Raw genomic sequence first — 43,435 nt, forward strand, 5'->3', positions numbered from 1 at the left:
GCGGGTCGGCCGGTGAGCCCGGGGTCAGCCGCGCGTGCCGTGCTGGACGATCAGCGGCCGGCCGGCGGGCTGCGCCACGCGCTCGCGGGCGGTCCGGGCCGCCGCCACGAGGTGCTCCAGCGACGCCTTCGTCTCCTCGTAGCCGCGGGTCTTCAGGCCGCAGTCCGGGTTGACCCACAGGGTCCGCGCCGGGACGTGCTCGAGGGCCCGCTCGAGCAGCTGCTCGATCTCCTCCTGGGTGGGCACACGCGGGGAGTGGATGTCCCACACGCCCGGTCCGATGCCCCGGGAGAAGCCGGCGGCCTCGAGGTCGGTCAGCACCTCCATCCGGGACCGGGCCGCCTCGATGCTCGTGACGTCGGCGTCCAGGCCGTCGATCGCCCCGACCACCTCGCCGAACTCCGAGTAGCACAGGTGGGTGTGGATCTGGGTCTCGTCCCGCACCCCCGAGGTGGCCAGGCGGAACGCGTCCACCGACCAGCCGAGGTAGGCGGGCTGGTCCGCGCGGCGCAGCGGCAGCAGCTCCCGCAGTGCCGGCTCGTCCACCTGGATGATCCCGATCCCGGCGGCCTCGAGGTCCGCGACCTCGTCCCGCAGCGCGAGCGCCACCTGGTTCGCGGTCTCCCCGAGCGGCTGGTCGTCGCGCACGAAGGACCACGCCAGGATCGTGACCGGGCCCGTCAGCATGCCCTTGACCGGCTTGTCGGTGAGGGACTGGGCGTGGCCGATCCACGGGACCGTGAACGCCTCGCCGCGCAGGCCCTCGCCCTCCCGGCTGACGTCGCCCCACAGGATCGACGGGCGGGTGCAGCGGGAGCCGTAGGACTGCACCCAGCCGTGCACGGTGGTCGCGAAGCCGTCGAGGTGCTCGGCGAAGTACTGGACCATGTCGTTGCGCTCCGCCTCGCCGTGCACCAGCACGTCCAGGCCCAGCTCCTCCTGCAGCCGCACGACCCGCTCGATCTCCTCCCGCAGGAACCCGTCGTACTGGGCGTCCGTGAGGGTCCCGGCCCGGTGCTGGGCGCGGGCGGCACGGACCTCGGCCGTCTGGGGGTAGGAGCCGATCGTGGTGGTGGGCAGCGGGGGCAGGGGCCCGGATGCCGTGAAGGACCGTCCCTCCTGCGCGGCCCGGCGGACCTCCGCGGGCGCCCGGCCGATGTCCGCGGCGGTCAGGGCCCCGGCGCGCTCGCGGACGGCCGCGTCGCGGACCCCCGCGGCGCTCTCCCGGGTGCGCCGGGCCTCGGCCGCCTCGGCCAGCTGCGCCGCGACCGCCTCCGCGCCCGCGGCGAGGCCGCGCGCCAGGGTGACGATCTCGCCGACCTTCTGGTCGGCGAACGCGAGCCAGCTCCGCAGCAGCGGGTCCAGCCCGGCCTCCTCGGCCACGTCGTGCGGGACGTGGAACAGGGACGTGGAGGAGGCCACGGACACCTGGGCGCCGCCGCGGGCCAGCACCGCGAGCTGGTCGAGCCGGCCGGTCAGGTCGGCCCGCCACACGTTGTGCCCGTCGACGGCCCCGGCCACGAGCACGGCGGAGTCCTCGCCCTGGAAGAACTCCAGCTCCTCGGGGGTCGGCGCCGCGCCCTTGACGAGGTCGAGGTGCAGGGCCTCCACCCCGGAGCAGGCCAGCGGGTGCAGCAGCGGCCCGGGGGAGCCGTAGGAGGTGGTGACGAACAGCTGCGGGCGCCGGGGGGCGGCGGACAGGGTCGTGTAGGCGTCCCACACGGACGGGGCGAGCTGCTCGGCGGGGACGTGCTGGTCCGCCACGAGCGCCGGCTCCTCCAGCTGCACCCAGTCCGCGCCGGCCGCGGCGAGCTCGCCCAGCAGCTCCGCGTACACCGGGAGCAGCTCGGGGAGCCGCTGCAGGGGGTCGAAGCCCGCGGGGGCGTCGTCGTCGGCCTTGGCGAGGAGGAGGAAGGACACGGGGCCCACGAGGACCGGGCGGACGGCGAAGCCGTGCGCGGTGGCGCGGCGGACGTCGGCCACTAGCCGGTCGGCGGTGGCGCGGAACGGGGTGTCCGGGCCGATCTCCGGCACGAGGTAGTGGTAGTTGGTGTCGAACCACTTGGTCAGCTCGAGCGGCGCGCGCCCGGCGTCGCCACGGGCGAGCACGAAGCTCGCGTCGAGGTCGAGCCGGCCCTCGGCGTCGGCGAGGTCGGCGAAGCGGGACGGGACCGCCCCGAGGGCCACGGTGGTGTCCAGGACCTGGTCGTAGAGGGGGAACGCCGCGGGCAGGGACGAGTCCTGGGCGCCGAGGCCCAGCTCCACGAGCCGGCGGTAGGTGGCCAGCTGCAGGTCGGCGGCCGCCGACTCGAGCTCCTCGCGGGTCGAGCGCCCGGCCCAGTAGGCCTCGAGGGCCTTCTTCAGCTCGCGGCGGCGGCCGATCCGGGGGTAGCCGGTGATGGTGGCGGCGGGGAACGGGACAGTGGTCATGAGGATCTCCTGGGAGGTGTTGTGAGTTCGTGCGGAAGGGCGGGGAGGCGGCGTGCTCACGCGGGGAGCAGCAGGTCGTCGAGCGGGACGGGCACGTGCGGGACGCGGGGGAGCTCCACGTGCTCCAGCAGGTCGAGCGCGGCCCGGTGCTCGTTGAAGGTGTAGAGGTGCAGGCCGGGGGCGCCGGCGTCCAGGGCGGCGCGGGCCAGCCGGGCCGCGAAGGCCACGCCGGCCCGGTGCCGCTCCGCGGGCCCGGGGGCGTCCTCGAGCGCGGCGGCCAGGCCGGGGTGGGGCGCCAGGCCGGCCAGCCGGCACAGGGTCTGCAGCCGCCGCGGATCGGTGACCGGCATGATCCCGGGGACGATCGGGATGGTCACCCCGGCTGCGCGGGCCGCGGCGACCAGGCGCTCGTAGCGCTGCGGACGGAAGTAGACCTGCGTGATCGCGAAGTCCGCCCCGGCGCGCTGCTTGGCCAGCAGCACCTCGACGTCGTGGCGGAACGAGGGGGACTCCGGGTGCCGGGTCGGATAGGCGGCCACGCCCACGGCGAGCCGGCCGGCCGCCAGGGACGCCGTGTGGCTCTGCTCGACCTCGCGCACGAGCTCCACCAGCTCGCCGGCGTACCGGAGCTCGCCCGGCTCCGCCCCCGGGTCACGGTCCCCGCGCAGGGCCAGGACGCCCCGGACGCCGCGGCGGACCAGCGAGGCCACGGTCTGCTCCAGCTCGGCCCGGGTGCTCCCGACGCACGTGAGGTGCGCCAGCGGCCGCAGGCTCGTGCGGGCCAGGAGGTGGTCGAGCAGGGCGAGCGAGCTGTCCCGGCGCTGCTCGTCCCCGCTGTACGTCACGGAGACGTGGTCGGGACGGGTGGGCTCGAGCTCCTCGATGGTCCGCAGCAGGGTGGCGGCGCTCGCCGGGCCGCGGGGCGGATAGAGCTCGTAGGACAGGGACGGCGGCGCCGGCCGGGCGATCGGGCGTGGTGTCACGTTCTTCCTCCAAGGGTCACCCCGAGGGAGGGCGCCAGCCGTCCCTCGGGCGGACCCGGGAGGCTGCGACAGCTCCATCGGTCCTGGCGGGAGCACCGTTCCGCGCACCCCGTGGCGGGGGCGCGGATGGTTGCTGCGGCGTCGACGAGCCAGGTCTCTCGGCCGCTCTGGATAGATGCAAGGCCCATTCCAGCGGCTGCCCCGCCGTGCTGCCAAGCCCGGGCGCCCAGAAGACGCGGGTGCGCCGACTGTGACGACCACGACGTCACAGGACGCAACACGGACGCGCGGACCACGGTCCTGCGCCCCTCGCGCCCTCGTCATAATGGACGAGTCACCCCGACTCCGGACCGCAGGAACGAGTGCCCATGCTTCCCACCCCCCGCATCGTGGCCGTTGTGCCGTGCCACAACGAGGAGGCGGCGATCGCGAAGGTCGTCACCGACCTGCACGCCGCGGTGCCCGGCATCGAGGTGCACGTCTACGACAACTGCTCGACGGACGGCACCGCCGAGGCCGCGCGGCGTGCCGGGGCACACGTGCGGCGCGAGGAGGAGAAGGGCAAGGGCAACGTGGTCCGGCGGGCCTTCGCGGACCTGGACGCCGACGTCTACCTGCTCATCGACGGCGACGACACCTACGACGTCGCCGACGCCCCTGCCATGATCGAGACCCTGCTGTCCGGGCCCTACGACCACGTGCTGGGCGTGCGCCGGCAGGTCACCAGCACCGCGTACCGGTCGGGGCACGAGTCCGGCAACAGGTTCTTCAACGGCCTCGTCACCTTCGCCTTCCGCCGGAAGGTCTCCGACATGCTCAGCGGTTACCGGGTCTTCTCGCGCCGCTTCGTCAAGTCCTTCCCCGCGCTGTCGCGCGAGTTCGAGATCGAGACGGAGCTGACCGTCCACGCCGTCAACGCCCGGGTGCCGCAGGCCGAGGTCGCCGTGGGCTTCCGCGACCGGGCCGCCGGCAGCGAGAGCAAGCTGCGGACCTACCACGACGGCTTCCGGATCCTGGGCATCTTCGGGCAGCTCCTCTTCCACGAGCGCCCGTTCCTCGTCACCGGCGCCGTCTCCCTGGCCCTGTTCCTCCTGGGCCTGGTCCTCGGCCTGCCCGTGATCGCGGAGTTCGCGGGCACCGGTCTCGTCCCCCGGTTCCCGACGGCGTTCCTGGCCGCCTCCCTGATGGTCCTCGCCGGGGTGTTCCTGCTCATGGGCGTGCTCCTGAGCGGCCAGGCGAAGATCCGCCGGGAGACCTCCCGGCTGTTCTACCTGCGCCTCCCGGCTCCTCCGTGGAGCGGCGGGGACGGCCCGGGCCGGCGGGCCGGGGACCACGGTGCGGACCACCGGCGGCAGGTCCCGTGAGCGCGGGACGGGAGGCCGTGCGGGCGCGGCTGCTCCCCCTGCTGCCCTGGGCCCAGGGGCTGGGGATGCTGCTGGTCCTGCAGTTCGCCCTGTTCGGGCTGCTGACGCTGGGCCAGGCCGTGCCGGACCGGCCCATCGTCGAGAACCTCGTCGCGGCCGTCGAGGACGGCACCTACGGGCCCATCGACGCGATCGACCGGATGGGCACCCCCGCGGACACCTTCACCGAGTGCGTCGTGGCGGGGACGGGCCTGGGCGCGTCCCCGGAGGAGTCCGCGTTCAGCCGGGCGATCCGGATGCCCCGCCTGGCCACCTGCGGCGGGGGGCCGGAGCAGCTGCGGGCGATCTCCGAGGGGGCCGTGCTCACCGACAACGACTACTTCAAGTACTGGGCCGGCTACACCGTGATCACGCGTCCGGTGATGGCCCTGACGGGCATCGAGGGGCTGCGGATCGTCTCGGGCACCCTCATGGTGCTCGCCCTGGTCGGCGCGTTCCTCGCGGTCCGCGCCCGGACCTCCACCGCCGTGGGACTGGCCCTCGTCCTGCCGTACGTCGTGGGAACGAACCTGCTGTCCACGCCCTCGACGTCCTTCAGTCAGTCGATCTCCATCGCCTTCATCTTCCTGTCCGTGATCCTCTCCGCCCTCGGGGCGGGACGCTCGCCCCGGATGGCGTACTCGGGGGTCGCCCTGGGCGCCGCGCTCTTCTGCTTCGTGGACCTCCTCACGACCCCCGCCGTGCCGTGGGCGATGTCCGCCTTCGCCGTGGGAGCCGTGACGTGGTACCACCGCCGCGAGCTCGGCGCGACCCTCCTGGCCGTGGTCCTCGGCGGAGTGGTCTGGCCGGTGGCCTTCGCCGTCACCTGGCTCGCACGGTGGGTCATCGCGGGCGCCTTCCTGGGTTTCCCGGCCACCCTGGAGGTGGTCCGCCGCAACGTCGGGAACCGGACCGGAGGCGACCACGCGGGGGTCTCCGAGGCGTTCGGGGCGGGGGCGCGCGTCAACGTCCACTACTGGTGGACCATGGTGCCCACCTCGGGGCTCGTGCTGACCGGCTGCCTGCTCGCGGCGGCCGTGGGCCTGGTCCTGGCGCTGCGACGGGGAGGGCTCGCCCGGTGGGGGGTCGCCGCCGTCCTGTCCCTGCCGGCCGTGGTCGTGCCCGTCTGGTACACGGTGCTCAGCAACCACTCCCAGATCCACGCGTTCTTCGTCAACCGCGGGGTGGCGGCCGCGCTGGCCGTCGTCACGGCCGCCTGCCTGGCCGCGGCCGTGCGGCCGCGCACGGGACCCGGGGCACCGCAGGTCTCCGAGGAGGCCGAGGAGCCCGCGACGATCCCCGCCCGTCACGATCCGGTCCCGGACCTTGCCCCGATCTCGCGGGAGACCTAACCTTTAACAACCAAAAGGTTGATCAAGGAATCAGTTGACAAACACCGTGGACGCCGGCGACGACGACCTCCTCGACAAGGCCTTCCTGGCCCTCGCCGACCCGGTCCGCCGCCGCATCGTCGCCCGGCTCAGCCGGGGACCGGCCACGGTCACCGAACTGGCGGAACCCTTCGCGATCTCCAAGCAGGCGGTCTCGAAGCACATCCAGGTCCTCGAGCAGGCGCAGCTCGTCACGCGCACCCGTGACGCCCAGCGCCGGCCCGTCCACCTGGACCCCGCACGGCTCGAGGCGCTCACCGCGTGGATCGACCGCTACCGGCTGGTCCGGGAGGAGCAGTTCCGCCGCCTCGACGCCGTGCTCGACACCCGAGCCGCGGACCGCGGCGAGCACACCCAGGACTGAACCATGGGACACCCACTGCACCGGACCCTCCCCGACGCCCAGCCGTTCGTCGACGTCGAGCGCGCGTTCGACCACCCCGCGGCCGAGGCCTTCCGCGTCCACGCGGACCCCGGGCTCCTGGCCGCCCGGGCCCGATGAAGCCGCCCACCACCGAGGAGCCCGTCATGCCCAACGCCCTGCACGTCACGGCGCCCGAGGGCGTCCCCCTCGTCGACTACGTCCGCGAGTTCGACGTCCCCGCCGCCGAGGTCTTCCGCGCCCACACGGACCCGGAGCTGTACCGGCAGTGGATCGGCCCGCGCGGGCTCGAGACCCGGATCGACGGCTTCGACTGCCGCAGCGGCGGGTCCTACCGGTTCGTCCAGCGCGGCGAGGAGGGCGGCGACGAGTACGCCTTCCGCGGCCTCTTCCACACCGTCCGGCAGGACGCCCTCATCGTGCAGACGTTCGAGTACGAGGGCTGGCCGGACGTGGTCACGCTCGAGTACTCGACGTTCGAGGACCTGCCCGGCGGGCGCTCCCGGCTCACGGGCCGGTCCGTCCACCCGTCCGTCGAGTCGCGCGAGCAGTACCTGTCCACCGGCATGGAGTCCGGGATGTCGCAGGGCTACGAACGGCTCGAGGAGCTGCTGGCCGGGCGGCCCGCGCAGGACGGGGCCTGACCGTGGACTGGACCCTCGAGGTGGTCCTGCTGCCGGTCGCGGACATCGACCGCGCGATCGGGTTCTACCGGGACGGGGTCGGCTTCCACCTCGACCACCGCACGGCCACGGAGCAGATGGACTTCGCCCAGCTCACACCGCGCGGCTCGGGGTGCTCGATCGTGGTCGGGAACCTCCCCGCCCACCGGGAGATGGCCCCCGGGTCGGTGCGCGGGCTGCAGCTGGTGGTCTCCGACGCCGCCGCGGCGCGCGAGGAGCTGCTCGCCCGCGGCGTGGAGGCGGGGGAGCTCACGGTGGTGGACGAGCGGGACGGCGGCACGCTCTTCGGGTTCAGCGACCCGGACGGCAACACGTGGGTCGTGCAGCAGCTGCGGGCCCGGGCCGAGCGGCCGCTGATCCCCCCGGGGTGACCTGCTGGCTCGCGCCCGCGTCCCTGCGCGAGCCCCGGGCGGCGAGTGCCCCGCCGGGGACCTGAAAGGGCGGGATGTGACGCAGGCCACAGGGCGTCCGGCTACGATCTGACGCATGATGCGATTTCTGGTGCTGGCGCTGCTCCTGGTGCTGGGAGCCTTCACGGTGCTGGCCGCCTCCCTCGGGTCCAACGGCTGGTGGCTCCTGGCGGGGGCGTTCCTCGTCCTGCTGGCGATCGGGGTGTGGGACGTGGTCCAGACGAAGCACTCGATCCTGCGCAACTACCCGATCCTGGGGCACATGCGCTTCTTCCTGGAGTCCATCCGCCCGGAGATCCAGCAGTACTTCATCGAGCGCAACTTCGACGGCAAGCCCTTCGACCGCGACACGCGGTCCCTGGTCTACGCCAGGGCGAAGGGCACCCTGGGGGACAAGGCCTTCGGCACCGAACGGGAGGTGAACCGGATGGGCTACGAGTACCTGCTGCACTCCACCGCTCCGGTGACGCCCCCGGAGGAGGCGCCCCGGGTCCGGCTCGGCGGCCCCGGCTGCACCCAGCCCTACGACGTCTCCCTGCTGAACATCTCCTCCATGAGCTTCGGCTCGCTGTCCAAGAACGCGGTCCTGGCCATGAACAGGGGCGCGGCCCTGGGCGGCTTCGCCCAGGAGACCGGCGAGGGCGGTCTGACGGAGTTCCACCGGGAGTACGGCGCGGATCTGATCTGGGAGATCGGGTCGGGATACTTCGGCACCCGGGACGCCGAGGGAGACTTCGACCCGGAGGCCTTCAGGCAGAAGTCCCGTCTGCCCGAGGTCAAGGCCGTCACCGTCAAGCTCTCCCAGGGCGCCAAGCCGGGACTGGGGGGCGTCCTGCCCGGGCCCAAGGTGACCGCCGAGATCGCCCTCGCCCGTGGGGTCCCGGAGGGGGTGACCTGCATCTCCCCGGCCAGCCACTCCGCCTTCACCACGCCGCGGGAGCTGATGCGCTTCATCGGCCGGCTGCGGGAGCTCTCCGGCGGCAAGCCGATCGGCTTCAAGCTGTGCGTCGGGTCCCGCGTGGACGTGCTCGGCATGTGCAAGGCCATGCTCGAGGAGGACGTCGCCCCCGACTACATCATCGTGGACGGCAACGAGGGAGGGACCGGGGCGGCGCCCCTGGAGTACCAGGACCACGTGGGAACACCCCTGACCGAGGGGCTGATGCTGATGAACAACGCCCTGGTCGGCGTCGGGCTGCGGCCCCCGATCAAGCTGGGTGCGGCGGGCAAGGTCGCCTCCGGGTCCGACATCGTGAAGCGGCTGATCCAGGGCGCCGACTTCACCATGAGCGCACGGGCCATGATGATGGCCACCGGGTGCATCCAGGCGCAGAAGTGCCACACCAACGAGTGTCCCGTGGGAGTGGCCACCCAGGACAAGCGGCTGATGCGCGCCCTGCACGTGGAGGACAAGGGGGAGCGGGTGCACAACTACCACAAGGCCACGGTCCGCGAGGCCGTGCAGATCATGTCCTCCATGGGGTGCAGCGACATGCGCCAGCTCTCGCCGCAGATGCTCCGGCGGCGCATCGACCACCTGACCACCCGCTCCTACGCACACATCTACAACTGGATGGAACCGGGCGAACTGCTCACCGCGCCGCCGCGCACCTGGGCCGACGACTGGGAGCTGGCGGACCCCGACCACTTCGGTCTCTACCGCCCGGGCCCGGGGAAGATCGAGCGGCGCGACGACCCGGCCGTCCGCCACCCGGACCGCCCCGGTGCCGCGGTAGACTCCGGCGCCGCGGGCCGCCCGGAGGGCGAGCCGGGCGAGGACTCCTGACTGCCCGGCCGCCCTCAGAGGATCGCGCGGAGGAACGTCTTGGTGCGCTCGTTCTTCGGGTCGGTGAAGATCTCCTCCGGGTGCCCGTCCTCGACGATCCGCCCGCCGTCGAACATCATCACCCGGTGGGAGACGTCCCGGGCGAACTGCATCTCGTGGGTGACGATCAGCATCGTGATGTCGGTGCTCTCCGCGACGTCACGCAGGACGTTGAGGACGTCGTCCACGAGCTCCGGGTCGAGGGCGGAGGTCACCTCGTCCAGCAGCAGGATCTCCGGGTCCATGGCCAGGGCGCGGGCGATGGCCACCCGCTGCTGCTGACCGCCGGAGAGCCGCGACGGGTGCTGGTCGGCCTTCTCCTCGAGGCCGACCTGCCGGAGCAGGCCGAGCGCCTTGTCCCGGGCCGCGGCCTTGTCCATGCCCAGCACGTTCACGGGGGCCTCGGTGATGTTCTGGACCACCGTCATGTTGGGGAAGAGGTTGAACTGCTGGAAGACCATGCCGATCCGGCGGGTCATCTGCTTCTTCCGCTTGGGCGGCAGCTCCACACGGCGCCCGTTGCGCAGCTCGTGCGTCAGCGGTTCGCCGTCCACGAGGATGAACCCCTCGGTGAGGTCCTCCAGGGTCATGAGCAGGCGCAGGATCGTGGTCTTGCCGGAACCGCTGGGACCGATCAGGGTGACTCGCTCCCCCCGCCCGACCGTGAAGTTCAAACCGTCGAGCACCGTGTGGTCGCCGAAGCGCTTGACGACGTCGCGGAACTCGATGGTGGGCGTCCCGTCGTCGGAAGGTGCCGAGTCCTGCGGGGAGTGCGGTCCGGGGCGCTCGTCCCCGTGGTCAGTACTGGGCAAGACGTGTCTCCAATCGGCGGATGAGGATCGAGGTGGGATAGCTGGCGGCGAGGAAGATGAGCCCCGCGAGCGTGAACGCCTCCGTGTATGCGAAGTTCCGCGCGCCGAACTGCTGGGCGGACGTCACGAGCTCGACCACCGAGATCGCGAACAGGAACGGGGTGTCCTTGAACATGGCCACGGCGTAGTTGCCCAGCGAGGGGATCGTGGCCCGCAGGGCCTGTGGCAGGATCACGGCCCGCCAGGTGCGCGTCGCCGGCAGGGAGAGGGCGACCGTGGCCTCCCACTGCCCTTTAGGCACGGACTCGATCCCCGCCCGGTAGCTCTCCGCCATGTAGGTCGCGTAGTGGATGCCGATGACGACGACACCGATGACGAGGGCGGAGACGCCGGTGAGCAGGTAGTAGACGAACAGCAGCTGCACCACGAGCGGCGTCATCCGGACGAACTCGCTGGCCCAGTGCACGACCTGGCGCAGGGGTGTGGGCAGCACCCGCTTGAACACGGCGATGAAGAGCCCGAGCACCGTGGCGATCAGGGTCCCCAGGACCGTGGCCAGCAGCGTGATCTGGAATCCCTGCAGCAGCAACGGCAGCGCCTCGACGACGCGTTCCCAGCTCCAGATCATGGCTGCTCACCGCCCAGTACGGCCGCGTTCGGCCGCGTCGGCAGCCACGCCTCGCGCAGGGTCGGTCCCCTGCCGAGCTTGTTCTTGGCTCGGATCTCCAGGGCGTTCATCCCCAGGTTCAGCAGATAGGCCAGGGCGAAGTAGATGACCAGTCCGACCGTGAACGCGAAGAGCGTGTCCCCGGAGGCCTGCCGGAGCTGGTTGATCCGGAAGGTGAGGTCGCTCAGGGTGATGAACGAGACCACCGCGGTGCCCTTGAGCAGCTGGATCAGGAGGTTGGACAGGGACGGGATCATGAGCGCCCAGGCCTGCGGGAAGATGATCCGGCGCATCCGGTGGACCCCCGAGATGCCGAGCGCGGTCGTGGCCTCCCACTGGCCCTTGGGCACCGAGGCGATGGAGCCGCGGACCACCTCGGCGCCGTACGCCCCGAAGTTCAGGGACAGCGCGAGGATGCCGACGGTCATCGGGTTCAGCTGCACGCCCATCAGGGGCAGGACGAAGAACAGCCAGAACAGCTGCACGAGCAGGGACGTCCCGCGGATGAACTCCACGACCACGCGCGAGAACACCCTGAGCGCTGTGACGCCCGAGAGCCCGAGCAGCCCGAGCGCCACGGCGATGACGAAGGCACCGAGCGCTCCCGCGACGGTCAGTTCCAGCGTGATGAGCACGCCTTCGAGGATCCGCGGGACGAACGCCCACAGTGCGTCGAAGCGGTTCTCCACGGCTACGCGCTGGGCTCCGTGGCGGCGGTCTCCGCCTCGGCAGGCTCCGCGGTCGCGGTCTCGGCCGGAGCGGTCGCGGTCCCGGTCTCGGCGGGGGCGGTCGCGGTCCCGGTCTCGGCGGGGGCGGTCCCGGTCCCCGGTTCGGGCGTCCCGGTCCCGGCGGGGGCCGGATCCGGGGTCCCGGCCTCGGAGAGGTCACCGGAGCACAGCTGCTCGGTGGTCACCGAGCCGTCAGGGCGCTCCGCTGCGGTGAACCCGTAGGGCCCCACGATCTCGAGGTAGCGCTCCTCGTTACTGACGATCTTCTCCAGCTCCTCGTTGTACGCGTCGAGCAGCTCTTGGTCCTCCGTGCGGAACACCGTGCCACCGGCGCCGATCTGCGGCACGCCGTCGATCTCCTGGACGTAGGGCTCCGTCACCTCCACGGGGGCGTCCGGGTTGTTGTCCGCCATCCAGTTGAGCGAGATGCCCGTCAGGGCGAAGACGTCCGCCCGGCCGTTGACCACGGCGTCCATGCCGTCCTGCGGGCCGGCCACCTCCCGGTTCTCGATGCCGAGCGAGTCGGCGTAGCTCGACTCGATGGCTCCCGTCATTGTGACGAGCTGTGCGTCCGGGTTGGCTGCCACGTCGTCGAGGGTCTGGAGGCCGAGGGGGTTGCCCTCGGCGACCATCAGCGCGGTGGTGTACATGAACTCGGGGCTGCTGAAGGCCGCCTGCTCGCAGCGCTCCGGCAGGATGGACATGCCCGCGCTCACCGCGTCGAACCGGTTGGCGGTCAGGCCCGGGATGAGGGAGCCGAAGTCGGTGTTGACGCCGTCGAGCTCCTCGATGCCCAGCTCGCTGAAGATCTCTCGGTGCAGCGCCACGGTGGCGCCCGTCAGCTCGCCGTTGTCCTCGAAGCTGTAGGGGGCCTCGCCCGCGAAGCCCACGGTGATGCTGCCGGCCTCCTGGGCTTCCGAGAGGGTGCTGCCGTCCGCCCCACCGGTGTCGCCGGAGTCTCCGCACGCGGTCAGCAGGCCCATGGCCGCCACCGCTCCGATCGAGATGGCGCTGCGCTTGGTGGTCCACCGTGACGTCGTCGACATGGTTGCTGCCCTCCGGAAGGTTCGCCGCCCGCGCCGTCCGGGGCACCGAGGTGCTTGTTCTCCGGGCGGTGCTTCAAGGCTGATTCGTCTGATTGTGAACACTTATTCAATCTTATTCAGTGATCCATGTCCTTGTTTGCCTGTGAAAATCCGTAGATGTCGGCCGGCGACCCCGCGGGGCGGATCGGAGCGAGTTCCCCGCGCCGGGGGCGGGCCCGCGCATGCTGCGCGGGTCACGGGCCGCTAGACTTGCACGGTACGAGCCCCTGGGTCTCCTCCTGCCGACGCCGCGCCGCCTCGGGCGTGCGGACGGGAGCGGGCCGACGCAGGGGCGTTGTCGTGCCCGGCCGGTGCGCGCCTCCGCCGGGCCCCGCGGGAGAAGTCCCGTTTCATCCAGGCAGGAGAGTCGTTCAATGCCAGCAATCGTGATCGTCGGCGCCCAGTGGGGCGACGAGGGCAAGGGCAAGGCCACCGACCTGCTCGGAGGCCGCGTGGACTACGTGGTCAAGCCCAACGGCGGCAACAACGCCGGGCACACCGTGGTGGTGGGCGGCGACAAGTTCGAGCTCAAGCTCCTGCCGGCGGGCATCCTGAGCCCCAACGCCGTCCCCGTGATCGGCAACGGCGTCGTCGTCAACCCCCAGGCCCTCTTCGAGGAGATCGACGGCCTCGAGGCGCGCGGGGCGGACACCTCCCGGCTGCGGATCTCCGCGAACGCCCACCTGGTGGCCCCGTACCACCAGACGATGGACCAGGTCTCGGAGCGCTTCCTCGGCAAGCGGGCGATCGGCACCACGGGCCGCGGCATCGGCCCCGCCTACATGGACAAGGTCGGCCGGCTGGGCATCCGCGTCCAGGACGTCCTGGACGAGTCGATCCTGCGGCAGAAGATCGAGGGCGCGCTGCGGCAGAAGAACGAGCTGCTCGTGAAGCTCTACAACCGCCGGGACATCGACGTCGAGGAGGTCGTGCAGTACTTCCTGGGCTACGCGGACCGGCTCGCCCCGATGATCGTGGACTCCACCTACCTGCTCAACCAGGCGCTCGACGAGGACAAGGTGGTCCTCATGGAGGGCGGCCAGGCGACCTTCCTCGACGTCGACCACGGCACCTACCCGTTCGTGACGTCCTCCAACCCCACGGCGGGCGGCGCGTCCGTGGGCTCGGGCATCGGGCCGACCCGCATCACCCGGGCGATCGGCATCATCAAGGCCTACACCACCCGCGTGGGCGCCGGGCCGTTCCCCACCGAGCTGTTCGACGAGATGGGCGAGCAGCTGCGCACCACCGGCGGCGAGTTCGGCGTCAACACCGGCCGTCCCCGCCGCACCGGCTGGTACGACGCCGTGATGGCCCGCCACGCCTCCCGGATCAACGGCTTCACCGACTACTTCCTCACCAAGCTCGACGTCCTCACCGGCATCGAGCGGATCCCGGTCTGCGTGGCCTACGACGTCGACGGCGTCCGGCACGACGAGATGCCGATGACCCAGACCGAGTTCCACCACGCCGAGCCGATCTTCGAGCACTTCGACGGGTGGGAGGAGAACATCACCGGCTGCCGCACCCTGGAGGACCTGCCGGCGAACGCCCGGGCCTACGTCGAGGCGCTCGAGTCGATGAGCGGGACCCGGATGTCGGCGATCGGCGTGGGCCCGGACCGCGACGACACCATCGTGGTGCGCGACCTCATCGACTGACCCCCTCTCCGCGAGGTCGCGCGTGCAGGGGGAGTGCGTCAGACGAGGACCAGCACCACCCAGACGCCGAGGCTGCCGAGCGCGAGCATCGCGACCGAGGTGGCCAGCACGGCCCCGACCTCGGGTTCGGTGCGCTCCTCGACGATGCCCCGGGCGCTGCGGGCGTAGCGGGCACGCTGCGTGAGGTAGATGGCGGACGCCGTCAGGACGGCCAGCCCGAACAGCACCAGCACGAACGGCCCGTGGTGCGGCAGCCAGCGCAGGAAGACCGCCGAGACCACCACGAAGGACATCAGGGTCCGGCCCCAGGCCATGGTGGTCCGCTCCGGCTGCAGCCCGGGGTCCCGGTGCGGCGGCCGCGGAGGGTCCGGGGGCCCCGGCGGGCGGCGGAGCCGCGGGCGCGGCATCTCAGCCCTGCAGGACGACGACGACGAGCACTCCCGCCGCGATCGCCCCGCCCACCGCGAGCACCGGCGCGATCAGGGGCAGGGGCAGCGGGGCCTGGCGCCGCATGCTGCGCTCGACCCCGATCCAGCGGAACGTGGCGCCCGCGCTGACGAGCATGCTCAGCACCAGCAGGACGATCGCGAGGAACTTCCGGATCCCCTCCTCGAACAGGTCTGCGGTGAACGCCTCGATCGCGATCCCGCCGGCCAGGAACGCGAGCGCGGTCCGGATCCAGGCGAGGAACGTGCGCTCGTTGGCCAGGGTGAACCGGGGGTCGGGGTCCTCCCCGCCGCCGAGCACGCGCTCGGACAGCCGGCGTCGTCCCGGGGTCTCCGGCTGCTCGCCCATCGCCTGCCCTTCGCTCGCGCGGTCGTGTCGGCCCCCATCCTGTCACGGGCCCGGCCACGGGACGGTCGCGGATACAGTGGGAGCTCCAGCCGCGACCCGCCGAGGAGGACACCCGTGAAGATCGCCGTCGGACAGTTCGCACCCACCGCCGACACGGCCGAGAACCTGGCGACCATGCGCCGGCTCGCCGAGCAGGCCGCGGCCGCCGGCGCGGAGCTGGTGGTGTTCCCCGAGGAGGCCATGTTCTCCGAGCGGCTCCTCGGGGAGGACTTCGAGGACCTGGTGCTGCGCGGGTGGTCGGGGTTCGTCCAGCAGCTGTCCTTCCTGGCCGCGCAGACCGGTGTCGCCGTGATCGCGGGCGGCTACGAGGGCTCCGCCGACGGGCGCCCCTACAACACGCTCGTGGCCGTGGACGCGCAGGGCGCGATCCTCGGCACGTACCGCAAGCTCCACCTCTACGACGCCTTCAGCCACCGGGAGTCCGACCGGATCCGCCCGGGGGACAAGGGCGTCACGGTGGTGCGGATCGGGGAGCTCGCGGTCGGCATGATCACCTGCTACGACCTGCGCTTCCCCGAGATCTGCCGCGCCGTGGTCGACGCCGGGGCGGAGCTGCTCACCGTGCCCGCCGCCTGGTTCGCCGGCGAGCACAAGGTGGACCACTGGCAGGCGCTGCTCAAGGCCCGCGCGATCGAGAACACCGTCTGGGTCGCGGCCGCGGACACCTGCTCCGAGCACACGATCGGCCGCTCCGCGGTCCTCGACCCGCTCGGCGTGGTGGTCGCCGAGGCCGGGGAGGACGAGACCGTGCTGACCGCCGACGTCGTGCGCGAGCGCATCGCCGAGGTCCGGCAGACCGTGCCCGTGCTCGAGAACCGCCGGTTCGGCCCTGCTGAGCTGCTGTCCGCGGACGAGGACTGAGAGGCGGTGGCCACGGCGGTCCTGGCCCCCGCACGGGTGCCCGAGGGCACCGTCCGCCCCTGCCTGCGTCCCCGCACCGTGGTGGCCCTGTTCGCGGGGCTGTCCCTGCTCTTCGGGACGGTCTTCGCCCTGATGGTGCCCTCGGCCTGGGGCCCGGACGAGCACACCCACTTCAAGCGCGCCTACCAGGTCTCCCAGGGCGGTCTCGCCCCCCAGCGGCTCCCCGACGACGGCCCCTACCCCGTCTACGGCGGCGCCGTGCCTGCCACCGTCCAGGAGTTCATGGCCGAGCACGCCGGGGCGCCGCGGTCCAAGGAGCGCAACTCCGACCCGCTGTACGTCGCGACCGAGGAGCGCACGCGGGCGCTCGCCGCGCCCCTGGCGGGCGAGCACGTGCTGACGTCGTTCTCCAACACCGCGGCGTACTCGCCCGTGCCCTACCTCCCCGCGGCCCTGGGGGCGAGGATCGCCGCCGCGGCGGAGCTCGACATCGGCACGGCCTGGACCCTGATGCGGATGCTGCAGGTGCTCGCCTACACGGGCGTGGCCGCGGTGGGCCTCTGGGCCCTGCGCGGCACCCGGTTCCTGTGGGTCGGCTTCTGCGTGGCGCTGCTGCCCACCGCTCTCTTCCAGTCGGCGGTGATCTCCGCGGACTCGGTGACCAACGCCGTCGTCCTGACCTTCACCGCGCTCGTGCTGCGCGCGACCGTGCTCGACCGCACCGGGGCGCCCCTCGGCCGGGCGGAGCTGGGGGTCGTGCTCACGAGCGCCGTCGCCCTCCCACTGATGAAACCCACCTACGTCATCCTGTCCCTGCTGCTGCTGGCCGTCCCGCTCCGGAAGTACCCGCTGCCCCGCCGCCCCGACGGGCGACCGGTGGCGGCCTCCCTGGTGCTCACCGGATGCCTGCTGCTGACGCTGCTGGGCTTCGCGGGGTGGATGTTGCTGGCGGCGGGGACCACCGAGGCGATGGGGGCGCTGCGCGGTCCGGAGGAGCGGCACATGGTGCGGCCCGACGACCAGCTGGCCTTCGTGCTGGGCGAGCCGGTGGCCGTCCTGGGGATCGCGGCGCGGACGATCCTGACCGCGGACTGGGACTACGCGGCCGGCTTCGTCGCCCAGATGGGCTACGGGCCCGGCAGGACCATCGACGGGCCCTTCATCGGCGCGGTGTGCTGGCTCGTCGCCGTGGGCGCCGCGTTCTTCCACGGCCCGCGCGGTGCGGCGTCACGCCGGGCCGCGGCCTGGTTCGCGGGGGTGCTGCTGCTCAACGTCGCGGCGATCTTCGGCACGCTCTACCTCAGCTTCGCCCCGGTGGAGTCCGGGATCGTCAACGGCGTGCAGGGCCGGTACTTCGTCCCGCTCGCCCTGCTGCTGCTCGGGACGCTGGTCCCGCTGGTGCGCGCCCGGTTCCCCGCCACACCGGCGGGCCTGCGCCGGCTGGACACCACGATCCTGGTGCTCGTGCCGCTCTCGGCCGTGCTCGCCGTGGCCGGCTACGCCACCGTGGTCCACATCACGGGCCACTACATGCTTCCCTGACCGATGGCACCGACAACACCTGGAGGACCCCGTGGACGACGACCGCTCCGACTCCCCGCCGCGCCCGGACCGCCCCGGCGGCCCGCAGGATCCCGGCGGGTCCGCGCCCTCCGGCGGCTACGGCCCGCCGCCCCCGTGGGCGCAGCCTCCGCAGTGGGAGCGCTTCGCCGTGGGCCGCAGCCACGCCGACACCGCGCTGATCCTCGGCATCCTCAGCGTGGTGGTGCTGCCCCTGCTGGGCCCCTTCGCGATCTGGCAGGCCAACGAGGCCGAGAAGCTCGGCACCCCCGCCACGCCCGGGAAGGTGCTCGGCTGGGTGGGCACCGTGCTGCTCGGGCTCTTCGTGGTCTTCCTCGCGCTGTGGCTCGTGGGGGTCGCGTTCCTGGTCGGCTCCGGTGGGGGCGGCTGACCCGGTGGCCGGGACGTGCTCCCGGCCACCGGGCGCCCCGCTCACCAGATGCTGACGCGCTCCACCTCCGGCAGCCACAGGGCGTCCGAGTCCACGACCCCGAACGCCTCGTAGAAGGCGGGGACGTTGCGGACCACCTGGTTCGCCCGGAACTCGTTGGGGGAGTGCGGGTCGGTGGCGATGCGGTGGCGCAGCGCCTCGTCGCGGGACTTCTGCTGCCACACGTAGGCCCAGGACAGGAAGAGCCGCTGCTCGGGGCTGTAGCCGTCGATCAGCTCCCCGGGGCCGAAGGCGCTGCCGGTCTCCCGGGACATCCGCCACGCCTTGTGGGCGATCGTGAGCCCGCCCAGGTCCCCGATGTTCTCCCCCAGGGTGAGCTCGCCGTTGACGTGCGTGCCCTCCTCCGCCAGCTGCTCCGGGACCAGGCGGTCGTACTGGCGCACCAGCGCCGCCGTGCGCTCCTCGAAGGCCTGCCGGTCGGCGTCGGTCCACCAGTTGCGCAGCCGGCCGTCGCCGTCGCACGTCGAGCCCTTGTCGTCGAAGCCGTGGCCGATCTCGTGGCCGATCACGGAGCCGATCGCGCCGTAGTTCACGGCGTCGTCGGCGTCCTCGTCGAAGAACGGGGGCTGCAGGATCGCGGCCGGGAAGACGATCTCGTTGCGCAGGGGGTGGTAGTAGGCGTTGACCGTCTGCGGTGTCATGAGCCATTCGTGCTTCTCCACCGGGTTGCCGGCCTTGCGGACCAGCTCGGCGAGCCGGAACTCCGTGGTGCGGATCCGGTTGCCCACGAGGTCCTCGGGGTCGATCCGCAGCGAGGAGTAGTCCTTCCACTGCTCCGGGTAGCCGATCTTCGGGGTGAACTGGGAGAGCTTCTTCAGCGCCTCCTGACGGGTCTCCTCCGTCATCCAGTCCAGCCCGGTGATCGAGACGCGGTAGGCCTCCAGGAGGTTCGCCACGAGCTCGTCCATCCGCTCCTTGGCGGTGGGGGAGAAGTGCGCCGCGACGTAGAGCTCGCCCACGGCCTCGCCGAGGACCCCGTTGACGAGCTCGACCCCGCGCTTCCAGCGGTCCTTGAGCCGCGGGGTCCCCGAGAGCACGGTGCCGTAGAACGCGAAGTCCTCCTCGACGAACGCGGAGGACAGGTAGGAGGCGCGCGCGGAGACCAGGTGCCAGCGGGCCCAGGACCGCCACGCCGGCAGCAGCTCGTCGGCGAGCAGGTCCTCGACCCCGGTGAAGAAGGACGGCTGGGCGTTGACCACGGTGCGCAGCGCCGACACGGGCAGCTCCGCGCCCTCGGCCAGGAGCCCCCAGTCCAGGGCCGTGCCGGAGGCCGCGAGCTCCTCGAAGCCCATGGGGTTGTACATCTTGGTGAGGTCCCGGACCGTGACCTTGTCCCAGTGGTGGGAGGCGATCCGCGTCTCGAGCCCCACGACGGCGCGGGCCTGCTCCTCGGCGTCCTCGAACCCGGCCAGGGACAGCATGGTCCGCACGTGCTCCAGGTACTTCCCGCGGATCGCCGCGTGCTGGTCGTCCCGGTAGTACTCCTCGTCCGGCAGGCCCAGGCCCGCCTGCCCCACGAACACGAGCTGGCGCTCGGGGTCGCCCGGGTCGGCGTCGNACGACCCCGCCCGTGCCGCGCCGGATCATCCGGCCGAAGTGGCGCACCAGTCCGGGCACGTCCGCCACGGCGTCGATCTCGGCGAGGTCCGGGGCCAGCGGGGAGGCGCCGAGCGCCTCGATCCGCTCCTCGTCCATGAAGGACGCGTAGAGGTTCGCGATCTTGGACTCGACGGCCTCCGGGTCCCCGGCCCGGGCCTGGGTGATGAGCTCGCGCACGGCGGCCTCCGCCTGGTCCCGCAGCTCGATGAACGCGCCCACGGACGGCTTGTCGTCGGGGATCTCGGTCCGGCGCTGCCACGAGCCGTTGACGTGGCGGTAGATGTCGTCCTGGGGGCGGACGGAGCGGTCGAAGCCGGAGAGGTCGAACACCGAAGAGGTCACCGTAGATGTCATGCCCACCACATTAACCGGCGTGCGGCGGAGCGGGCGGGCTGTTCCCCGACCGCTTAACCCCGGATCCGTCCCCGGGTCCGGCGCCGGCGGATCAGTCCCGCGCGCCGGTGAACCGCGGCGGGCGCTTGTGCTGGAACGCGGCGAAGCCCTCGGCGTAGTCGGCGCTGCGGCACAGCTCGCCCTGCACCCGGTTCTCGTTGTCCACGGACTCCCACAGCCCCAGGCGCTCGTCGCGGATCTGCGCCACGAGCTCGCGGGAGGCGAGGAACGCGCCGGTCGCGCCCTCGGCCACGGCGGCGGCCTTGGCCCGGGTGAGCTCGAGCAGCTCCTCGGCGGGCACCGAGCGGCTGAACAGCCCGGAGCGCACGGCCTCCTGGCCGCTCATCAGCTCGGCCGTGTAGATGAGGTCCAGGGTCCGGTGGGCGCCGAGGCGCTCGGTGAACAGGGCGTGCCCGCCCGAGTCGAGGGTCGCCCCCAGGTTGGCGAACGGGGAGCCGATCTTCGCGCTGTCCGCGACGTAGACCACGTCCGTGGCGATCGCCAGGCCGAGCCCCACGCCCAGGCACGGGCCCTGCACGGCGGCGAACGTCGGGGCGGGGAACCGGGTCATGGCGCGCAGCAGCGGGGTGACCTTCCCGGCCAGGTAGCCGTGGGCGTCGTCGGTCGCCGGGTCCACGGCGGAGATGTCCCGGCCGGCGCAGAAGCCGCGGCCCTCGCCGCGCAGCACGAGGGCCCGGACACCGGCCCTCCCGGCCTCGGCGTAGGCGTCGCCGAGCTCGGCGAGCGCCGCCTCGTCCAGGGCGTTCATCTTCCCGGGTGCGTTCAGCACCACTTCGGCCACGGATCCGTCGATGGTCAGATCGATCACTGCTGCTCCTCGGTGAGGTCGGGGACTGGGTCGGGTGCCGGGTGGGGCGGGACGGCCCGGGGCCCGGCACCGTGCAGGTGCCGGGCCCCGGACGGTGCGGCTCAGGCGTCGAAGTCGACGACGAGCTCCCCGGAGGTGGGACGGGTCTGGCAGGTGAGCACGTAGCCCTTCTCGATCTCGTCCTTCTCGAGGGCGTAGTTCTCCTCCATCACGAACTCCCCGGAGACGACCTTCGCGCGGCACGTGCCGCACACCCCGCCGGCGCACGCGAACGGGACGTCGGGGCGGACCCGCAGGGCGGCGTTGAGGACGGTCTCCTGGGCGTTCTTCGGGGACTCGATCGAGGAGGAGAGCCCGTCCAGGTTGAACGTGATGTCGTAGCTCTCTCCCGAGGGGTCCGCCGGGACCACGCGTCCCTGCTGCCCCTGGGGGGTCTCCGGGCGGCCGGTGCTGAAGAGCTCGAAGCGGATGCTGTCCTCCGGCACACCGCGCTCCGCGAGGGTGTCCCGGCACAGCTGGACGAGCTCGAACGGCCCGCACAGGAACCACTCGTCGGTCCGGTCCACCTGGAGGACCTCGTCCAGGATGTCCTTGAGCTTGTCGGCGTCGATCCGCCCGGACATCAGCGGGCTGATCCGCTGCTCGCGGGAGAGCACGTGGTGGATCGCCAGGCGGGACGGGTACTTGTCCTTGAGGTCCCCGAGGTCCTCGGCGAACATCACCTCCATGGCGGAGCGGTTCGCGTAGACGAGGTCGAAGGTGGAGGTCTCCGAGGCGCGCAGCACGGCCTTGGCGATCGCCATGATCGGGGTGATCCCGGAGCCCGCGGCGAAGGCCACGAGGTGGACGGACGCGTTCTTCGCGACCTCCTCGGCGGCGAGCTTCTCCGGGTCGTTCATGCTCGTGAGCCCGAGCTTGGAGATGAACGCGCCCTGCGGGTTCATGACGTCGAGCTTGTCGCCGGCCTTCAGGGACTCGTTGGCCCACGTGGAGAAGACCCCGCCGATGTCCTGCTTGATCGCCACCCGGATCTCGCCCGGCCGGGGCTCCGCGCAGATCGAGTACGACCGGCGGACCTCCTGCCCGTCGATCCGGGCGCGGAGCGCCACGTACTGCCCGGGCAGGTAGTCGTAGTCGTCCACGAGCTCCGGGGGCACCGCGAAGGCGACCTCAACGGAGTCCGCGGTGAGCTTGCGGACCTGGGAGACCTCGAGGGTGTTGAACGTGGCCCGGCGCCGGGCCGGGGCGGTGATCTCGGTCATCAGTGCACCTTGAAGTAGTCGAAGGGTTCCAGGCACTCGTTGCAGACGTGGAGCGCCTTGCAGGCGGTCGAGCCGAAGCGGGTCAGCTCGCGGGTGTTCAGGGAGTGGCAGCGCGGGCACTTCACGGTGAGCCCCAGCCGGACGGGACCGGCGGCGGCCCGGCCGGTGGGCGGGGCGATGCCGTACTCGTCGAGCTTGCGCCTGCCCTCATCGCTCATCCAGTCCGTGGTCCACGCCGGCTGCAGCACGAGGTCGACCCGCACGTCGTCGTAGCCCTGCGCGTTGAGGGCCCGGGTGACGTCGGTGGTGATGGTCTCCATCGCCGGGCACCCGGAGTAGGTCGGGGTGATGACGACGACGGCGCGCCCGCCCTCGACCCGGGCGTCCCGCAGGATGCCGAGGTCGGCGATGGAGAGCACGGGGATCTCCGGGTCGTTCACCGTGGCGGCGATGTCCCAGACGCGGCCGGCGGCCTCGTCCCGGGGGCGCAGCTCCCGGCCGGTCACCTGCGTGGTGCCCGCCTGCTCGTGGTCGGTCATCGTCATCGCCTCCTCACCAGGTCGCGCCGGGGTGCTGGCGCGCCAGCACCTGCATCTCGGCGAGGATGTGGCCTCGCTGCTCGCTGAACTGCCCGGAGCGGTCGCCGCCCCAGGCGCCCAGGACCTCGGGGACCGACAGCTGCGCCTCGTCGAGGATCGCCGTGATCCGCGTGTCGAAGTCGGCCCGCAGCGAGGAGGGGCGCACGGCGACGTCCCCGAGGGACTCGATGAGCTCGTCGTCGTGGAACAGCTCGTCCACGTAGGGCCACATGTAGTACAGCCCCGCCTCGATCCGGCGCCGGGACTCCTCGGTGCCCAGTGCCAGGCGCAGCACCCACTGGCTCGCGTGGTCCTGGTGGTACTCGATCTCCTTGATCGCCTTGTCCGCGATGGCCGCGAGCGTCGGGTCGGAGGAGCGGACCAGGCGGCGGTACAGCTCGTACTGGTAGTAGGAGAAGATCAGCTGCCGGGCGATGGTCTGCCCGAAGTCGCCGTTCTCCTGCTCCACGAGGCGGCAGGAGCGGAACTCCTCCTCGTCGCGGAAGTAGGCGAGGTCGTCCTCGGTCTTCCCCCACGCGGTGCCCGCGTAGGTGAGGAAGAAGCGGGCGTGCCCGAGCAGGTCCAGGGCGATGTTGGCCAGCGCGATGTCCTCCTCGAGCTCCGGGGCCCGGGCGATCCACCAGCCGAGGCGCTGGGCGAGCATCAGGGCGTCGTCGCCCAGGTACAGGGCGTAGCGGGCCACGTCCTCGGGGGCCTTCGCGCCGCCGGCCTTGATGTCCTCCGCGGTGATCGCCTCGCCGGCGCTCTGCCGGGTGGCGGACTCGTGGGGTGCGTTGCTCACAGGTGCTTCACCCCTTCGCTCTTGGTGTAGTACGTGGCGTGCCGGTAGCTCTTGCCCTGCGCGGACTCGAAGAAGCCGCCCTTGGAGTCGGGGTCCGAGGCGGTGATGGCCGCGGAGGGCACGACCCACACGGAGGTGCCCTCGTTGCGGCGGGTGTAGAGGTCCCGGGCGTTGCGCACGGCCATCGTGGCGTCCGGGGCGTGCAGGGATCCGGCGTGGACGTGGGAGAGCCCGCGCGAGGACCGCACGAACACCTCCCACAGGGGCCACTCGTCCGAGGGCGTGCCGATCGGGCTCACGGTGTTCTCGCTCATGCTCAGGCTCCGATGAGTTCGGCGGAGGCGCGCTCCGCGGCGGTCTTGCGGGCGTAGGCGGCGGCGGCCTCGCGGACCCAGGCACCGTCCTCGTGCGCCGTGCGGCGGCGCTGCATGCGCTGGAGGTTGCACGGGCCCTTGCCGCCGACGACGGCCTTGAACTCGTCCCAGTCCAGGGGGCCGTAGTCGTAGTGGCCGCGCTCCTCGTTCCACTTGAGGTCCGGGTCCGGCAGGGTCAGGTCCAGCGCCGCGGCCTGCTCGACGATCATGTCCACGAAGCGCTGGCGCAGCTCGTCGTTGGAGAAGCGCTTGATGTTCCACGCCATGGACTGCTTCGAGTTGGGCGAGTCGTCGTCCGGGGGGCCGAACATCTGCAGGGACGGGCCGTAGAAGCGGTTCACGGCGTCCTGGGCCATCTGCTTCTGGGCGGGCGTGCCGTGGGAGAGCTCGTAGAGGATCTCCCAGCCCTGGCGCTGGTGGAAGGACTCCTCCTTGCAGATGCGGACCATGGCCCGGCCGTAGGGGCCGTAGGAGGCCCGGCACAGCGGGACCTGGTTGGCGATCGCCGCGCCGTCCACGAGCCAGCCGATGGCGCCCATGTCGGCCCAGGTGCGCGCGGGGTAGTTGAAGATCGAGGAGTACTTGGCGCGGCCGTCCAGCAGCTGCTGGTTGAGCTCGGAGCGCGGGGTGCCCAGGGTCTCGGCGGCGGAGTATAGGTACAGCCCGTGGCCGGCCTCGTCCTGCACCTTGGCCATGAGGATGGCCTTGCGCTTGAGGGACGGCGCCCGGGAGATCCAGTTGCCCTCCGGCTGCATGCCGATGATCTCGGAGTGGGCGTGCTGCGAGACCTGGCGGACCAGCGTCTTGCGGTAGGCCGCGGGCATCCAGTCGCGCGGCTCGATCCGGGAGTCCTCGGCGATGATGCGGTCGAAGTGCTCCTCGCCCGCGCGGTCCAGCTCGGCCTGATCGGCCGCGTCCGCGGCGGGCACGGCGTGGAGTCCCGTGTTCTGCGTAGTCATGGTGTCCCTCTTCCGACGAGATGGCGCCGCGGGGCGGGAGGGCCGCACGCGACTAACTGACCGTTCGTTCAGAATATAAGTCCGTGGGGGCGCCGTCAACAGGTGGATCCCAGTTCGTCCGGACCGCTCCGGCGGTCGCACGGGTTGACACGGGGAGCGGAGTGGGATTGTCTACTGACCATTCGGTCGTGAAGTGTGAGGAGAGCTACATGTCCCAGGGCCATCCGATCCTCGCGGGGGACCACACCTCGCGGTGGATGGGCATCACGGTGGACCGTGCCGAGTACGGTCACGCGCAGATCCGCATGACCCTGCGGGAGGAGATGCTCAACGGGTTCGGCATCGCCCACGGCGGCATGGTCTTCGCCTTCGCGGACACCTGCTTCGCCCTCGCCTGCAACGACCCCGCCGGTGACGGCAGCACCATCACGGTGGCCGCGGGGGTGGACATCAACTTCCTCGCCTCGGCCTACCGCGGGCAGGAGCTCGTCGCCGTGGGGACCGTGCGCGCCCAGGCGGGGCGCAGCGGCGTCTACGACATCCAGGTCCTGGCCGACGACCGGCTCATCGCCGAGTTCCGGGGCCGCAGCCGCACCATCCCGAACCCGGCCCTCCGTGCGGCCGCGCCCGCGGAGCGGCCGACCGCCGATCCCGCCGCCGATGAGGCCGAGCAGCCGGCCGCCGATCCGGCCGAACAGCCCGTCCTGCAGCCCGACCAGCCGTACGCCCCGCAGCCCGAGGAAGTCTGACATGACAGAGTGCTCCGTCCCCAACCCCTACACCCCCGCCCCTGCCCCCGCGGACCGGTCGCAGCCGGACCCCGAGGAGACGATGAGCCGGGACCAGGTCGAGTCCCTGCAGGTCGAGCGGCTGCGCTGGACCCTGCACCACGCCTACGAGAACGTCCCCGCCTACACCGAGCTCTTCGACGGCCACGGCGTGCACCCGGGCGACTTCAAGGAGCTCGAGGACCTCCAGCTCTTCCCGTACACGGACAAGGAGTTCCTGCGGAAGGCGTACCCGTTCAAGTCCCTCGCGGTGCCGATGAGCGACGTCCGGCGGATCCACGCCTCCTCCGGCACCACCGGGCAGCCCACCGTGGTGGCCTACACCCAGAACGACATCGACACCTGGGCGGGCCTCGTGGCCCGCTGCTTCCGGCTCTCCGGCGTGCGGCCCGGCGACAAGGTGCACAACGCCTACGGCTACGGACTGTTCACGGGCGGGCTCGGCGCCCACTACGGCGCCGAGCGCCTGGGCTGCGCCGTCATCCCGATGTCCGGTGGGCAGACCGAGAAGCAGGTCCAGATGATCCGGGACTTCGGACCCGAGGCCATCCTCTCGACCCCCACCTATCTGCTGACCATCGCCGACGGCTTCCGGAAGCTCGGCCTGGACCCGCGGGAGACGTCGTTGCGCACCGCGGTGCTCGGGGCGGAGCCCTGGACCGAGGAGATGCGCCGGGAGATCGAGACGGCCTTCGACGTCGACGCGTGCGACATCTACGGCCTCTCGGAGGTCATGGGCCCCGGCGTGGCCGGGGAGTCCGCCGCCTCCAAGGACGGTTCCCACGTCTGGGAGGACCACTTCCGTCCCGAGATCATCGACCCGTTCACGGACGAGGTCCAGGAGACCGGCCGGCCCGGCGAGCTCGTGTTCACGGCGCTCACCAAGGAGGCCCTGCCGATCATCCGCTACCGCACCCACGACCTGACCCGCCTGCTCCCCGGCACGGACCGGCCCGGGCACCGGCGGATGGGCCGGATCACGGGCCGCTCCGACGACATGATCATCCTGCGCGGGGTCAACCTGTTCCCCTCCCAGATCGAGGAGCTCGCCCTGCAGGTGCCGGAGCTGAGCCCGCACTTCACCCTCGAGATCACCCGGCCGCACCGGATGGACCAGATGACCATCAACATCGAGCGGCGCGAGCAGGTGACCGTCGAGGCCGCCGAGGCCGGCGGCCAGAAGCTCCTGCACGCGATCAAGACGAAGATCGGCTCCTCCGCCTCGATCCGGATCGCCGAGCCGGGAACCCTCGCCCGGTCCTCCGGCAAGCTGCGCCGGGTCTACGACCACCGCAACGACGCCTGACGGTCGCGCACCGATTCCTGCCGCGCCCGGCCCCCGGGACAGCTCGGGGGCCCGGCGCGTCGTAGGATCGTTGTCCTGCCCGTCCCCACCGAGATCGAGGTCCGCATGACGCACGCACCGGCGCCCGCCCCTCCGGACGGCGCGGCCCCGCGCCGCGGTCGGCCCGGCTACGACCGCGAGACGCTGCTCGCCGTGTGCGTGGAGGTCTTCAACGTCCACGGCTACGACGCCACGTCGATGGGCACGCTCTCCAAGCACCTGGGGATCTCCAAGTCCGCGATCTACCACCACGTGGAGTCCAAGGAGGCGATCCTCGAGCAGGCGCTGGGCCGGGCCCTGGACGCGCTCGAGGAGGTCCTGGCCTCCGCCGAGCGGACGGAGGCCCCCGCGGTCCAGCGGCTCGAGCAGGTGATCCGGGGGACCGTGCGCGTGCTCGTGGAGCAGATGCCCTACGTGACGCTGCTGCTGCGGCTGCGGGGCAACTCGGAGGTCGAGACGCGGGCGCTCGAGCGCCGTCGCACGGTCACCCGCCGGGTGGGCGCGCTCATCGAGCTGGCGCAGGCCGAGGGGGACCTGCGCCGCGACCTCAGCGGACGGTCCGCCTCCCGCCTGCTCCTGGGCATGATCAACTCGATCGTCGACTGGTACCGGCCCGATGCGGGCCAGGCCTGGGAGGAGCTGGCCGAGACCGTCGTCGTGCTCGCGTTCTCGGGGCTGCGGGCCCCCTGACCCGGACGCGGGCCCCCGAGGCGCCCCGGCCCCGGCCCTCGCGGGCCGGGCGGGCGCTACCCGCGCGGAGGCGCGGGTAGCACGGTCCCGCCGGCGGTCTCGTTCCGCGGCTCCACGCCCAGCCGGGCCCCCGTCCCGTCCCCGTCCACGGCGAGCATGTTCGCCGTGCCGAAGATCCCCGCTCCCACGGCGACGTCGTGGCCCCGGCGGCGCAGCTCCTGGACCGCGGCGGCCGAGAAGTCCGACTCCACCTGGAGGGTGTTGCCGACCCCGTGGGGGTGGTTGGACGCGGGGAAGGCCGTGCTCACGAAGCGCGGCTGCGCCACCGCCTCCTGCGGCGTCATGCCGAAGTCCACCACGTTCATGAACTGCTGCAGCTGTCCCTGCGGCTGGGTGTCGATCCCGGTGTTGCCGCCGAGCAGGTACGGCCGGCCGTCGCGCAGGGCCATGAACGGGGCGGAGGTGTGCCGCACCGTGGCCCCGGGCGCCACGGCGTTGACGTCGTCCTCGTCGAGCGACAGGAAGCTCATGCGCTCGTTGATGTGGATCCCGGTGTCCCCCACCACCAGGAACTGGCCGCCCAGGCTCGTGGTCACGGCCGCGGCGTTGCCGGAGCGGTCGGTGAGGTGGAACGTGGTGGTGTCCGAGGCCTGCCGGTCGAGCCCGCTGTCGATCGGCCACTCGGCGGCCCGGTCGTCGTCGATGCGCGCCCGCTGGGCCCGGGCGTACTCGTCCGACAGCAGCTTCTCCACGGGCACGTCGGTGCGCTCGGGGTCCCCCACGTGCGCGTAGCGGTCGGCGAAGGCCAGCTTCACGGCCTCGACCTGCCGGTGGACCACATCGGGATCGTCGGGGGACCGGCCGGAGAAGTCGTCCTCCTCGAGGATGTTGAGGGCCTGCAGCATGGCGATGCCCTGGCTGTTGGGCGGATTCTGGTACACCCTGACGTCCTTGCCGTAGTCGATGGAGATCGGCTCGACCAGCTCCGCCGAATAGCTGCTGAAGTCCTCCAGGGTGAGGTATCCGCCCTCCTGCTCCGAGAAGTCGACGACGGCCTCCGCGAGGGGCCCGCGGTAGAAGTGGTCCCGGGCTGCCTGGATCCCGGCGGAGCGGTCGGCGGCGCCGTCGTAGGCGGCCACCAGGTCCTCGAAGGTCTCGGCCATGTCCCGCTGGTGCACGGTGTCGCCCGCCTCCAGGAGGGCGCCGTCGCGGGTGTAGAGCTCGGTCATGACCGGGCTCTGCCGGATGTTCGCCTCCTCCCGGGTCAGCCAGTAGACCATCTCGGAGCTCACGGGGTACCCCTCCCGGGCCGCTGCGATCGCCGGTGCGAGGACCTCGTCCAGCCCCAGCTCGCCGTACTCGTCGAGCCAGAGCATCCACCCGTCCCAGGCGCCGGGGAGGATGGCCTGGTGCATGCCGAACTCGCCGGCACGAGTGTGGTAGTCGTCGAGCGTCGCCGCGCTGCCGACCGGCCCCACGCCGTCCAGGCTCGTCACGTCGCCGCTGCCGGCGTCGTAGTACAGGGCCCACGTGCCGCCGCCGAGCACGCTCGAGTAGTACGGCTCCACCACGCTCAGCACGGCCGCGACCGCCACGGCGGCGTCGGCGGCGGTGCCGCCGGCCTCCAGGATCTCCGTGCCCGCCGCGGTGGCCAGCTCGTGCGAGGACACCACCGCCTGCACGTGCGGGGCGCGCCCCTCGGCCGCGTCCGTTGCGGACGCCGTGGCCGACCCCGGTGTCTCCCCCGGCGGAACCGGTGCGGAGGTCTCGGTGCCGGTCGGCTCCGACGTGGTCCCCGCGCCGTCCTCGGCGGGCGGCGCGCACGCGGTGAGGGCGAGGAGGAGGCACAGCGCAGCGGCGGCCGTCCTGTGGGCGGGGCTCGAGCTCCGGCGCATCGCGTCTCCTCCGGCCGTGGCACCCGCCGGCGGTCCTGGGCGCAGGGGCGCCGGCACGCGCGAGGGTCTGGGCAGCGTGCTGGTCAGGCTAGCACCGGGCGGAACGGCGCGACAGGCCGGTCCCGGCGTGCGCCGAGTCCCCAGGAGCAGCGCGATCCCCCACACAGGGCGGTGCGTGGGGGATCGCGTGCATCGTGGGGCCCGGCGGCCCGGCGGCCCGGGTCAGCCGGTCAGGCGGTGGGCCAGGTCTTCGCGACCAGGGTCAGCACGTCGTAGGTCGCCACGATCTCGTCGTGCTGGTTGTGCAGGATCGCGTCCCAGCAGACCTCCCCGTACTCGTCGGTCACCCGCGGGGTGATCTGCTTGGCGGTGAGGGTCACCCGGATCGCGTCGTCGTAGGTCACCGGCGTGATGAACCGCAGGTTCTCCAGCCCGTAGTTGGCCAGGACGGGCCCGGGGGCGGGCTCCACGAACAGCCCGGCCGCCCAGGAGACCAGCAGGTAGCCGTGGGCCACCCGGCGCGGGAAGAACGGGTTGGCCGTGGCGGCCTCCTCGTCGGTGTGCGCGTAGAAGGTGTCGCCGGTCCTCTCGGCGAACTCGGTGATGTCCTCCAGGGTCACGGTGCGCAGCTCCGAGGCGAACTGGTCGCCGATCCGCAGGGTCTCCAGGGACTTGCGGAACGGGTGCTCGCCGGTGCCGTTCTCGACCGCCTCGCGGGTCACGGTGTTCGCCGCGGCGCCCCGGTGCCACACGCCGGTCACGGCCGTGAGGATGTCCGGGGGGCCCTGGATCGCGGTGCGCTGCATGTAGTGCTTGACGCCGCGCACGCCGCCCAGCTCCTCGCCGCCGCCGGCGCGGCCGGGGCCGCCGTGGACCAGGTGCGGCATGGGGGAGCCGTGGCCGGTCGAGGTCTTGGCGTCCTGGCGGTTGAGGAAGTGCACGCGTCCGTGGTGCGAGCCGATGCCCGCGGTGAACCGGGCGGCGGTCGCGCCGTCGTTCGTGCACACGGTCGCCACGAGCGAGCCGCCGCCGAGCGCGGCCAGCCGCACGGCGTCGTCGACGTCGGTGTAGCCGAGGACGGAGGTCACCGGGCCGAAGGCCTCGACGAAGTGCACCTCGGGGGTCTCCGGGTCGTCGAAGGACAGCACCGTGACGGGGAAGAACGCGCCGGCCTCGGAGTCGGCGCCGCCGACGGCCGCGTCCGGACCGCCCAGGCGGACGGAGCCGCCGGCGGCGACCAGGCGCTCCACGGCCTTGCGGACCTCGCCCTGCTGCTCCTTGGAGGCCAGGGCGCCCATGGTGACGCCCTCGGTGCGGGGGTCGCCGATGACCACGCGCTGCTGCACGCGCTCGGCGACGGCCGTCACGACGTCCTCCACGCGCTCCTGCGGGACGATGACGCGCCGGATGGCCGTGCACTTCTGACCGGCCTTGGACGTGATCTCGGTGAACACCGCCTTCACGAACGCCTCGAACTCCGGGGTCTCCGGGGTGGCGTCGGGGCCGAGGATCGCGGCGTTGAGGGAGTCCGTCTCGGCGGTGAAGCGCACCCCGCCGTTGATGACGTTGTCGTGGTGGCGCAGCGACTGCGCGGTGCCGGCGGAGCCGGTGAAGGCCACGTGGTCACGGTAGTCCAGGTGGTCCAGCAGGTCCCGGGCCGAGCCCGACACCAGCTGCAGGGAGCCCTCGGGCAGGATGCCGGATTCGATCATCAGGCGCACGCAGTCGGCGGTGACGTAGCCGGTGGGCGTCGCCGGCTTCACCACGGTCGGCATGCCGGCGATGAAGGCGGGGGCGAACTTCTCGAGCATGCCCCACACCGGGAAGTTGAACGCGTTGATCTGCACGGCGACCCCGGGCATGCGGGTGTAGATGTGCTCGCCCAGGAAGGACCCGTCCTGGGAGAGCTGCTCCACGGCGCCGTCCACGATGACGTTGGCGTTGGGCAGCTCGCGCCGGCCCTTGGAGGAGAACGTGAAGAGGGTGCCGATGCCGCCGTCCACGTCGAAGAAGTGGTCCTTCAGCGTGGCCCCGGTCGAGTAGGAGAGGTCGTAGAGCTCCTGCTTGTGCTCGGTGAGGTACTTGGCCAGCTCCTTGAGCTTGAGCGCCCGCTCGTGGATGGTGAGCTCCCCGAGGGCGCGCTGGCCCACGGTCCGGCCGTAGTCCACGGCGGAGGCGATGTCGATGCCGTCCGTGGACACGCGCGCCACGACCTCGCCGGTCGAGGCGTCGGCCACGTCCGTGACCTTCTGCGGGTTCTCCGGAGTCCACCACCGGCCCCTCAGGTAGCTGGGGAGGATGGTCTGGGTCTGTGCTGCCACGGTGCATGGTCCTTTCGCTCGGGTGCGTGCGGGCGGACGGTCCCTCTCCCGCATCCTGACCGATCGTTCGGTATTATGACCACGATAACCTACGTCACACGCCGGGACCACTGCTCCACGGTGGTCCCGCACCACGTCGCCGAGCTCCGAGGAGTGCCATGCCCACGACCGAGACCCACGAGCCCTGGCGCATCGTCCTGGGCGAGCTCGACGAGAAGATGGGCGTCACCGTCCTGGAGGAGTCGGCGGAGCGCGTGGTCGCGGCCATGCCTGTCGAGGGCAACCGCCAGTCGCTGGGCCTGCTCCACGGCGGCGCCATGGTGGCTCTCGGCGAGGCCGTGGGCTCCTGGGCGGCCGTGATCCACGCGTCCACGATGGGCAAGGTCGCCGTGGGCGTGGACGTCAACGCCACCCACCACCGGTCCTCCCGCGCGGGCACCGTGACCGCCACTGCCACCGCCCTGCAGCTCGGCCGGTCCCTCACGTGCCACGAGGTGGTCATCGAGCACGAGGACGGCGCCCGGCTGTGCACCGTGCGGATCACGAACTTCCTCAAGGACAGGCCGCAGCAGGCCGGGAAGTAAACCGAGCACCAGGCTGAGGCCCCGGCCGAGGACCGGGCCGAGAAGCGCACCGGGAACCGGGCCGAGGAGTGGATCAGGACGGCCGGCCGAGCCGCCGGCGCAGGGCTGCCAGCTCCTCGGGGGCCAGCCCGGCCTGCACGAGCCACCGCTCGGCGTCGAACTCGGCCAGCAGCTCCTCGAGGGCGGCCCGGCGCTCCGCGAGCAGCGCGGTGAGCTCGTGCTCGGGGTGGTGGCGCTCGACGGGGTGGGGGACGGGCGAGACGCGGTGCCATTCGTTGATCCCGCGCGCGGCGGCCTCGTCCTCCGCGACGAGGCGCTCCGGGGGCGCCCCGGCCAGACCCAGGAGCAGCAGCGCGAGCACCCCGGTGCGGTCGCGGCCGGCCGAGCAGTGCACCACCACGGCGCCCTCGGCGGTCGCCACCGCCCGCACCGCCTCGACGAGGAAGCCCGGGAACAGCCGCAGGTAGTCGCGGTAGCCGCGCGGATGGTTGAGGTAGGGCGTGCCCACCAGCGGGAACTGCGGATGGGCGGGGTCCTCGGTGGGGCGGTGCAGCACCGTGATGCCGGCGCGGGCGGCCGGATCGTCGGCGGGATCCGTGGGCCGGCGGTGCCGCTCGTCGGCGTTGCGGAGGTCCACGACCGTGCGCACGCCGTCCTCGGCGGCCGCGAGCCACCCCGCGGGGCTCAGCCGCTCGGAGCGCCCCATCCGCCACACGTCGCCCGCCAGGCGCCGGGCGTTGAGCGCGCCGTCCCACGCGGCGGGGGCGCCGGGCTGTGCGTGCATGCTCCCACGATAGGACCCAGGTCCGACGCGCACTCCTCCTCCCACGCGCGAACTCACCGGTGCTGCCCGAGATGCCGGCATTTCTGGGGCGATCTCGGGCAGCACCGGTGAGTTCGGCGGAGGGAGGGCGCGGTTACTGCTGGTCGTAGGCGAAGAAGCCCTTGCCGGTCTTGCGGCCGAGCTCGCCCCGGGCCACCATGTCCCGCATCAGCTGCGGGGGAGCGAAGCGCGGGCCGAGCTCGGAGGCGAGGTACTCGGCGATGCCCAGGCGCACGTCCAGGCCCACGATGTCCGTCAGGGCCAGCGGGCCGACCGGGAACTTGTAGCCGAGCACCATCGCGTTGTCGATGTCCGCCGGGGAGGCCACGCCCTCCTCGACCATGCGGATGGCCTCGAGGGCGATCGCCACGCCCAGCCGGGAGGAGGCGAAGCCGGGGGCGTCGTTGACGACCACCGGGGTCTTGCCGAGGCCCTCGACCCACTGCACCGAGAGCCGCTGGAGCTCCTCGCCGGTGTGCTTCGAGTTCACGACCTCCACGAGCTTCGAGGCCGGCACCGGGTTGAAGAAGTGCAGCCCGCAGAACCGCTCGGGCCGGGCCAGCTGCTCGGCCAGCCCGTCCACGGACAGCGACGACGTGTTGGTGGCCAGCCACGCGGTCTCGGCCAGGTGGCCCTCGACCTCCTGCAGGGCGGAGACCTTCAGGTCCCACACCTCGGGGACGGCCTCGACGACGAGCTCGCACGGGGCGAAGTCGGCGTGGTCGAGGGAGACGGTCAGGTTCTCGGCCCACTCGTCCAGGTTGCCGTCCACGCTCCCGCGCTCCAGGGTCTTGGCCAGGTCCCGCTCGATCCGCTCCCGCGCGGCCTCCGCGGCCTGCCCGTCCCGCTCCACCACGGTCACCTTCGCCCCGGCGAGCAGGAAGGCGTGGGCGATGCCCGCGCCCATGCGGCCTCCGCCCAGGACGCCGACGACGGCGGGAACGGCCAGTGCGTGCTTCTCGGTCATGGTCCGGGTGCTCCTACTTCTTGTTCTTCTTGCGGTCCAGGAAGGCCTGCATGCGGTCGAACTTCGCCTCCGACTCGAAGAGCACGGCCTGGGCCAGCTCGTCGATGTGCGGGTGGGCGGACGGCGGGGCCGTGAAGACCCGCTTGGAGATCCGCACGGCCAGAGGGTCCTGGGCGCCGATCCGGTCGGCGAGCGCATGCGCGGCGCCGATAAGCTCCGCGGGCTCGTGCAGCTCGGTGACGAGGTGCAGGGCCAGGGCCTCGTCCGCGCCGAGGATCCGGCCGGCGAGCAGGATGTCCAGGGCGATCGCCTCGCCGACCAGCTCCTTGAGCCGCCAGAGGCCGCCGGCGGCGGCGATGATCCCCAGGTTGGTCTCGGGCTGGCCGATCTTGAGGTGCGGGGTGGCGATGCGGAAGTCCGCGGCGTAGGCCAGCTCCGCGCCGCCGCCCAGGGCGTAGCCGTCGACCGCGGCGATCACCGGCATGGGCAGCTTGTGGATCCGGTCGAAGATCCGGGAGTTGATCCCGGCCAGGGCGTCGTCGCGGCGGCGCTCGCGCAGCTGGGCGATGTCGGCGCCGGAGGCGAAGACCCCCTTGCCGTTCACCTCGGTGCCCGAGAGGATCAGGACCTTCGGGTGCCGTTCCAGGTGGCCGCACACGGTGTGCAGCTCCTCGACCATGGTCGCGTCGATGGCGTTGCGCACGGCGGGGCGGTCCAGGACAACGTGCAGGCGGTCCTCGCGCTCCTCGAGCCGCAGGGCGGTGAACTCCGCGCCGAGGATCTCGCTGGGGCCGACCATCAGAGCTTCTCCACGAGCATCGCGGTGCCCTGGCCCACGCCCACGCACATGGTGGCGAGGCCGCGGTCGGCGTTCTCGCGCTCCATCCGGCCCAGCAGCGTCACGACCAGCCGGGAGCCGGAGGAGCCCAGCGGGTGGCCGAGCGCGATGGCCCCTCCGTCGTTGTTCACGGTGCCCGCGTCGAGGCCGAGGCGGCGGATGCAGGCCAGGGACTGGCTGGCGAAGGCCTCGTTGAGCTCGACGGCGCCGAGGTCGCCGATGTCCCACCCGGTGCGCTCGAGCACCTTCTGCGTGGCGGGGACGGGGCCGATGCCCATGATCTCCGGGGGCACCCCGGCCGAGGCGCCGTCGACGATCCGGGCCCGGGGGGTCAGCCCGTACTTCTCGGCGGCGCGCTCGGAGACCACGAGGATCGCCGAGGCGCCGTCGTTGAGGGAGGAGGCGTTGCCGGCGGTGACGACCGTGCCGTGGTCGACCACGGGGCGCAGCCTGGCGAGGGCGTCCATCGTGGTGCCCGGGCGGGGGCCCTCGTCCGTGTCCACGACCGTCTCGGCGCCCTTGCGGCCCTTGACCGTGACCGGGACGATCTCGGGGGCGAAGCGACCGGCGTCGATCGCGGCGATCGCCTTCTCGTGGGAGGCCACGGCGAACGCGTCGGCGTCCTCGCGCGAGATGCTGTCGACGATCGCGACCTCCTCGGCCGTCTCCGGCATCGAATAGGTCATCTTGTCGTGCTTCTTGAACTCGGGGTTGGTGAAGCGCCAGCCGATCGAGGTGTCGAACACCTCTCCGGGCTTGGCGAAAGGCTTGGCCGGCTTCTCCATCACCCAGGGGGCCCGCGACATGGACTCCACGCCGCCGGCGACGACGATGTCCGCGGCCCCGGCCTTGATCATGTGGGAGGCCATGATGATGGCCGACAGGCCCGAGGCGCACAGGCGATTGACGGTGATGCCGGGGACGGTGTCGGGGAAGCCGGCCAGCAGCCAGGCCATCCGGGCGACGTTGCGGTTCTCCTCCCCGGCGCCGTTGGCGTTGCCGAGGATGACCTCGTCGACGTCGTGCGGGTCGATCCCGGCGTCGGTCACCGCGTGCTTGACCACGAGCGCGGCGAGGTCGTCGGGGCGCACGGAGCTCAGTGCGCCGCCGTAGCGGCCCACGGGGGTGCGGGCCCCGCCGACGAGGAGGGCCTGAGGGGTGGAGGGCATGGTGGGACTCCTGTCGCGACGGGGAGTGGCCGGCGTCCGGGCATCGTCGCCCGACTTTACTGACCGATCGTTCATCAAACCATCCCACGCGTGCGCCCGCGGGGTCAACAGTGCGGCCCGCGACAATGTTCTGTGGTCTGCTTCACAAATCACGTTCCGCGGGCTACCGTGGAACTAATACAACATTTGACTATCCCGGGCGGAACTCGCCCGGCCCCCGACCCCGGGTCCGGAGCGGGCCCACGAAGGAGACGGTCATGAGCACCACGAAGTCGTTCGCGTCCTCGGCGGATCTCGGCGAGAAGAAGAAGACCCTCGAGATCCTGGCCGAGGGCGTCTACGCCCTCACGGCCGAGGGCGACCCCAACATCGGAGCCATCGAGGGGGAGGACTTCCTGGTCTGCTTCGAGGCGCTGGCCACCCCCGTGGTGGCCGCCGAATGGCTCGAGGAGCTGCGGAAGCACACCGACAAGCCGATCCGCTACCTCGTGCTCTCCCACTACCACGCGGTGCGCGTGCTCGGCGCCTCGGCCTTCGACGCCGAGACGATCGTGGCCCACGAGAACACCTACGACCTCATCGTGGAGCGCGGCAAGGAGGACTGGGCCTCCGAGTTCGGCCGCATGCCGCGCCTGGCCAAGGGCGCGGACACCGTCCCGGGCCTGACCTGGCCCACGGTGACCTTCCGGGACAAGCTGACCATCGACCTCGGCGGGGACCGCGGGGACCTGGTGCTCCAGCACTTCGGCCGCGGGCACACCGAGGGCGACATCGTGGCGTGGCTGCCGCAGCAGAAGATCCTCTTCGCCGGCGACCTCGTCGAGGCCGAGGCCGCCCTCTACACCGGGGACGCCTTCCACCGCGACTGGGCGAGCCACACCCTGGACGCCGTCAAGGCGCTCGGCGCCGAGCAGCTCGTGGGCGGCCGCGGCGCGGTCTCCCGGGGCCGGGAGGCGGTCGACGCCGCCGTCGAGCAGACCCGGCGGTTCCTGGAGGTCATGATCGAGGAGGTGGGCGCCGTGCAGCGCGACGGAGGCAGCCTCAAGGATGCCTTCCACGCCGTGCACACCGCCCTCTACGACGACTTCGGCCACTGGCCGATCTTCGAGCACTGCCTGCCCTTCGACGTCTCCCGGCTGTGGGACGAGCTCTCGGGCATCGAGCGGCCCGTCATCTGGACGGCCGAGCGCGACCGCGAGGTCTGGGACCAGCTGCAGAACGGCTGATCCGCAGGACACGAGGACGAGGAGGGCAACAGTGAGACGATTCGACTCCGGCAAGGTGCTGGTGCTGGGCAACGGGCCCGTGGGCCAGACCGCCGCGCTGCTGCTGGCGCGGTGGGGCATCCCCGTCACGATCCTGGACGCGCGGGCCGAGCGGGACCCCATCGGGCCCAAGGCCATCTGCCAGCAGCGCGACGTCCTGGAGATCTGGGAGGCCGTCGGCGTCGGCCGGCAGGTGGCCGAGGAGGGCGTCACGTGGGACACCGCGCGCACCTTCTACCAGGACAAGGAGCTGTTCGCCCAGCCCTTCCGCGACAAGGGCCAGTCCCCGTTCCCGCCGTTCGTCAACATCTCCCAGACCCGCACCGAGGAGCTGCTCGCGCAGAAGATCGCCGCCGAGCCGCTGATCGAGGAGGTCTGGGGCCACGAGATCCAGGAGATCTCCCAGGACGAGAGGTCCGTGACCGTGCGCTGCTCCTGCCTCGACGGGGAGCAGGCCGAGATCGTGGCCGACTACGCCGTCGCCGCGCTCGGCTCCAGGGCCCGGACGCTGCGCGACCAGCTCGGCGTCACCTTCGACGGCCGCTCGTTCGAGGACAAGTTCCTGATCTGCGACATCAGGGCCGACATCCCCGGCTGGGCCACCGAGCGCCGCTTCTACTTCGACCCGGAGTGGAACCCCGGCCGGCAGGTGCTCATCCACCCGTGCCCGGACTCGACCTTCCGGATCGACTGGCAGGTGCCCGGCGACTACGACCTCGAGGCCGAGGAGGCCTCCGGGGCCCTCGATGCGAGGATCCGCCGGATCATCGGGGAGAAGGACTACGAGATCGTCTGGAAGTCCGTCTACCGCTTCCACGCCCGGCTGGCCTCCCGGATGCGGGTGGGCCGGGTGCTCCTGGCCGGGGACTGCGCCCACATCGTCTCCCCGTTCGGCGCCCGGGGGCTCAACTCGGGCGTGGGCGACGCCGAGAACGCCGCGTGGAAGCTGACCTCGGTGCTGCGCGGCAACGCCGACGAAGCCCTGCTGGAGTCCTACGACGTCGAGCGCCGCGCCGCCGCGATCGAGAACCTCGAGGTCACCGAGGCCACCATGGACTTCCTGGTCCCGCAGAACGAGCAGCAGTGGGCCGACCGGCTCGCCAAGCTCGAGCGCGCCGTCGACGACCCGGCCGCGTCCACCTACGTGGACTCCGGGCGCCTGGCCGAGCCCTTCTGGTACGTCGACTCCCCGCTGACCACCCCGCACCCGTCCCGCACCTTCGCCGGGCGCCCGCCCAAGGGCGAGGTGCCCGACCCCGTGCCCGGGGTGCTGCTGCCGGACGTCCCGGTCACCGTGCCGGGCGTCGCCGCCGACCGCGTCCGCGAGCTCGCCCGCCACGGGATCCTGCTGCTCACCGGTCCGGAGGTCGACCAGGAGCTCGTGCGCGAGACCGCGCTCGCCGCCATCAAGTCCCCCCTGCGCCTCCATGCCGTCGCGGACATCGACACCACCGGCAAGCTCGCCGAGGCGCTGCGGCCGGAGCCCACCGACGTGTGGGTCGTCCGCCCGGACTCGCACATCGCCGCCGTGGTGGACGGCACCGACCCCCGGGCGCTGGGAACGGCCCTGCAGGACGCCATCGCCGCCCCCGGCTCGGAGGCCGCCCGGGTCCTCGCCGAGCGCGAGGTCCCGCCGGGGCCGCCGCTGCCCCCGCGGGAGCGGGGCGCCGCGACGGACACCGCGCCCCTGGGGGTCGTCTCCGCCGGCTGACCGCGGGCCCGTGAGATCCTGGCGTCCTCATCGCAGACACGAGCCGGCGCGTCCCGCCGGGGTCACCGGAGGTGCAGGATGTCGTTCCAGGAGTCCATGGAGCTCGTCGGGGAGGCGGTCGACGTCGCCGGCGTCGTCGCCATCGTCATCGGGACGGTGGTGGCGAGCCTGCTGGCCGGACGGGAGCTGCTGGGCCGTTCGGACAAGGGGCGCGAGACGTACGAGAGCTACCGGCAGCGGCTCGGCCGCTCCATCCTGCTGGGCCTGGAGCTGCTCGTGGCCGCGGACATCATCAAGACCGTCGCCATCACCCCCACGTTCGAGTCGGTCGGGGTGCTGGCGCTCATCGTGCTCGTGCGCACCTTCCTCAGCTGGACCCTCGAGCTCGAGATCACGGGCCGGTGGCCGTGGCAGAAGGAGCACGAGGAACCCGCCCCCCTGCCGCAGCAGGCCGGGTAGGGCCCGGCCGGGCGGTCAGACCTCGGGCGGGTACTCCTCCGGGCGCAGATCGCGGCTGCACGGAACGCGGTGGCCGGGCACCAGCTGGTTGGCGGCCCGCGCCAGGCCGTCCCGGTGCCGGGGCGGCAGGTACAGGGCGTGGTGCAGGAAGGCGTCGAGCTCCAGCTCTCCGACCTCTCCGCCCAGGTGGACGTACCGCAGCCACAGGTCGCGGGCACCCAGACCGGTGCTCGTCAGCGCGGTGCGGATCATCCTGGCCTGCGTCCTGGCGACCGTCCGATCGTCCATCTGACCCCTTCTGCCCGCTGCCACCAGGATAGTCGGGCGGAAGGAAAGTCGGGCGGAGCGCGCCGGGGTCAGAGCCGGCGGCCGGCGGTGAGGGAGGCGCTCATGAACTCGGCGACGACCTTCTGGGAGATGGCCACGTCGAGGACGAAGACGCCCTCCTGACGGGTGTCCAGCCAGTCCCGCAGGACCTGGAGGTCGGCCAGGGTGTGGGCCTTGGTCCCGGCCGCGCCCATCGCCCGCCCCAGGGCGGCGAAGTCGACCTCGTCGATGAGCATCGCGGTGGGGTCCAGGCCCTTGGCGGCGTACTGGTGCAGCTCGGCGCCGTAGGCGGAGTCGTTGAGCACCACGATCACCCCGCGGCGGGTCGCGCGCAGGAAGGTCTCGAGGTCGGCCAGGCCCATGAGCCCGCCGCCGTCGCCGGTGACGAACACGGTGGTGCGCTCGGGGCGGGCCACCGAGACCCCGGAGGCGGAGCCGAAGCCCAGGCCGATGGACTGGAAGGCGGTGCCCACCAGGACCATGGCCTGGGGATCGGGGACCGTGAGGTACATCGGGGCCCAGCCGATGAAGTGGCCGCCGTCCATGACCACCGACCTCTCGGCGGGGAGGATCGAGTCGAGCTCGGCGACGACGGCCCGGGGGTTGAGCCGGCCGTCGGGGCCGAACTCGGCCGGGTCCTCCACCGGGGTGGCCGCGTGGAAGGCGTCGGTGGCGACCTCGGGGGCGGCGGCCCGCCAGGTGCCGGCCGGGTCAGCGGCGGGGATCCGGCCGGTGAGGGCCTGGAGGGCCGGGCCCAGGTCGGCGCGCACGTAGTCGGTGACGGCCGGGTGGGCCATCGTCTCGGCGGGTTCGTTGTCGATGCGGATCACCCGGGTGCCCTCGGCGAAGAGGGTGCCGTAGCGGGACTGGAAGGCGTTGAGCGAGGCCCCGGCCACGAGCACGACGTCGGCCTGGCGGGCCAGGTGCAGGCGGTGGGTGCGGGTGAAGCCCCCGGCGATGCCCAGGTTCCAGGGGGAGTCGACGATCCCGGCGGCCATCGCGGAGGTCATGAACAGCGCCCCGAGCCGGTCACCGAGCTCGGTGAGCGGGGTGGTGGCCTCGGCCAGGACCACCCCGCGCCCGGCCAGGACCAGCGGCCGGGACGCGCCGCGCAGCAGCGCGGCGATGCGGTCGAGCTCCTCCGGGGACGCGGTGGAGGCGTCCTTGGCCGGCAGCGGCTCCAGGGCCGTCTGCTCGGTGAGGGGCGCCGTGGAGTGGTCGTAGGGGATGGCCAGCACCACAGGGGAGACCGTGCGGGCGGCGAGGTCGAAGGCCCGGTGGGTGAGGGCCGTGGCGTTGTCGGGGCCGGCGACCAGGGTGGTGACCCCCAGGGCGGCCGCGGCGGCGGTCTGGTCGACGTCGAAGGCCCGCCGCCCGGTGGTGGGGGCGTCTCCCACGACCAGGACCAGCGGGATCCGGGCCATCCGGGCCTCGGCCAGGGCGGTGCACGTGTTGGTGAACCCGGCCCCGTAGGTGGTCGTGGCCGCCCCGACGCGCCCGGTGGCCCGGTGGTAGGCATCGGCCATCGCCACGGTGGCGGCCTCGTGCCGGGCGGAGGTGAAGCCGAAGCCGCGGGAGGTCCACGAGCTGATCAGGTGCGCGTTGCCGTTGCCCATCAGCCCGAACAGGTGGTCGGTGCGCTCGGCCAGCACATCGGCCACCGCCGTCGAGACCGTGGGGAGGAGATGGTCGGTGGTCATGGAGGAGTCCTTTCGGCGGGGCTCCGGTGGGAGCCCCCGGAGGGGAGCGGGGTGTGCTCGGGGCGGGTCCGCACGAGCGGAGCCGCCCGCCCGCACCCGTGGGTGCCGGCGGGCGGCTCGGTCGTGCGGGCCGAGGTCAGTCGCGCTGCTTCTCGGCGGCCTCCGCGGCCGCGAGGATCTCGGCGGCCTCGGGGTGCTCGGAGACGTAGCCCTCGTGCACCTCCTGGACGTGCAGGTCGATCTCCTGGATGTCCTTGGGGACCATGGACACGGCGATGAAGGAGACGATCGCGATGCCGGCGATGTAGACGCCGATCGTCCAGGACATCCCGGTCTCGTTGAGCAGCAGCTGCGCGATCATCGGGGCGAACGCGCCGCCGATGATGGAGCCGAACGCGTAGCCGATCGAGACGCCCGAGTAGCGCACGCGGGCCGGGAACATCTCGGCGTAGAGCGCCGACTGCGGGCCGTAGGACGGGCCGAGGCCCACGGTGAGGATCACGATGGCCAGGGCGAACAGCGGCAGGGACGCGGTGTCGAGCAGGAACCACATCGGCACGGCCCACAGGATGATGATGGCGTAGCCGATCTGGAAGGTGCGCACGCGCCCGATCTTGTCCGAGATCCAGCCGCCGAACATCGTGAAGACGAGCCACCCGAGGCCGCCGATCAGGGAGGCGATGAGGGTCTGCGACCGGGGCATGCCCAGCACGTTGGAGCCGTAGGAGGCGAAGAACGCGATCACGAGGTAGCCGGCGGCGTTGTTGGCGGCGAAGATCAGGGCCGCGAGGGTGACCGGCTTCTTGTGGTGCTTGACCAGCTGGCCCAGGGGCGCGGAGGACTCCTTCTTGCGCAGCTGCATCTCCTTGAAGACCGGGGACTCGTCGACCGTCTTGCGGATCAGGTAGCCGACCACGATCAGCACCACGGAGGACAGGAACGGGATGCGCCAGCCCCACGCCTGGAAGTCCTCGGGGGACATCATCGAGGTGAGGGCGAACATGAAGGACGTGGCCAGCAGCATGCCCAGCGGCACGCCGATCTGCGGGTAGGCGCCGAAGAGCCCGCGCTTGTTCCGCGGGGCGTGCTCGACGGACATCAGCGCCGCGCCGCCCCATTCACCGCCCGCCGAGAAGCCCTGCATGATGCGCAGGACCACCAGGAAGATCGGGGCCCAGATGCCGATCGTGGCGTAGGTGGGCAGCAGGCCGATCAGCATCGTCGCCGCGCCCATGCCCACGAGGGTCAGCACCAGGACGATCTTGCGGCCGTACTTGTCGCCGAGGTGGCCGGCGACCACCGCGCCGAGCGGGCGGAACAGGAAGCTGATGCCCAGGGAGGCCCACGCGACGACCTGGGCGAGGCCGGCGTTCTCCTGCCCGAGCGGCGCGAAGTACAGCGGGGCCAGGACGAAGGCCGCGGCCTGGGCGTAGATGAAGAAGTCGTACCACTCGATGGTGGTGCCCACGAGGGTGCCGGCGAGGACCTTGCGCTCCTCGCGGGACATCTCGTGCCGCCCGGCCGGGGCGGATGAAGTGTGGACCATGGGAGTCTCCTGTGTGGGCGGGGA

The 43,435-nt window shown here is 72.2% G+C and carries 41 protein-coding genes, 1 pseudogene and 1 riboswitch; of the genes and pseudogenes, 18 read left to right on the top strand and 24 right to left on the bottom strand.

All coding sequences use genetic code 11. The features are described from left to right. Nucleotides 1–24 precede the first annotated feature (24 nt). Entirely contained in the window at nt 25–2,430 is a 2,406-nt protein-coding gene (metE, locus tag ACH9D2_RS04100; protein WP_396361480.1) for a 5-methyltetrahydropteroyltriglutamate--homocysteine S-methyltransferase, read from the bottom strand. A gap of 56 nt (nt 2,431–2,486) precedes the next feature. Next, nucleotides 2,487–3,413 (bottom strand): methylenetetrahydrofolate reductase, encoded by a 927-nt coding sequence (locus ACH9D2_RS04105; RefSeq protein WP_396361481.1) that lies wholly within the window; start codon nt 3,411–3,413, stop codon nt 2,487–2,489. Nucleotides 3,414–3,484: 71 nt separating this feature from the next. Continuing rightward, nucleotides 3,485–3,591, bottom strand: a riboswitch (SAM riboswitch). A gap of 190 nt (nt 3,592–3,781) precedes the next feature. On the opposite strand from ACH9D2_RS04105, the gene ACH9D2_RS04110 reads away from it, so the two are divergent. The 7 genes from ACH9D2_RS04110 (at nt 3,782) to ACH9D2_RS04140 (ending at nt 9,468) form a co-directional block, all read left to right on the top strand. Then, complete coding sequence (locus ACH9D2_RS04110) at nt 3,782–4,777, top strand: glycosyltransferase (RefSeq protein ID WP_396361482.1); 996 nt, start codon at nt 3,782–3,784, stop codon at nt 4,775–4,777. Next, nucleotides 4,774–6,168 carry a hypothetical protein gene (locus tag ACH9D2_RS04115; RefSeq protein ID WP_396361483.1) on the top strand — a complete coding sequence of 465 codons (1,395 nt, stop codon included), beginning with the start codon at nt 4,774–4,776 and terminating at the stop codon, nt 6,166–6,168. Before ACH9D2_RS04110 ends, ACH9D2_RS04115 begins: the two co-directional genes overlap by 4 nt. A 46-nt stretch (nt 6,169–6,214) precedes the next feature. After that, nucleotides 6,215–6,571: an ArsR/SmtB family transcription factor gene (locus tag ACH9D2_RS04120; protein WP_396361519.1), complete on the top strand. Its 357-nt coding sequence runs from the start codon at nt 6,215–6,217 to the stop codon at nt 6,569–6,571. Nucleotides 6,572–6,574: 3 nt separating this feature from the next. Beyond that, the gene (locus ACH9D2_RS04125) at nt 6,575–6,709 is read left to right on the top strand and encodes a hypothetical protein (RefSeq protein ID WP_396361484.1); all 135 of its coding nucleotides are present in this window, start codon (nt 6,575–6,577) and stop codon (nt 6,707–6,709) included. Between the two features lie 26 nt (nt 6,710–6,735). Further along, nucleotides 6,736–7,233: an SRPBCC family protein gene (locus ACH9D2_RS04130; protein ID WP_396361485.1), complete on the top strand. Its 498-nt coding sequence runs from the start codon at nt 6,736–6,738 to the stop codon at nt 7,231–7,233. Nucleotides 7,234–7,235: 2 nt separating this feature from the next. Continuing rightward, nucleotides 7,236–7,643: a VOC family protein gene (locus tag ACH9D2_RS04135; RefSeq protein ID WP_396361486.1), complete on the top strand. Its 408-nt coding sequence runs from the start codon at nt 7,236–7,238 to the stop codon at nt 7,641–7,643. A 115-nt stretch (nt 7,644–7,758) separates the two neighbouring features. Further along, nucleotides 7,759–9,468: a glutamate synthase-related protein gene (locus ACH9D2_RS04140; RefSeq protein ID WP_396361487.1), complete on the top strand. Its 1,710-nt coding sequence runs from the start codon at nt 7,759–7,761 to the stop codon at nt 9,466–9,468. Between the two features lie 14 nt (nt 9,469–9,482). Here the strand turns inward: ACH9D2_RS04140 and ehuA are convergent, their stop codons facing one another. Genes ehuA through ehuB form a run of 4 tightly spaced genes read right to left on the bottom strand, consistent with a single transcriptional unit; the run spans nt 9,483 to nt 12,760 of the window. Then, nucleotides 9,483–10,319, bottom strand: a complete 837-nt coding sequence (ehuA, locus tag ACH9D2_RS04145) for an ectoine/hydroxyectoine ABC transporter ATP-binding protein EhuA (protein WP_396361488.1) — start codon at nt 10,317–10,319, stop codon at nt 9,483–9,485. Next, nucleotides 10,306–10,947, bottom strand: coding sequence for an ectoine/hydroxyectoine ABC transporter permease subunit EhuD (gene ehuD / locus ACH9D2_RS04150; RefSeq protein ID WP_396361489.1), 642 nt, complete (start codon nt 10,945–10,947; stop codon nt 10,306–10,308). The genes ehuA and ehuD overlap by 14 nt, the downstream gene beginning before the upstream one ends. Further along, on the bottom strand, nt 10,944–11,675 hold the full coding sequence (gene ehuC, locus ACH9D2_RS04155; RefSeq protein ID WP_396361490.1) for an ectoine/hydroxyectoine ABC transporter permease subunit EhuC: 732 nt from the start codon (nt 11,673–11,675) through the stop codon (nt 10,944–10,946). Before ehuC ends, ehuD begins: the two co-directional genes overlap by 4 nt. 2 nt (nt 11,676–11,677) lie before the next feature. Continuing rightward, nucleotides 11,678–12,760 (bottom strand): ectoine/hydroxyectoine ABC transporter substrate-binding protein EhuB, encoded by a 1,083-nt coding sequence (ehuB, locus tag ACH9D2_RS04160; RefSeq protein ID WP_396361491.1) that lies wholly within the window; start codon nt 12,758–12,760, stop codon nt 11,678–11,680. A 413-nt stretch (nt 12,761–13,173) separates the two neighbouring features. Here ehuB and ACH9D2_RS04165 point away from each other — a divergent pair, with 413 nt between their 5' ends. Next, a complete protein-coding gene (locus ACH9D2_RS04165; RefSeq protein ID WP_396361492.1) occupies nt 13,174–14,460 on the top strand; it encodes an adenylosuccinate synthase in 1,287 nt (428 codons plus the stop codon). Between the two features lie 38 nt (nt 14,461–14,498). On the opposite strand, the gene ACH9D2_RS04170 is transcribed toward ACH9D2_RS04165, so the two are convergent. Continuing rightward, nucleotides 14,499–14,867: a DUF202 domain-containing protein gene (locus tag ACH9D2_RS04170; RefSeq protein ID WP_396361493.1), complete on the bottom strand. Its 369-nt coding sequence runs from the start codon at nt 14,865–14,867 to the stop codon at nt 14,499–14,501. 1 nt (nt 14,868) lies between these two features. Beyond that, nucleotides 14,869–15,255: a YidH family protein gene (locus ACH9D2_RS04175; protein WP_396361494.1), complete on the bottom strand. Its 387-nt coding sequence runs from the start codon at nt 15,253–15,255 to the stop codon at nt 14,869–14,871. 114 nt (nt 15,256–15,369) lie between these two features. Here ACH9D2_RS04175 and ACH9D2_RS04180 point away from each other — a divergent pair, with 114 nt between their 5' ends. From ACH9D2_RS04180 to ACH9D2_RS04190, 3 genes are read left to right on the top strand one after another with little or no spacing between them, the layout of a single operon-like run. Continuing rightward, a complete protein-coding gene (locus tag ACH9D2_RS04180; RefSeq protein WP_396361495.1) occupies nt 15,370–16,176 on the top strand; it encodes a carbon-nitrogen hydrolase family protein in 807 nt (268 codons plus the stop codon). A gap of 6 nt (nt 16,177–16,182) precedes the next feature. Further along, on the top strand, nt 16,183–17,718 hold the full coding sequence (locus ACH9D2_RS04185) for a DUF2142 domain-containing protein (RefSeq protein WP_396361496.1): 1,536 nt from the start codon (nt 16,183–16,185) through the stop codon (nt 17,716–17,718). Between the two features lie 31 nt (nt 17,719–17,749). Beyond that, entirely contained in the window at nt 17,750–18,127 is a 378-nt protein-coding gene (locus tag ACH9D2_RS04190; RefSeq protein WP_396361497.1) for a DUF4190 domain-containing protein, read from the top strand. Nucleotides 18,128–18,168: 41 nt separating this feature from the next. Here ACH9D2_RS04190 and ACH9D2_RS04195 read toward each other — a convergent pair. The 7 genes and pseudogenes from ACH9D2_RS04195 to paaA form a co-directional block, all read right to left on the bottom strand. Beyond that, a pseudogene (locus ACH9D2_RS04195) lies at nt 18,169–20,140 on the bottom strand (M13 family metallopeptidase). Nucleotides 20,141–20,231: 91 nt separating this feature from the next. Beyond that, nucleotides 20,232–21,008, bottom strand: a complete 777-nt coding sequence (locus ACH9D2_RS04200; protein ID WP_396361498.1) for an enoyl-CoA hydratase-related protein — start codon at nt 21,006–21,008, stop codon at nt 20,232–20,234. A gap of 101 nt (nt 21,009–21,109) precedes the next feature. Further along, nucleotides 21,110–22,270: a 1,2-phenylacetyl-CoA epoxidase subunit PaaE gene (gene paaE, locus ACH9D2_RS04205; RefSeq protein ID WP_396361499.1), complete on the bottom strand. Its 1,161-nt coding sequence runs from the start codon at nt 22,268–22,270 to the stop codon at nt 21,110–21,112. Continuing rightward, complete coding sequence (gene paaD / locus ACH9D2_RS04210; protein ID WP_396361500.1) at nt 22,270–22,815, bottom strand: 1,2-phenylacetyl-CoA epoxidase subunit PaaD; 546 nt, start codon at nt 22,813–22,815, stop codon at nt 22,270–22,272. The genes paaE and paaD overlap by 1 nt, the downstream gene beginning before the upstream one ends. A 7-nt stretch (nt 22,816–22,822) precedes the next feature. After that, complete coding sequence (paaC, locus tag ACH9D2_RS04215; protein WP_396361501.1) at nt 22,823–23,650, bottom strand: 1,2-phenylacetyl-CoA epoxidase subunit PaaC; 828 nt, start codon at nt 23,648–23,650, stop codon at nt 22,823–22,825. Then, nucleotides 23,647–23,964 carry a 1,2-phenylacetyl-CoA epoxidase subunit PaaB gene (gene paaB / locus ACH9D2_RS04220; RefSeq protein ID WP_368797940.1) on the bottom strand — a complete coding sequence of 106 codons (318 nt, stop codon included), beginning with the start codon at nt 23,962–23,964 and terminating at the stop codon, nt 23,647–23,649. The genes paaC and paaB overlap by 4 nt, the downstream gene beginning before the upstream one ends. Nucleotides 23,965–23,966: 2 nt before the next feature. Next, complete coding sequence (gene paaA / locus ACH9D2_RS04225; RefSeq protein WP_396361502.1) at nt 23,967–24,983, bottom strand: 1,2-phenylacetyl-CoA epoxidase subunit PaaA; 1,017 nt, start codon at nt 24,981–24,983, stop codon at nt 23,967–23,969. Between the two features lie 209 nt (nt 24,984–25,192). Between paaA and ACH9D2_RS04230 the strand changes: the two genes are divergently transcribed. The 3 genes from ACH9D2_RS04230 to ACH9D2_RS04240 all read left to right on the top strand — a co-directional run bounded on the left by ACH9D2_RS04230 (nt 25,193) and on the right by ACH9D2_RS04240 (nt 27,806). Next, a complete protein-coding gene (locus ACH9D2_RS04230; RefSeq protein ID WP_396361503.1) occupies nt 25,193–25,732 on the top strand; it encodes a hotdog fold thioesterase in 540 nt (179 codons plus the stop codon). 1 nt (nt 25,733) lies between these two features. Then, a complete protein-coding gene (locus tag ACH9D2_RS04235) occupies nt 25,734–27,077 on the top strand; it encodes a phenylacetate--CoA ligase family protein (protein WP_396361504.1) in 1,344 nt (447 codons plus the stop codon). A 105-nt stretch (nt 27,078–27,182) separates the two neighbouring features. Continuing rightward, nucleotides 27,183–27,806: a TetR/AcrR family transcriptional regulator gene (locus ACH9D2_RS04240; RefSeq protein ID WP_396361505.1), complete on the top strand. Its 624-nt coding sequence runs from the start codon at nt 27,183–27,185 to the stop codon at nt 27,804–27,806. A 56-nt stretch (nt 27,807–27,862) separates the two neighbouring features. On the opposite strand, the gene ACH9D2_RS04245 is transcribed toward ACH9D2_RS04240, so the two are convergent. Continuing rightward, nucleotides 27,863–29,701 carry a gamma-glutamyltransferase gene (locus ACH9D2_RS04245; protein ID WP_396361506.1) on the bottom strand — a complete coding sequence of 613 codons (1,839 nt, stop codon included), beginning with the start codon at nt 29,699–29,701 and terminating at the stop codon, nt 27,863–27,865. A 230-nt stretch (nt 29,702–29,931) separates the two neighbouring features. Beyond that, on the bottom strand, nt 29,932–32,022 hold the full coding sequence (gene paaZ / locus ACH9D2_RS04250; protein ID WP_396361507.1) for a phenylacetic acid degradation bifunctional protein PaaZ: 2,091 nt from the start codon (nt 32,020–32,022) through the stop codon (nt 29,932–29,934). Between the two features lie 158 nt (nt 32,023–32,180). On the opposite strand from paaZ, the gene ACH9D2_RS04255 reads away from it, so the two are divergent. After that, nucleotides 32,181–32,606, top strand: a complete 426-nt coding sequence (locus ACH9D2_RS04255) for a hotdog fold thioesterase (protein WP_396361508.1) — start codon at nt 32,181–32,183, stop codon at nt 32,604–32,606. Between the two features lie 73 nt (nt 32,607–32,679). On the opposite strand, the gene ACH9D2_RS04260 is transcribed toward ACH9D2_RS04255, so the two are convergent. The 4 genes from ACH9D2_RS04260 to ACH9D2_RS04275 all read right to left on the bottom strand — a co-directional run bounded on the left by ACH9D2_RS04260 (nt 32,680) and on the right by ACH9D2_RS04275 (nt 36,403). Next, nucleotides 32,680–33,390: a tyrosine-protein phosphatase gene (locus ACH9D2_RS04260; protein WP_396361509.1), complete on the bottom strand. Its 711-nt coding sequence runs from the start codon at nt 33,388–33,390 to the stop codon at nt 32,680–32,682. 133 nt (nt 33,391–33,523) lie between these two features. Continuing rightward, entirely contained in the window at nt 33,524–34,396 is an 873-nt protein-coding gene (locus ACH9D2_RS04265; RefSeq protein WP_396361510.1) for a 3-hydroxyacyl-CoA dehydrogenase family protein, read from the bottom strand. 13 nt (nt 34,397–34,409) lie between these two features. Further along, nucleotides 34,410–35,195 (bottom strand): enoyl-CoA hydratase/isomerase family protein, encoded by a 786-nt coding sequence (locus ACH9D2_RS04270; protein WP_396361511.1) that lies wholly within the window; start codon nt 35,193–35,195, stop codon nt 34,410–34,412. Then, nucleotides 35,195–36,403 (bottom strand): acetyl-CoA C-acyltransferase, encoded by a 1,209-nt coding sequence (locus tag ACH9D2_RS04275; protein ID WP_396361512.1) that lies wholly within the window; start codon nt 36,401–36,403, stop codon nt 35,195–35,197. Before ACH9D2_RS04275 ends, ACH9D2_RS04270 begins: the two co-directional genes overlap by 1 nt. A gap of 257 nt (nt 36,404–36,660) precedes the next feature. Between ACH9D2_RS04275 and ACH9D2_RS04280 the strand changes: the two genes are divergently transcribed. The 3 genes from ACH9D2_RS04280 to ACH9D2_RS04290 all read left to right on the top strand — a co-directional run bounded on the left by ACH9D2_RS04280 (nt 36,661) and on the right by ACH9D2_RS04290 (nt 39,838). Next, nucleotides 36,661–37,629: an MBL fold metallo-hydrolase gene (locus tag ACH9D2_RS04280; protein WP_396361513.1), complete on the top strand. Its 969-nt coding sequence runs from the start codon at nt 36,661–36,663 to the stop codon at nt 37,627–37,629. Nucleotides 37,630–37,660: 31 nt separating this feature from the next. After that, the gene (locus ACH9D2_RS04285) at nt 37,661–39,379 is read left to right on the top strand and encodes an FAD-dependent monooxygenase (RefSeq protein ID WP_396361514.1); all 1,719 of its coding nucleotides are present in this window, start codon (nt 37,661–37,663) and stop codon (nt 39,377–39,379) included. Nucleotides 39,380–39,457: 78 nt separating this feature from the next. Continuing rightward, complete coding sequence (locus ACH9D2_RS04290) at nt 39,458–39,838, top strand: DUF1622 domain-containing protein (RefSeq protein ID WP_396361515.1); 381 nt, start codon at nt 39,458–39,460, stop codon at nt 39,836–39,838. A 15-nt stretch (nt 39,839–39,853) separates the two neighbouring features. Here the strand turns inward: ACH9D2_RS04290 and ACH9D2_RS04295 are convergent, their stop codons facing one another. From ACH9D2_RS04295 to ACH9D2_RS04305, 3 genes are all read right to left on the bottom strand, one after another. Next, nucleotides 39,854–40,126 (bottom strand): hypothetical protein, encoded by a 273-nt coding sequence (locus ACH9D2_RS04295; RefSeq protein ID WP_396361516.1) that lies wholly within the window; start codon nt 40,124–40,126, stop codon nt 39,854–39,856. Nucleotides 40,127–40,194: 68 nt separating this feature from the next. Continuing rightward, entirely contained in the window at nt 40,195–41,865 is a 1,671-nt protein-coding gene (locus ACH9D2_RS04300; protein ID WP_396361517.1) for a thiamine pyrophosphate-binding protein, read from the bottom strand. 136 nt (nt 41,866–42,001) lie between these two features. Then, nucleotides 42,002–43,411 (bottom strand): MFS transporter, encoded by a 1,410-nt coding sequence (locus tag ACH9D2_RS04305; RefSeq protein ID WP_396361518.1) that lies wholly within the window; start codon nt 43,409–43,411, stop codon nt 42,002–42,004. Nucleotides 43,412–43,435 lie beyond the last annotated feature (24 nt).

This window comes from Kocuria rhizosphaericola (genome assembly GCF_044462205.1).
In the GTDB taxonomy this organism is placed as follows: domain Bacteria; phylum Actinomycetota; class Actinomycetes; order Actinomycetales; family Micrococcaceae; genus Kocuria; species Kocuria rhizosphaericola.

Bases quoted from the DNA above. Each gene is read 5' to 3' on its own strand.
- paaD (WP_396361500.1), bottom strand. From the start codon at position 22,815: ATGACGATGACCGACCACGAGCAGGCGGGCACCACGCAGGTGACCGGC.
- paaE (WP_396361499.1), bottom strand. From the start codon at position 22,270: ATGACCGAGATCACCGCCCCGGCCCGGCGCCGGGCCACGTTCAACACC.
- ACH9D2_RS04300 (WP_396361517.1), bottom strand. From the start codon at position 41,865: ATGACCACCGACCATCTCCTCCCCACGGTCTCGACGGCGGTGGCCGAT.
- ACH9D2_RS04130 (WP_396361485.1), top strand. From the start codon at position 6,736: ATGCCCAACGCCCTGCACGTCACGGCGCCCGAGGGCGTCCCCCTCGTC.
- ACH9D2_RS04255 (WP_396361508.1), top strand. From the start codon at position 32,181: ATGCCCACGACCGAGACCCACGAGCCCTGGCGCATCGTCCTGGGCGAG.
- ehuD (WP_396361489.1), bottom strand. From the start codon at position 10,947: ATGATCTGGAGCTGGGAACGCGTCGTCGAGGCGCTGCCGTTGCTGCTG.
- ACH9D2_RS04290 (WP_396361515.1), top strand. From the start codon at position 39,458: ATGTCGTTCCAGGAGTCCATGGAGCTCGTCGGGGAGGCGGTCGACGTC.
- ACH9D2_RS04245 (WP_396361506.1), bottom strand. From the start codon at position 29,701: ATGCGCCGGAGCTCGAGCCCCGCCCACAGGACGGCCGCCGCTGCGCTG.
- ACH9D2_RS04110 (WP_396361482.1), top strand. From the start codon at position 3,782: ATGCTTCCCACCCCCCGCATCGTGGCCGTTGTGCCGTGCCACAACGAG.
- ACH9D2_RS04275 (WP_396361512.1), bottom strand. From the start codon at position 36,403: ATGCCCTCCACCCCTCAGGCCCTCCTCGTCGGCGGGGCCCGCACCCCC.
- ACH9D2_RS04230 (WP_396361503.1), top strand. From the start codon at position 25,193: ATGTCCCAGGGCCATCCGATCCTCGCGGGGGACCACACCTCGCGGTGG.
- ACH9D2_RS04280 (WP_396361513.1), top strand. From the start codon at position 36,661: ATGAGCACCACGAAGTCGTTCGCGTCCTCGGCGGATCTCGGCGAGAAG.
- ACH9D2_RS04125 (WP_396361484.1), top strand. From the start codon at position 6,575: ATGGGACACCCACTGCACCGGACCCTCCCCGACGCCCAGCCGTTCGTC.
- ACH9D2_RS04260 (WP_396361509.1), bottom strand. From the start codon at position 33,390: ATGCACGCACAGCCCGGCGCCCCCGCCGCGTGGGACGGCGCGCTCAAC.
- ACH9D2_RS04165 (WP_396361492.1), top strand. From the start codon at position 13,174: ATGCCAGCAATCGTGATCGTCGGCGCCCAGTGGGGCGACGAGGGCAAG.
- ACH9D2_RS04295 (WP_396361516.1), bottom strand. From the start codon at position 40,126: ATGGACGATCGGACGGTCGCCAGGACGCAGGCCAGGATGATCCGCACC.
- metE (WP_396361480.1), bottom strand. From the start codon at position 2,430: ATGACCACTGTCCCGTTCCCCGCCGCCACCATCACCGGCTACCCCCGG.
- ACH9D2_RS04235 (WP_396361504.1), top strand. From the start codon at position 25,734: ATGACAGAGTGCTCCGTCCCCAACCCCTACACCCCCGCCCCTGCCCCC.
- ACH9D2_RS04240 (WP_396361505.1), top strand. From the start codon at position 27,183: ATGACGCACGCACCGGCGCCCGCCCCTCCGGACGGCGCGGCCCCGCGC.
- ACH9D2_RS04175 (WP_396361494.1), bottom strand. From the start codon at position 15,255: ATGGGCGAGCAGCCGGAGACCCCGGGACGACGCCGGCTGTCCGAGCGC.
- paaB (WP_368797940.1), bottom strand. From the start codon at position 23,964: ATGAGCGAGAACACCGTGAGCCCGATCGGCACGCCCTCGGACGAGTGG.
- ehuB (WP_396361491.1), bottom strand. From the start codon at position 12,760: ATGTCGACGACGTCACGGTGGACCACCAAGCGCAGCGCCATCTCGATC.
- ACH9D2_RS04265 (WP_396361510.1), bottom strand. From the start codon at position 34,396: ATGACCGAGAAGCACGCACTGGCCGTTCCCGCCGTCGTCGGCGTCCTG.
- ACH9D2_RS04305 (WP_396361518.1), bottom strand. From the start codon at position 43,411: ATGGTCCACACTTCATCCGCCCCGGCCGGGCGGCACGAGATGTCCCGC.
- ACH9D2_RS04170 (WP_396361493.1), bottom strand. From the start codon at position 14,867: ATGCCGCGCCCGCGGCTCCGCCGCCCGCCGGGGCCCCCGGACCCTCCG.
- ACH9D2_RS04140 (WP_396361487.1), top strand. From the start codon at position 7,759: ATGATGCGATTTCTGGTGCTGGCGCTGCTCCTGGTGCTGGGAGCCTTC.
- paaA (WP_396361502.1), bottom strand. From the start codon at position 24,983: ATGACTACGCAGAACACGGGACTCCACGCCGTGCCCGCCGCGGACGCG.
- ACH9D2_RS04270 (WP_396361511.1), bottom strand. From the start codon at position 35,195: ATGGTCGGCCCCAGCGAGATCCTCGGCGCGGAGTTCACCGCCCTGCGG.